The 57,671-nt window shown below is 36.8% G+C and carries 55 protein-coding genes and 1 other annotated feature (2 of these 56 running past the window's edge); of the genes, 34 read left to right on the forward strand and 21 right to left on the reverse strand.

Annotation, left to right across the window (positions count from 1 at the left end; all coding sequences use genetic code 11):
- From JOC86_RS14760 to JOC86_RS14785, 6 genes are all read left to right on the forward strand, one after another.
- Window positions 1–323, forward strand: the 3' portion of a protein-coding gene (locus JOC86_RS14760; protein WP_205173685.1) for a GNAT family N-acetyltransferase. The gene continues 226 nt to the left of window position 1, outside the view; the window shows 323 of its 549 coding nt (coding positions 227–549); its start codon lies beyond the left edge, outside the window; the stop codon is at window positions 321–323.
- The gene (locus tag JOC86_RS14765; protein WP_205173686.1) at window positions 313–702 is read left to right on the forward strand and encodes a VOC family protein; all 390 of its coding nucleotides are present in this window, start codon (window positions 313–315) and stop codon (window positions 700–702) included. The genes JOC86_RS14760 and JOC86_RS14765 overlap by 11 nt, the downstream gene beginning before the upstream one ends.
- Before the next feature lie 659 nt (window positions 703–1,361).
- Window positions 1,362–4,865 (forward strand): helicase-exonuclease AddAB subunit AddB, encoded by a 3,504-nt coding sequence (addB, locus tag JOC86_RS14770; protein ID WP_205173687.1) that lies wholly within the window; start codon window positions 1,362–1,364, stop codon window positions 4,863–4,865.
- Entirely contained in the window at window positions 4,834–8,604 is a 3,771-nt protein-coding gene (gene addA / locus JOC86_RS14775) for a helicase-exonuclease AddAB subunit AddA (protein WP_205173688.1), read from the forward strand. The genes addB and addA overlap by 32 nt, the downstream gene beginning before the upstream one ends.
- Window positions 8,605–8,907: 303 nt before the next feature.
- Window positions 8,908–9,099 carry a hypothetical protein gene (locus JOC86_RS14780; protein WP_205173689.1) on the forward strand — a complete coding sequence of 64 codons (192 nt, stop codon included), beginning with the start codon at window positions 8,908–8,910 and terminating at the stop codon, window positions 9,097–9,099.
- Window positions 9,100–9,590: 491 nt separating this feature from the next.
- Entirely contained in the window at window positions 9,591–10,130 is a 540-nt protein-coding gene (locus tag JOC86_RS14785; protein ID WP_205173690.1) for a GNAT family N-acetyltransferase, read from the forward strand.
- Window positions 10,131–10,477: 347 nt separating this feature from the next.
- Here JOC86_RS14785 and JOC86_RS14790 read toward each other — a convergent pair whose 3' ends face one another.
- The 6 genes from JOC86_RS14790 to JOC86_RS14815 form a co-directional block, all read right to left on the reverse strand.
- The gene (locus JOC86_RS14790) at window positions 10,478–10,696 is read right to left on the reverse strand and encodes a spore germination protein (RefSeq protein WP_205173691.1); all 219 of its coding nucleotides are present in this window, start codon (window positions 10,694–10,696) and stop codon (window positions 10,478–10,480) included.
- Between the two features lie 69 nt (window positions 10,697–10,765).
- Window positions 10,766–11,140, reverse strand: a complete 375-nt coding sequence (locus JOC86_RS14795; protein WP_205173692.1) for a spore germination protein GerPE — start codon at window positions 11,138–11,140, stop codon at window positions 10,766–10,768.
- Window positions 11,141–11,144: 4 nt separating this feature from the next.
- Complete coding sequence (locus JOC86_RS14800) at window positions 11,145–11,324, reverse strand: spore gernimation protein GerPD (protein WP_205173693.1); 180 nt, start codon at window positions 11,322–11,324, stop codon at window positions 11,145–11,147.
- Window positions 11,299–11,925, reverse strand: a complete 627-nt coding sequence (gene gerPC, locus JOC86_RS14805; RefSeq protein ID WP_205173694.1) for a spore germination protein GerPC — start codon at window positions 11,923–11,925, stop codon at window positions 11,299–11,301. The genes JOC86_RS14800 and gerPC overlap by 26 nt, the downstream gene beginning before the upstream one ends.
- A 41-nt stretch (window positions 11,926–11,966) precedes the next feature.
- A complete protein-coding gene (locus tag JOC86_RS14810; RefSeq protein ID WP_205173695.1) occupies window positions 11,967–12,197 on the reverse strand; it encodes a spore germination protein GerPB in 231 nt (76 codons plus the stop codon).
- 10 nt (window positions 12,198–12,207) lie between these two features.
- Window positions 12,208–12,429 (reverse strand): spore germination protein, encoded by a 222-nt coding sequence (locus JOC86_RS14815; protein WP_205173696.1) that lies wholly within the window; start codon window positions 12,427–12,429, stop codon window positions 12,208–12,210.
- A 135-nt stretch (window positions 12,430–12,564) separates the two neighbouring features.
- Here JOC86_RS14815 and JOC86_RS14820 point away from each other — a divergent pair, with 135 nt between their 5' ends.
- The 3 genes from JOC86_RS14820 to JOC86_RS14830 all read left to right on the forward strand — a co-directional run bounded on the left by JOC86_RS14820 (window position 12,565) and on the right by JOC86_RS14830 (window position 15,139).
- Entirely contained in the window at window positions 12,565–13,746 is a 1,182-nt protein-coding gene (locus tag JOC86_RS14820; RefSeq protein WP_205173697.1) for a DUF418 domain-containing protein, read from the forward strand.
- A gap of 24 nt (window positions 13,747–13,770) precedes the next feature.
- Complete coding sequence (locus JOC86_RS14825) at window positions 13,771–14,661, forward strand: fumarylacetoacetate hydrolase family protein (RefSeq protein ID WP_205173698.1); 891 nt, start codon at window positions 13,771–13,773, stop codon at window positions 14,659–14,661.
- A 106-nt stretch (window positions 14,662–14,767) separates the two neighbouring features.
- Window positions 14,768–15,139: a DUF1516 family protein gene (locus JOC86_RS14830; RefSeq protein WP_205173699.1), complete on the forward strand. Its 372-nt coding sequence runs from the start codon at window positions 14,768–14,770 to the stop codon at window positions 15,137–15,139.
- Window positions 15,140–15,629: 490 nt separating this feature from the next.
- On the opposite strand, the gene JOC86_RS14835 is transcribed toward JOC86_RS14830, so the two are convergent.
- Window positions 15,630–16,190: a DUF2777 family protein gene (locus JOC86_RS14835; RefSeq protein WP_205173700.1), complete on the reverse strand. Its 561-nt coding sequence runs from the start codon at window positions 16,188–16,190 to the stop codon at window positions 15,630–15,632.
- Between the two features lie 181 nt (window positions 16,191–16,371).
- Between JOC86_RS14835 and asnB the strand changes: the two genes are divergently transcribed.
- A complete protein-coding gene (gene asnB / locus JOC86_RS14840) occupies window positions 16,372–18,222 on the forward strand; it encodes an asparagine synthase (glutamine-hydrolyzing) (protein WP_205173701.1) in 1,851 nt (616 codons plus the stop codon).
- A 209-nt stretch (window positions 18,223–18,431) separates the two neighbouring features.
- Here asnB and JOC86_RS14845 read toward each other — a convergent pair whose 3' ends face one another.
- Window positions 18,432–19,793, reverse strand: coding sequence for an MATE family efflux transporter (locus JOC86_RS14845; protein ID WP_205173702.1), 1,362 nt, complete (start codon window positions 19,791–19,793; stop codon window positions 18,432–18,434).
- Window positions 19,794–19,968: 175 nt separating this feature from the next.
- On the reverse strand, window positions 19,969–21,726 hold the full coding sequence (locus JOC86_RS14850) for an alpha-glycosidase (RefSeq protein ID WP_205173703.1): 1,758 nt from the start codon (window positions 21,724–21,726) through the stop codon (window positions 19,969–19,971).
- Window positions 21,727–22,062: 336 nt separating this feature from the next.
- On the opposite strand from JOC86_RS14850, the gene JOC86_RS14855 reads away from it, so the two are divergent.
- The 5 genes from JOC86_RS14855 to JOC86_RS14875 all read left to right on the forward strand — a co-directional run bounded on the left by JOC86_RS14855 (window position 22,063) and on the right by JOC86_RS14875 (window position 28,649).
- On the forward strand, window positions 22,063–23,343 hold the full coding sequence (locus JOC86_RS14855; protein ID WP_205173704.1) for an extracellular solute-binding protein: 1,281 nt from the start codon (window positions 22,063–22,065) through the stop codon (window positions 23,341–23,343).
- A gap of 296 nt (window positions 23,344–23,639) precedes the next feature.
- Window positions 23,640–24,926: a carbohydrate ABC transporter permease gene (locus JOC86_RS14860; RefSeq protein WP_205173705.1), complete on the forward strand. Its 1,287-nt coding sequence runs from the start codon at window positions 23,640–23,642 to the stop codon at window positions 24,924–24,926.
- A gap of 1 nt (window position 24,927) precedes the next feature.
- Window positions 24,928–25,770, forward strand: coding sequence for a sugar ABC transporter permease (locus JOC86_RS14865; protein ID WP_205173706.1), 843 nt, complete (start codon window positions 24,928–24,930; stop codon window positions 25,768–25,770).
- 41 nt (window positions 25,771–25,811) lie between these two features.
- Complete coding sequence (locus JOC86_RS14870) at window positions 25,812–27,335, forward strand: alpha-amylase family glycosyl hydrolase (protein WP_205173707.1); 1,524 nt, start codon at window positions 25,812–25,814, stop codon at window positions 27,333–27,335.
- Between the two features lie 279 nt (window positions 27,336–27,614).
- Window positions 27,615–28,649, forward strand: a complete 1,035-nt coding sequence (locus JOC86_RS14875) for a LacI family DNA-binding transcriptional regulator (RefSeq protein ID WP_205173708.1) — start codon at window positions 27,615–27,617, stop codon at window positions 28,647–28,649.
- Between the two features lie 105 nt (window positions 28,650–28,754).
- On the opposite strand, the gene JOC86_RS14880 is transcribed toward JOC86_RS14875, so the two are convergent.
- The 5 genes from JOC86_RS14880 to JOC86_RS14900 all read right to left on the reverse strand — a co-directional run bounded on the left by JOC86_RS14880 (window position 28,755) and on the right by JOC86_RS14900 (window position 33,208).
- The gene (locus JOC86_RS14880; protein ID WP_239587628.1) at window positions 28,755–29,624 is read right to left on the reverse strand and encodes an SDR family oxidoreductase; all 870 of its coding nucleotides are present in this window, start codon (window positions 29,622–29,624) and stop codon (window positions 28,755–28,757) included.
- Between the two features lie 183 nt (window positions 29,625–29,807).
- On the reverse strand, window positions 29,808–31,163 hold the full coding sequence (locus tag JOC86_RS14885) for a CoA-disulfide reductase (protein ID WP_205173710.1): 1,356 nt from the start codon (window positions 31,161–31,163) through the stop codon (window positions 29,808–29,810).
- Window positions 31,164–31,493: 330 nt separating this feature from the next.
- Window positions 31,494–31,985 carry a YajQ family cyclic di-GMP-binding protein gene (locus tag JOC86_RS14890; protein ID WP_205173711.1) on the reverse strand — a complete coding sequence of 164 codons (492 nt, stop codon included), beginning with the start codon at window positions 31,983–31,985 and terminating at the stop codon, window positions 31,494–31,496.
- 167 nt (window positions 31,986–32,152) lie between these two features.
- Window positions 32,153–32,284 (reverse strand): DUF3941 domain-containing protein, encoded by a 132-nt coding sequence (locus JOC86_RS14895; RefSeq protein ID WP_205173712.1) that lies wholly within the window; start codon window positions 32,282–32,284, stop codon window positions 32,153–32,155.
- Between the two features lie 57 nt (window positions 32,285–32,341).
- Entirely contained in the window at window positions 32,342–33,208 is an 867-nt protein-coding gene (locus tag JOC86_RS14900; protein WP_205173713.1) for a DegV family protein, read from the reverse strand.
- A gap of 134 nt (window positions 33,209–33,342) precedes the next feature.
- Here JOC86_RS14900 and JOC86_RS14905 point away from each other — a divergent pair, with 134 nt between their 5' ends.
- Entirely contained in the window at window positions 33,343–34,197 is an 855-nt protein-coding gene (locus tag JOC86_RS14905) for a YitT family protein (protein ID WP_205173714.1), read from the forward strand.
- A 59-nt stretch (window positions 34,198–34,256) separates the two neighbouring features.
- A complete protein-coding gene (locus tag JOC86_RS14910) occupies window positions 34,257–35,003 on the forward strand; it encodes a BsuPI-related putative proteinase inhibitor (RefSeq protein ID WP_205173715.1) in 747 nt (248 codons plus the stop codon).
- A gap of 109 nt (window positions 35,004–35,112) precedes the next feature.
- Here the strand turns inward: JOC86_RS14910 and JOC86_RS14915 are convergent, their stop codons facing one another.
- From JOC86_RS14915 to JOC86_RS14925, 3 genes are all read right to left on the reverse strand, one after another.
- Entirely contained in the window at window positions 35,113–35,295 is a 183-nt protein-coding gene (locus JOC86_RS14915) for a DUF3813 domain-containing protein (protein WP_205173716.1), read from the reverse strand.
- Window positions 35,295–35,456, reverse strand: a complete 162-nt coding sequence (locus JOC86_RS14920) for a hypothetical protein (RefSeq protein ID WP_205173717.1) — start codon at window positions 35,454–35,456, stop codon at window positions 35,295–35,297. The genes JOC86_RS14915 and JOC86_RS14920 overlap by 1 nt, the downstream gene beginning before the upstream one ends.
- 161 nt (window positions 35,457–35,617) lie before the next feature.
- Window positions 35,618–36,430, reverse strand: a complete 813-nt coding sequence (locus JOC86_RS14925) for a Cof-type HAD-IIB family hydrolase (protein WP_205173718.1) — start codon at window positions 36,428–36,430, stop codon at window positions 35,618–35,620.
- 148 nt (window positions 36,431–36,578) lie between these two features.
- Here JOC86_RS14925 and yjfP point away from each other — a divergent pair, with 148 nt between their 5' ends.
- The 4 genes from yjfP (at window position 36,579) to clpB (ending at window position 41,176) form a co-directional block, all read left to right on the forward strand.
- On the forward strand, window positions 36,579–37,346 hold the full coding sequence (gene yjfP / locus JOC86_RS14930; protein WP_205173719.1) for an esterase: 768 nt from the start codon (window positions 36,579–36,581) through the stop codon (window positions 37,344–37,346).
- A gap of 71 nt (window positions 37,347–37,417) precedes the next feature.
- Window positions 37,418–37,726 carry a metal-sulfur cluster assembly factor gene (locus JOC86_RS14935; protein ID WP_205173720.1) on the forward strand — a complete coding sequence of 103 codons (309 nt, stop codon included), beginning with the start codon at window positions 37,418–37,420 and terminating at the stop codon, window positions 37,724–37,726.
- A 493-nt stretch (window positions 37,727–38,219) separates the two neighbouring features.
- The gene (locus tag JOC86_RS14940) at window positions 38,220–38,399 is read left to right on the forward strand and encodes a YjzC family protein (protein ID WP_205173721.1); all 180 of its coding nucleotides are present in this window, start codon (window positions 38,220–38,222) and stop codon (window positions 38,397–38,399) included.
- A 185-nt stretch (window positions 38,400–38,584) separates the two neighbouring features.
- Window positions 38,585–41,176 (forward strand): ATP-dependent chaperone ClpB, encoded by a 2,592-nt coding sequence (gene clpB, locus JOC86_RS14945; protein WP_338021764.1) that lies wholly within the window; start codon window positions 38,585–38,587, stop codon window positions 41,174–41,176.
- Between the two features lie 271 nt (window positions 41,177–41,447).
- On the opposite strand, the gene JOC86_RS14950 is transcribed toward clpB, so the two are convergent.
- Entirely contained in the window at window positions 41,448–41,636 is a 189-nt protein-coding gene (locus JOC86_RS14950) for a YjzD family protein (protein ID WP_205173722.1), read from the reverse strand.
- Window positions 41,637–42,078: 442 nt separating this feature from the next.
- Between JOC86_RS14950 and JOC86_RS14955 the strand changes: the two genes are divergently transcribed.
- The 4 genes from JOC86_RS14955 to JOC86_RS14970 all read left to right on the forward strand — a co-directional run bounded on the left by JOC86_RS14955 (window position 42,079) and on the right by JOC86_RS14970 (window position 44,885).
- Window positions 42,079–42,822, forward strand: a complete 744-nt coding sequence (locus JOC86_RS14955) for a hydrolase (RefSeq protein WP_205173723.1) — start codon at window positions 42,079–42,081, stop codon at window positions 42,820–42,822.
- An 18-nt stretch (window positions 42,823–42,840) separates the two neighbouring features.
- Window positions 42,841–43,593, forward strand: a complete 753-nt coding sequence (locus JOC86_RS14960; protein WP_205173724.1) for a hypothetical protein — start codon at window positions 42,841–42,843, stop codon at window positions 43,591–43,593.
- 141 nt (window positions 43,594–43,734) lie between these two features.
- The gene (locus JOC86_RS14965; RefSeq protein WP_205173725.1) at window positions 43,735–44,700 is read left to right on the forward strand and encodes a BMP family ABC transporter substrate-binding protein; all 966 of its coding nucleotides are present in this window, start codon (window positions 43,735–43,737) and stop codon (window positions 44,698–44,700) included.
- Complete coding sequence (locus JOC86_RS14970) at window positions 44,697–44,885, forward strand: ComZ family protein (RefSeq protein ID WP_205173726.1); 189 nt, start codon at window positions 44,697–44,699, stop codon at window positions 44,883–44,885. Before JOC86_RS14965 ends, JOC86_RS14970 begins: the two co-directional genes overlap by 4 nt.
- Before the next feature lie 53 nt (window positions 44,886–44,938).
- Here the strand turns inward: JOC86_RS14970 and JOC86_RS14975 are convergent, their stop codons facing one another.
- Window positions 44,939–45,154, reverse strand: a complete 216-nt coding sequence (locus JOC86_RS14975; RefSeq protein WP_205173727.1) for a hypothetical protein — start codon at window positions 45,152–45,154, stop codon at window positions 44,939–44,941.
- A gap of 215 nt (window positions 45,155–45,369) precedes the next feature.
- Here JOC86_RS14975 and JOC86_RS14980 point away from each other — a divergent pair, with 215 nt between their 5' ends.
- The 6 genes from JOC86_RS14980 (at window position 45,370) to JOC86_RS15005 (ending at window position 52,001) form a co-directional block, all read left to right on the forward strand.
- Complete coding sequence (locus JOC86_RS14980; protein ID WP_205173728.1) at window positions 45,370–46,305, forward strand: beta-ketoacyl-ACP synthase III; 936 nt, start codon at window positions 45,370–45,372, stop codon at window positions 46,303–46,305.
- A gap of 46 nt (window positions 46,306–46,351) precedes the next feature.
- Window positions 46,352–47,590, forward strand: a complete 1,239-nt coding sequence (gene fabF / locus JOC86_RS14985; protein WP_205173729.1) for a beta-ketoacyl-ACP synthase II — start codon at window positions 46,352–46,354, stop codon at window positions 47,588–47,590.
- Window positions 47,591–47,893: 303 nt separating this feature from the next.
- Window positions 47,894–48,658 (forward strand): DUF2268 domain-containing putative Zn-dependent protease, encoded by a 765-nt coding sequence (locus JOC86_RS14990; protein ID WP_239587663.1) that lies wholly within the window; start codon window positions 47,894–47,896, stop codon window positions 48,656–48,658.
- Between the two features lie 93 nt (window positions 48,659–48,751).
- Window positions 48,752–48,988 carry a YuzI family membrane protein gene (locus tag JOC86_RS14995; protein ID WP_338021765.1) on the forward strand — a complete coding sequence of 79 codons (237 nt, stop codon included), beginning with the start codon at window positions 48,752–48,754 and terminating at the stop codon, window positions 48,986–48,988.
- An 85-nt stretch (window positions 48,989–49,073) separates the two neighbouring features.
- The gene (locus tag JOC86_RS15000; protein WP_205173731.1) at window positions 49,074–49,823 is read left to right on the forward strand and encodes a YjbA family protein; all 750 of its coding nucleotides are present in this window, start codon (window positions 49,074–49,076) and stop codon (window positions 49,821–49,823) included.
- Window positions 49,824–50,348: 525 nt separating this feature from the next.
- Window positions 50,349–52,001: a peptide ABC transporter substrate-binding protein gene (locus JOC86_RS15005; RefSeq protein WP_205173732.1), complete on the forward strand. Its 1,653-nt coding sequence runs from the start codon at window positions 50,349–50,351 to the stop codon at window positions 51,999–52,001.
- A gap of 343 nt (window positions 52,002–52,344) precedes the next feature.
- Here the strand turns inward: JOC86_RS15005 and trpS are convergent, their stop codons facing one another.
- Window positions 52,345–53,334, reverse strand: coding sequence for a tryptophan--tRNA ligase (trpS, locus tag JOC86_RS15010; protein WP_205173733.1), 990 nt, complete (start codon window positions 53,332–53,334; stop codon window positions 52,345–52,347).
- Window positions 53,335–53,386: 52 nt separating this feature from the next.
- Window positions 53,387–53,617 (reverse strand) — a binding site (T-box leader).
- A gap of 38 nt (window positions 53,618–53,655) precedes the next feature.
- Entirely contained in the window at window positions 53,656–54,042 is a 387-nt protein-coding gene (locus JOC86_RS15015; RefSeq protein WP_205173734.1) for a DUF3899 domain-containing protein, read from the reverse strand.
- Window positions 54,043–54,548: 506 nt separating this feature from the next.
- On the opposite strand from JOC86_RS15015, the gene JOC86_RS15020 reads away from it, so the two are divergent.
- The 3 genes from JOC86_RS15020 to opp3C all read left to right on the forward strand — a co-directional run.
- On the forward strand, window positions 54,549–56,192 hold the full coding sequence (locus tag JOC86_RS15020; RefSeq protein ID WP_205173735.1) for a peptide ABC transporter substrate-binding protein: 1,644 nt from the start codon (window positions 54,549–54,551) through the stop codon (window positions 56,190–56,192).
- A gap of 165 nt (window positions 56,193–56,357) precedes the next feature.
- On the forward strand, window positions 56,358–57,287 hold the full coding sequence (opp3b, locus tag JOC86_RS15025; RefSeq protein WP_205173736.1) for an oligopeptide ABC transporter permease: 930 nt from the start codon (window positions 56,358–56,360) through the stop codon (window positions 57,285–57,287).
- Window positions 57,287–57,671: the start of an oligopeptide ABC transporter permease gene (gene opp3C, locus JOC86_RS15030; protein WP_205173737.1), read on the forward strand. It continues 644 nt past the right edge of the window; only the first 385 of its 1,029 coding nucleotides appear in the window; it begins with the start codon at window positions 57,287–57,289; the stop codon falls past the right edge of the window. Before opp3b ends, opp3C begins: the two co-directional genes overlap by 1 nt.

Consider the following 57,671-nt stretch of genomic DNA (forward strand, 5'->3'; position numbering starts at 1 on the left):
GGTATGTCGAGGTTGACGGCATTCTATGGACTCATAGAACAGGATGGGTTACGATCGCAATTGGTGATGGTAGGTATTGGGGAGATGGATATGGGAAGGAAGCTCTCACATGCCTAATTTCTTACGCTTTTCAAGAATTAAACTTATTTCGACTTCAGCTAACAGTATTTTCGTACAATGAGCGTGCCATCAAGTTATATAAATCCTTAGGATTCGAGGAAGAAGGAAGGTTTAGGAAGTTTCTTCAGCGTGATGGAGACCGCTATGATATGATCCTTTTTGGTTTACTTAAGGATGAGTGGAAGAAAAATAATGAAAGTTAAAGGATTCAATCATTTGACTTTAAATATTTCCAGTTTAGATCAATCCATTCATTTTTATGAAAACATTTTAGGGTGTAAGCTTGTACATAAGGGAAGAATGGATTGTTATTTAGAGTGGGGAGAAGCCTGGATTTGTCTGCAAGAAAGAGTGGAGCTTTCACCTTTATCACATCAATTGGGAGTAGACCATATTGCTTTTTTCATTGAGGAGGATGAATTTCACAAAGCAGTTCAAAAGCTAAGGGTTTCTCAGGTCCCGATTGTAAGAGGACCACTGAAAAGAGGCGGTGGCTGGACCATTAATTTTCTTGATCCAGATGGAATCCAATTCGAATTACATACTGCTACATTGCAGAAGCGTATGGCTGATTGGACGTAGAAAGGATGATTCTTTATGAATGATCCTTTTTCCGCTTTTCTGTGTCCAGCTCCAGCGCCTAGGCCCTCGAGACATAAGCCAAGCCACCTAGAAAGGGAAAAAGCACCCTTTCTAGGTGACTCGTCTTATGCTTGTCAGGCCTGTACAAGGCGCTTCCGCTTTTCTGTGTCCAGCTCCAGCGCCTAGGCCCTCGAGACATAAGCCAAGCCACCTAGAAAGGGAAAAGGCACCCTTTCTAGGTGACTCGTCTTATGCTTGTCAGGCCTGTACAAGGCGCTTCCGCTTTTCTAGTGTCCAGCTCCAGCGCCTAGGCCTTCGAGACATAAGCCAAGCCACCTAGAAAGGGAAAAGGCACCCTTTCTAGGTGACTCGTCTTATGCTTGTCGGAGCTGTTCAAGGCGCTTCCGCTTTTCTAGTGTCCAGCTCCAGCGCCTAGCTCCTCGAGACATAAGCCAAGTCACCAAGGAAGGGAAAAGGCGCCCTTCCTTGGTGACTCGTCTTATGCTTGTCGGAGCTGTTCAAGGCGCTTCCGCTTTTCTAATTCCCAGTTATTTTCCCCGACAGATTGAGCGTTGTATATTATAATAGACCTATTCAATTATTTAATAGACTAAATAGATACAATAGATGATAAGAGTTACGAAGAGAGGAGTGAAAGGATGTCTTTAAGATTTATTGAGGGTCGTTCTGGTACTGGTAAAACGAATACAATTTTAAATGAGATCAAAGAAAAGTTACATAGAAATCCTAATGGGCACCCTATTATTTACCTTGTTCCTGACCAAATGACATTCTTATCAGAATACAATATTGCGAATACTCCTAAATTAGGCGGGATGATTCGTGCTCAAGTATATAGTTTTACACGACTCGCTTGGAGAGTGTTACAAGAAACAGGTGGAATGAGTCGTTACCATCTTTCAAATGTCGGGTTAAACATGATGATCCGTAAGATTATGGACGAAAAAAAAGATGAATTGAAATTGTTTACAAGAGCGGCTGATAAGGCTGGATTTATTGAACATGTTGAAAGTATGCTAACGGAGTTTAAACGTTATTGTGTTCATCCCGAGGAATTACACTTCCGGATTGAACAAATGAATGAAAATGAACATGAACATTCGAAAGTTCTTGGGGACAAGCTCCACGATCTTAATCTCCTCTATCAATCTTTTGAGGAGAAACTAGAAGATAAATATATTGATTCCGAGGATTATTTTCAATTATTAGCAGATTCCATTCAACATTCATCATTGCTAGATAATGCGGAAATCTATATTGATGGGTTTCATAGCTTTACACCACAAGAATACATGATAATTGAACAGCTGATGAAGTTTTGTAAGCGTGTTTCTATTGCACTTACAGTCGGATCGAGTGAAGATGCGACCCTGTTTAGAATGACAAATGAAACCTATGAAGCCATGAAGGGAATTGCAGAAAGAGAATCAATAGCCGTTGAAGAACCACTTAAATTAATACAAAATAAGCGCTCAAAGAACGGATCATTAACCTATTTAGAAGAACATTTCGAGAATAGACCTATTGTTCCCTATACAGAGCCATCATCATTAAGAATATGGGAAGCTGCCAATCGAAGAGCCGAGATCGAAGGAGTGGCAAGAGAGATTCGAAAGCTTGCCAGAAAGCAGAACTACCGTTATAAAGATATGTCTGTTCTGGTTAGGAATGGGCAGGACTATCAAGAACTAATTGAAACGATTTTTACAGATTATGAGATTCCGTATTTTATCGATCAGAAGCGTACCATGTTGAATCACCCGCTTATTGAATTGATTCGCTCCACTCTTGAAATTATGAATACAAACTGGCGATATGAGCCAGTTTTTCGGGCGGTCAAGACAGATTTACTGTTTCCTGTCGACCGTAATCCACATAGTTTAAGAGAGAAAATGGACCGTCTTGAAAACTATGTATTGGCATATGGAATTCAAGGAGACAAATGGACAAAAAAGGATCGTTGGGTATATCGACGGTTCCGTGGGTTAGAAGGTGCAGAGGTACCACAGACATCAAGGGAAAAAGAAGTAGAACAAGAGATCAATGAATTAAGAATATTTATATCAGCGCCGATTCTCCGTTTTGCTCGCAGACTTCAAAAAGGAAAAACGGGTCGTGATTATTGTGAAATAGTCTATCTTTATTTAGAAGAATTAGACATACCTGCAAAGCTTGAACGCCTAAGTATGGAAGCTGAAGCACGTGGAAATCTCATCGCAGCAAGGGAGCATGATCAAGCGTGGCAGGCAGTTATGGATTTGTTAGACCAATTTGTTGAAATACTTGGGGAAGATGAAATTTCGGTAAAGAAATTTGCAAGTATCCTTGAGACAGGAATGGAATCGATGAAGTTCTCTCTAGTTCCCCCAGCAGTTGATCAAATCCTGATTGCCAATTTAGAACAGTCAAGGATAGCAGACATTAAAGCGGCATTTGTCGTTGGGATGAATGATGGTGTAATGCCTGCAAAAATTTCCGATGATGGTGTTCTATCAGACGAGGATAGAGAGATCCTTCTAGGGAAAGGAATGAAAATCGCACCAAATAGTAAAACAAAGCTACAGGATGAGGAGTTTGTTGCGTATAAAGCACTCACCACCCCAGAAGAAAGCTTATACATTTCCTACCCTATAGCGAATGAAGAAGGAAAAGCACTATTACCATCACCCTATATCAAACGAATGACTGAAATGTTTCCCGATCGTCCAATTGAGCTACTGGTGAATGATCCTTCTGAATTAACGATAGAAAAGCAATTAGACTATATATGTCATCCAAATGTGACGATTTCCTATTTAACCTCACAGCTTCAATTAAAAAGAAGAGGATATCCAATCTATGATATTTGGTGGGATGTCTATAATCAATATGTAAAGGAGCCAGGTTGGAAAGAAAAAGCGACACATATACTCTCAAGTCTTTTCTATCAAAATAGAGCGAAAAAACTAAAAGAGGAAACGAGTCAAGGCTTATATGGTGACCAAATACTCGCAAGTGTATCCCGTATGGAACTGTTCCATAGCTGTCCGTTTTCTCATTTTGCTCGCCATGGGTTAAAGCTGAGAGAGAGGGAGATGTTTCGTCTTGAAGCACCTGACATCGGTGAGATGTTCCATGCGGCTCTGAAGTGGATATCAGATGAAGTACAGAAGCATGGATTGACATGGGCGCAACTTTCAAAGAAACAGTGTATACAGCTGGCTGAACAGGCTGTAATGATGTTGGCACCCAAATTACAAAATCAAATTTTACTAAGCTCAAATCGGCACCATTACATTAAAAAGAAGCTTGAAAGAATCATTGGAAGAGCTTCACTGATTTTAAGTGCCCATGCCAAAGCAAGTGGATTTTCTCCTGTAGGACTAGAACTTGGATTTGGTCCACAAGCAGAGTTGCCCCCGTTCACATTTACTCTTCGTAACGGGACGAAAATGGAGCTTCAAGGTCGAATCGATCGGGTGGACAAAGCGGAAGATGAGAATGGTGTTTATTTACGAATCGTTGATTATAAATCCAGTGCTAGAGATGTGGATGTAACAGAAGTCTATTATGGACTTGCCCTTCAGATGCTTACGTATTTGGATATCGTATTAACAAACTCAAAAAAACTAATTGGATCGGATGCATTACCAGCGGGTGTTCTTTATTTTCATGTGCATAACCCGATTGTTAACAGTAAAAAAATCCTAACACTTGACGAGATTGAGAATGAAATTTTCAAAAGCTTCAAGATGAAAGGGTTAATTCTCGGAGAATCTGAAGTAGTAAGACTAATGGATAATACTCTTGAATCAGGGACGTCTGATATTATTTCCGCAGGGCTTAAAAAAGACGGATCATTAAGTGCAAGATCGAAAGCAGCAAATCAAAAAGATTTTCAATTAATGCGCCAACATGTTCGTAAACTTTTTGAGCAATCCGGAAACGATATTATTTCAGGAAAAACGGAAATTTCTCCATATAAACATAAGGATAGAACGCCTTGCCAATTTTGTTCTTATCGACCTGTTTGTCAATTTGACTCTTCCTTAGAAGAAAATGACTTTAGAATCATCACATCAGAGAAACAAAGCGAACTGTTCGAAAAAATGAGGAAGGAGGAGGATATGTATGACGGATTCAATGATTCCTGTAAAGCCTGATGATGTTACATGGACCGATGATCAGTGGAAAGCCATTTGGGCAAAGGATCAGGATATTTTAGTAGCAGCTGCAGCTGGGTCTGGGAAGACAGCGGTATTAGTGGAACGGATCATTCAGAAAATCATAACGGTTCATGACCCGATTGACGTTGATGAACTTCTAGTTGCCACTTTTACGAATGCATCTGCTGCTGAAATGAGACATCGTATTGGAACGGCCTTGGAAAAAGCGATTGACCAGAATCCTGATTCGGTCCATTTACGAAAGCAGTTGAGTTTGTTAAACAAGGCGTCGATTTCAACACTTCATTCTTTTTGTTTAGAGGTCATTCGTAAATTTTACTATCTAATTGATATCGATCCTAATTTCAGAATTCTGGATCAAACCGAAGGCGAGTTGTTACGTGACGAAGTATTGGACGAATTATTTGAAGATGAGTATGGCAAGGAAGATAACGAAAGGTTCTACCGTGCTGTTGATACCTTTACGAATGATCGTAGTGATGTCGCACTTCAAGATATGATTCGTAAGCTTTATGACTTTTCAAGGTCTAACCCGATTCCATTCAAGTGGCTTGAGAATCTAGTGGAGATGTATGATGTCGATGTAGATCAGTCCATCGATGATCTCCCGTTTATCGACGCTTTGCAGTTTGATATTAAGTTACAGCTTCAAGGAGCATACGGATTATTTCAAAGAGCATATGAAATGACCAAAATCCCTGGAGGACCTGCACCGCGAGCAGAAAATTTTCTTGATGATATGGAAATGACAACGGCCTTACTAAAAGTACAGGACCACTCATGGGAAAAGTTATATGATCAATTTTCAAATCTCACATTTACGAGATTAAAGAATTGTAAAGGTGACGAGTATCTTCCTGAGCTAATTGAGGAGACGAAAAAACTACGTGAAAAAGGGAAGAAAATGATCGAAAAGCTAAAAGAGGACTTTTTCTCACGTAAGCCAGATACTTATCTTCGAGACATGTATCAAATGAAAGGTACGATTAGTACTTTAGTTGAATTAGTAAAACAATTCAGCTTAAGGTTTGAAGCGGTAAAAAATGAGCGTGGCGTTGTTGACTTTGCTGACTTAGAGCATTATTGTTTAGCGATTTTGACGGATCAGGATTCGAGTGGAGAAAGAATGCCATCTAAAGCTGCTGAACAGTACCGCCGCCAATTTAAAGAGGTACTGGTAGATGAGTATCAAGATACGAACATGGTTCAAGAGTCGATCCTAAAATTGGTGACAAAAGATGATGAAGCCAGTGGGAATATGTTTATGGTGGGCGATGTGAAGCAATCTATCTACCGGTTTCGATTGGCTGAACCGAATTTATTTCTAGGAAAGTACAACCGGTTTTTACCTGAAGAATTCGCTGGAACAGGGTTGAAAATTGACCTCTCTCAAAATTTCCGCAGCCGTAATGAAGTTTTGGAAGGGACTAACTTCTTGTTTAAACAAATTATGGGTGTTGCTGTCGGAGAAATTGAATATGACAGTCAAGCAGAGCTGAAGCTTGGAGCCTCGTACCCGGAAGAGGACTCCTATCCGATTGAAATGGCACTGATTAATCAAACGGAAGAAGAGATGGAAGCAGTAGACCCAGAGGACACAGATGATGAATTTAGTAAAGAAGATCTTGAAAAATCAGTGGTTGAAGCCCGTTATATGGCAACAAAAATAAAGGAATTAATTGAAGAACGAAAACAGATATTCGATCCAAAAACAAAGACGAATCGTTCGATTCAATATCGGGATATTGTCATTCTCTTAAGATCGATGCCATGGGCACCGGAAATCATGGAAGAATTCAAAAATCAAGGGATTCCCATCTATGCCAACCTTTCGAGCGGTTATTTTGAGGCTACAGAGGTAGCGATAATGCTTTCCCTTCTTAAGGTGATTGATAACCCATATCAAGATATTCCACTTGTGTCGGTTTTAAGGTCGCCTATTGTAGGGTTAGATGAAGAGGCACTTGCTCAAATTAAAGTTCATTCAAGAGCACCAACATTTTATGAAGCATGTAAACGATTTTCCAGGCAAACACAAGACATTTCAGCCCAATTAAAGGAAGTTCAAGAAAGAGTGCATGAGTTTTTATTAAACCTTCAAGGCTGGAGGACTTTGGCTCGCCAAGGAGCACTTGCAGAATTGATTTGGCAGCTTTATCGAGATACTCGATTTTATGATTTTATCGGTGGAATGCCTGGAGGAAAACAAAGACAAGCCAATTTAAGAGCATTGTATGACCGGGCTAGGCAATATGAAGAAACATCATTTCGAGGGTTATTCCGTTTTCTCCGGTTCGTTGATCGGATGAGAGAGCGTGGAGAAGACTTAGGAACAGCTCGTGCTTTAAGTGAGCAGGAAGATGTCATCCGAATGATGACTATTCATTCAAGTAAGGGACTTGAGTTTCCGGTAGTGTTTATTGCAGGGCTTTCAAGACAATTTAATTTGATGGATTTGAATCAATCTTATTTGTTAGATAAAGAGTATGGTTTGGCAACGAAATACATGGATCCAGAGAGAAGGATCAGCTATCCATCCCTTCCACAACTCGCTTTTAAAAGGAAGAAAAGAATGGAGACGATTGCGGAAGAAATGCGCGTTTTCTATGTAGCCTTGACTCGGGCAAAGGAAAAGCTATATCTAATTGGTACTGTAAAAGATATTGATAAATCATTAAAAGATTGGCAATCATCTCTATTAAATGAAGACTGGCTACTAGGTGATTATGAACGGGCAGGGGCGGCTTCATATCTCGATTGGATCGGTCCTGCGCTAGTAAGACATGGTGATTGTGCCTATTTACAAGGGGAGAAAAGCTTTGCAACTGATATCCCAGAGGAGATTATTTCGCACCCCTCCTGTTGGAAGGTCAATGTACACCAAAAATCTGAGTTTATTTCAAACGGGCCGACCACAGCTGAAACTGATCATTCTTGGAAAACAGCGATACTTGAGGGGAATGCAGTTGATATAGGTTCTAAAGATTATGAGGAAATAGAGGCAAGGTTAAGCTGGAAATATCCTTACTTAGATTCAACTAAACTTCGTTCAAAACAATCTGTTTCAGAATTAAAAAGAATGTTTGAAGTACGGGATGAAGCGAGCAGTACGGAATTGGTGAGGAAATTCCAAAAGCCTGTATTTAATCGACCACAATTTCTACAGGCAAGCAAAACGTTATCACCTGCCGAAGTTGGAACCAGTATGCACGCAGTCATGCAGCATATTTCATTTGAATCAAAACCAACTCTAGAAGAAATAAAAGAGCTTCTAGTCGAATTACAAAGAAAAGAAATCCTTTCACAAGAACAAATAGAAGTAATTGATATCGGAAAAATTCTTGCCTTTTTTGAAACAGACCTCGGTAATCGCTTGCTGAAAGCAAAACAAATTCAACGTGAAGTTCCATTTAGTATGAGTCTTCCTGTTAGTGAGGTTGATCCATCAACTCATTTAACAGATGAAAGCCTGTTAGTTCAAGGTATCATTGACTTAGTGTTTATGGATGATCAAGGCATGGTCCTGCTAGATTATAAAACCGATGGAATTTACGATCGCTACAAGGGAGGATTCGAAGAGGCACAACCGATTTTAAAGGAACGGTATATTGCTCAAATCGATTTATATACTCGGGCATTACAACAGATTTTAAAAGTAAATGTTAACGAAAGGTATTTGTTTTTCTTCGATGGTTCTCATATTATTGAATGTTAAATAAAAAGGCTGTCCCTAATGCAATGGAGTCAGGAACCATAACTTAATTTATAGAAGAAATTCTTCTGCAAATGAGTAAATAATATGGTTTGAGACTCTTAAGGGGCAGTCTCTTTTCTTTTATAGGAGATTTAATGATGAAACTGTAATAGATAAAAATCAAAATGATGTTGATACAAATAAAGAAATTGCTGGTGGTGAGTTTGCCGAAACGAAACGAACTTAAAGAAAATGAAGTTGATTGGATAAAAGTAAACTTCTATAAGACCTATTTGATTATGTTTCTACCATAAGAAAGAACAAATGTGTGATTTTGCCGATGCTTGTTACTTCTGCGGAAAGAATGTTACAACGAAAGAACACGTCCCTACTCTAACAAAGAAATATGAAACTAAATTGGAACTTATTAAAGATTCAGAAGAACGTGGTTGGGAAAAAGAAATCGCTTGTCATAACCGTATGGCTGAATGTGTAAAAGAGATTTTAGTGATGTGAGGATGAATGTATAATGAATCATAACCCCTATCAAAAAGGCTTAGAAAAGCACAGACAAGCCCAAAAGAAAGTGAAGCCTTTGAATCGCTTAAAAAGGCAAAGAAAGAGGTTCATATCAATGCGGTGGCAAAAAAGGCAGGTTTATCGAATGTGACGGTCTATAAACACAAAGAGTTAGCCGAAGAAATCAAAACTATCGAGATAAACCCTCCGCTCCACGAATAAAGAAATATCTGAACGTTAGAGTGGTTCAATTACAGTTGATTATTCAAGGTTAGAGCAAAAGATCGAGGAACTACAAAAAGGGAATGAGTGGCTTAAAAAAGTGTTGAAGTCCAAAACGGTGAAATAAGAAAGTTGAGAAAGGGAGCTATACAATATAATTAAAGAAAATATCTTATTCAACTAACGAGGCAGTATAATTGAATACAAAAATTTAATAAATGATAGAATGATTATCAGTAGATATTATTTTATAAAGTGGTGAATTCATGAATAGTATAAAAAAATTTAGTGATGTACCTAAAATAGAAACGGAACGTCTCATCCTTAGAAAAATCACATTAGATGATGCAGAGGATATGTTTATATATGCTTCGAATGAAGAAGTAACAAGATATGTAACTTGGATTACTCACTCTTCATTATCAGATACAATTAAATTTATCAATGCATTTTTACCTCAATATGATGCTCCATGGGGGATTGAATTTAAAGAAAATGGTAGGTTTATTGGAACCGTTCACTTTGTTTGGTGGCAACCAGAACATAACAGTGCTGAAATTGGATATGTTCTATCTAAAGAATATTGGGGAAAAGGGTTAATTACCGAGGCAGCAAGGGCAATCATCACTTTTGGTTTCGAAAGTATGGACTTAATTCGTATTCAGGCGAGGTGCTTTTTAGAAAACAAGGGTTCAGAGCGTGTTATGGAAAAGTTAGGTATGTCCTTTGAAGGTATAAGTAGAAAAGTAATGTATGTTAAAGGGGAGCATAAAGACTTAAAGGTATACTCAATATTAAAGTTTTAGATGTAAATGATTATTGTGGTAAAGGGTGGCTTTAGTTGAAGAGTGTATCTAAATTTATATGTAAAGGATAATAAAGTCCTGTTGATTATTATCCTTTATTCATTTATTTAAGGATTTTACATATATAAATCGGGTTATTAACGTAAGTATAAATCTAAAGAACGAAGCGATAAGACTTCTAACTGTAGGAACTACAGGGATAGCCGAAAAAAATAACCGGCGTTTACGCTAGTGTTCCTAGGAATCTCCCACTTCAATCAGACCGTAAGTTTTATAAGTGGGGTAGTTCAAAGCTTGCATTATAAAATATAGGAAATGCGTAAGGGCTGACCCTTAGGCCAACCCTTTTAATTATTTCCAACTATAGGTTGATCAACAACATTACAATCAAAAGTTGTGTTGGCACTAAAAACATTATACGTAACCTGGAACGGACCCGTGTTAAAACCACCTGATCCTCCTGTTGTTTTTTGACTCGATTTAGGAGAGATAAAGGCAGTATCACCAAATTGTACTGTTCCGCCTCCAACATTTAATATCTGTACAGGACCTACAATCGCTGGCATGGTTAACATCCTTTATCATTAGGTTAATGTCTCATATACAATACACTATGTTTAGACACTCTTTCTTGTTCAAGAATTTTCACCATTCTGCAGATGTCGGATATTTTTAACCCTTGCTTCGGAATAGGCATCACAGGTTTGACCAATTTGGACAACTGAGGCCGAGGATACCCCTGTTATGTCTATACAATTAACAACAATATTGGGGCGTTCATTGATCTTCTGTATGGCTACATCAAAGACTAATGGAGGAAGTGGGATCGGCTCTGTGAAAATTGGATCATTAAAATTTCCTTCACTTCCGTAAAACAATTCTTGTTCTCTCTGAACTGCATACACCTTCGAACTTGACCGGATATTATTAGAGTCTCCAATCTCTAAAACAGATGAAAAACTTAGTGTATCCAAAATAATCCTATTAACGACTGAATAACGATGAAGCATCTCATTACCCCTTTGGAGTTAATGGGACAAGTGGTCCGATGATGAGAGACTCAGCAGGGGTATCGAATGTTGAAGCATTTTGAATAATATTGGCGTCTCCTACAAGGACTAAAGAGGCACTTGCCACTCCGCCGATTTTCATATTTCCAACACATAAATCACGGTTGATCACTTGAAGGTTCATTGGAATTCGTTCCTTTCATATTTTCTGGCATTTGAGACATAAAGGTGAAAATCGCTTTATGGATATCGCTCTTTACTTTTTCAAAGATATTTTCTTCCCACGAACTTCCGTCTTGCCTATTTTCCACCTTTGGAATGGTTTGAAGATAAAAGTCGATTCGGCTAGGAATTTGATTTGTGATATCTTTTTTAATCAATTCATAGTAAGAGGGATCTAGACTACTATTTAAATGATTCTCATTATCCTGTATAATCGTCATCAATTCCTGATCAATATAGTTTTCTACATGTTGAACTAAGCCATTCCGAGTTTCTTTATCTATTTCAACAGGTGCTTTCATACTTCCTGTGTTAACAGCAAAATCTTCAATATCTCCTAAATCATTTGGATTTAATCCGATATTCAATGTTCCCTCTAATGTTTCGACCTTAAGCTGGTCAAACTTATATTCAATATTTTCTACATTGATAGATGGTCTATCTTTAAGACTCTTCAATTCTTTTTGAAGGCTCACAATCGTTTCTTCTAGTTTTGTTATTCGTTGATTTAATGAAGTGATATATTGGTACATCTGCTGATAAGACGAATAATAGTTGTTCATTCTTCCACCTCACTTAAAGTGTCCCAAAAGGGATACTGTCCTTAACCAGGTGTAGGGGATTGTAATGGGACAAGGGGTTGCACATCAGGAGCCTGAACATCTTCGCCATTCTTCTTTGCTTCCGGAGCAGGCGCCTCAAATCCTCCAGTATTATATAAATAAGCAGCAGACTGAATCTTACCTGAGGTTCCAATTTGAAGAACGGAGGAATTGGACATTCCTTCGATCTTTATCATATGAATGTGAATGGATTGTTGCACAAATAGTTTCATAGCATCACGCTCACAAGTTTAAGTAGATAGGTTGATCACTGACATCGTCATCAATCGTATACGTCACAGAATTTTCATTGTAAACAGATATTCCGTCCCCTGTTACAAATGAGCCTGCACCAGCGAAGGTTTTAGCTGTTGAAACAGGATTAATTTGAAAGACATCACCAATATGAACGACACCACTCGAACCTACACTAATAACTTGAACGGCTCCAACAAAAGCAGGCATTACCGTTCACACCTTTACTACAAAATGAGATACCACATCATATGCTTTATATAATGAATTGTGATAATCGCCTAATTTGGAAAAAGAAGATACAATAGAATAAAAAGAATTTAGGGTGGAGGTATTTAATCAACTATGCAAAGTTTTACAGCGATACAAAAACAGGAAAGAATTCACTCGCTAGATGCAATAAGAGGATTTTCACTCCTAGGTATCTTTATTATTAACATGATTTCCTTTCATTCGCCGTTTTTGTATATTGACCCTTACACATGGTGGAAAAATCCTGCCGATCAGATGGTCTACCCTTGGATTGATATTTTGGTTCAAGCAAGCTTCTATCCATTATTTGCTATGATGTTTGGGTATGGTCTAGGAATTCAACAAGAACGAGCCCAATTAAAAGGAACATCTTTTTATCCATTTGCTATTAGAAGGTTAATGATTTTACTCTTTATTGGGTGTATCCATGCTTTCTTGGTTTGGTCTGGGGATATCCTCATTAATTATGCTTTATTCGGTTTTCTGCTGTTACTATTTATGAGATTATCAGGTAAAGTTCTCATTTGGATTGGAGTCCTTTTATTTGCCATTCCTCAAGCATTCTTAAGCATCTTGTTAATTTTAGTATCATTTGTAGATCAATCAGGAGTCGTTTACTATGCTGATATACAAGGAATCGAAAGTTCCATAAATGCCTATAGAGATGGAGGATTTAGTGAAATATTCAAACAGCGTTTTGATGATTGGTTTGCTGTAAATGGTCCTGCAAATATCTTTTTCCTACTCCTATCGATTTTACCAATGATGTTAATTGGTGCTGGCGCTAGTAAAATACATGCCCTTGAAAAAGTAAGGGAAAACAGAGGGAAATGGATGCTACTCTTAACTCTTACGTTAATAACTGGAATTGTTATTAAATCCCTACCGTATTTATTCCAGCAAAATTTAGCCTATTCTTATGTTCAAGATGCATTAGGTGGTCCGTTCTTATCAGTATCATATGCCGCATTTATTGCATTATTAATGTTAAATCGCAAACTTAATAAAATTCTTAAACCGTTAGCGACAGCTGGAAAAATGTCCCTGACAAATTACTTAACACAATCTATAGTAGGTACTCTAATCTTTTACTCATATGGTTTAGGTTTATACGGGGGTGTAACACTCCTTACAGGTACATGGTTAGCGATAGGGATCTTTTGCATCCAAGTCATTCTTTCCGAGATTTGGCTTTCAAAATTTCGTTATGGCCCAGCAGAGAAGTTGTGGAGGATACTATCATACAAGGGGAAAGTTAAAGAAGAGGCAAAGTAAAAAATAAAGAAAGGGAGAAATGATATGAAACTTGCAGCCTTTCAAATGAATGACAAAGAATATTATGGTGTAGTAGAAGAATCAGAGGAAGTAGTTTGGAATGTTAGAGAAATGGGAGAAAACCTCCCCGATACTTTACTTAGAGGCATCCAGGAAGGCGCTTCTTTTATTCAGAGAATAGTAGAAAGTATGGGGCATAAAAGTTCATACCCTAAAGAGCCTCCTTATTGTTTCCCTATTAAAGAAGTAAAGTGGAAAGCACCTATTTCAGTACCAACCAAAAACATCATGTGTGTAGGGAAAAATTATCGTGATCATGCAATTGAAATGGGAAGTGAAGCAGATATTCCCCAGGATGTGATGGTATTTACAAAAGCTCCGACCAGTGTCATCGGGCATATGGAAGATGTTTTAAGTCATCATGGAGTAACAGAAGAATTAGACTATGAAGGGGAACTAGCGCTGATCATTGGAAAGGCTGGGAAAGGGATTGATGAGAAGGACGCATTGGATTTCATTTTCGGCTATACGATTATCAACGATATTACGGCAAGAGATTTACAAAAAAAGCACAAACAATTCTTTATAGGAAAAAGCTTAGATACGACCTGCCCAATGGGACCCTGGATTGTCACCTCAGATGAGATTCCACAGCCCAATAACCTTACCATCATGACGAAAATTAATGGAGAAATACGGCAACATTCAAATACAAAACATTTTATATTCCCGATCGAGCGAATCATCTCAGAATTATCGAAAGGAATGACATTACAGCCCGGTGATATCATTGCTACAGGAACACCTGCTGGAGTGGGAAAAGGTTTTAACCCGCCTAAGTTCTTAAAAAGCGGGGATATGATGGAAATATCCATCGAAGGTATCGGAGTATTAAAAAATAATATTACACCCTAATGTGACAAATCTAAGAACATGATAGATTAGATTTTAATACTAGGAATTAATTATGGTATTATGAAGGTTGGAAAGATCAAATTGGATATAAAAGGAGGAAATCACAGTGTTTGATACAACACATGCTCATATTACGACATGGGCGATTGCTCTTATACTCTTTTTTGTTGCATTAGGATTACATAATAGTGGAAAAGAAAAGGCTAGAAAAATCGTTCACATGACCCTTCGCTTATTTTACTTGCTCATTATTTTAACGGGTGCTTTATTGTTCTGGAAACACCAAGGAATTAATCCAGCACTCTACGGTATTAAAGCGTTGGCAGGAATTTGGATTATCGCCATGTTTGAAATGATTTTAGTAAGAACTTCAAAAGGGGAAAAAACAGGGGCATTTTGGGTACAATTTATTATTGCCCTACTTGTTTTGCTTTACCTTGGTTTAAGACTACCATTAGGATTTCATCCTTTTGCATAACCTATCAAGAAAGCTGACTCTAACCATCATTTGTTGGTTGGGGTCAGCTTTTTATTGGATAAGAATATATAAAAATTTGGAGTGTTTATGGATAAAAAGGTTTGTTATTGGCAAGCGTAAGCGCCTAGGCCTTCGAGTCATAAGTCAAGTCACCCATAAATGGAAAAATCACCCTTTCCAGGTGACTCGTTTTATGCTTGTCAGATGCCCAAAGGATGTGGGTCAGAAAGGCGTTGACACAGGACGTGGAGAAGTTAGCCTTTCATCCTCTTATAGAGGCGCTTCCGCTTTTCTTATTGGATTTTCAATTTAGAATTTCGGAAAATGAGAGCAGGAGCTGATAAACTGGTAACCGAAAGGCGCCATTAAAGTGGAATTAAATCAAATTACACGAATTCTCACGAAAAAAATAAAAATAATTGACCATCTTTATTTAATCAGCGACCAATCAACTTTCCCCCTATGGATAAAGGGGATCACTCCTCTATGGTTATTCAAACTTTTCAATCATAATTCGTTTTCCATTACTTAAAGTGAATTCGAATCGGTCACGTTGTTTTTTATAGTAAGTAAAGTGATGTTGAACAGCACACACACTTTCGCCATTATCAAATGTCATAAAATTTACCCCTTGTCTGATTTTCCTATTTTCAAGGAAAGATAGATGGTTGTGACAGAAGATACAATCATATATTGAAAAGTCAATAGAATTTAAAGAGGAGATAAATTGTACAAAGGCATCGTCGTTTAACTCATCCATCAGCATTTCAAGTGCAAAGATTAGGTTTTTCTTAATTCGGATGCTTTCCTGTTCTTCTAAGGAAATTGTTAAATATTTCGTAAACACTTTTCCATTCGCTTGAAGTATTCCCCTGTGCCACTCACCATTTCGATTTACTTCCACCTCTTGCCCTGAATAAAATTCAAGATCTGTCTCTTCATCAAATTCATCATCGATAAAAAGCCATAAGTCATCTACCATTTCAAGCTTTCCGGTAATGTAGGAACGATTTTGCTTTTGTAGTAGTTTAGTTCGATAAAGATTATTCATATTTTCCCTCCTCATGACATAAAGTGGCTTTGTTATCTTCATTATCTACAAAAACTCTCTAGTTTAGCATATTTCTTTACAAGAAAAATGGAATTATGACAATTAACCAATTTTTCAAAAATGCATATGATAACCATATGTAATTGAGCCCATTTTCGAAAGGGAGAAGGGATGATAGGTAATGTGCGGAATTACTGGATGGATTGATTATTGGAATGAATTAAGAACTGAAAAAAACACTTTGGAAAAAATGACGAATACCTTAAAGAAAAGAGGCCCAGATGATACCAATTTTTGGCTGCATCCATATGTAGCATTTGGACATAAACGGTTAGTTGTAGTGGATCCTGAAGGTGGGAAACAACCTATGAGTAAAACGGCCCAGGATCACACATTTACGATTTGCTATAATGGCGAGCTTTACAATACAGAGGACATTAGAAAAATTCTTCTTACTAAAGGATATTCATTTAGTGGACATTCTGACACAGAGGTATTACTAGCTTCTTATATTGAATGGAGAGAAGAGTGCGTTGACCATTTAAACGGAATATTTGCTTTTGCTGTTTGGGATAGTGAGAAGGAGCATGTGTTTATTGGCAGAGATCGATTAGGGGTTAAGCCACTCTTTTATAGTGAGAAAAAAGGAGGTCTGTTATTTGGCTCTGAAATAAAATCCCTTCTTGCCCATCCAGATGTTAAAGCCGAAGTGGATCGTGAGGGACTTTCGGAGATATTAGGACTGGGACCTTCCCGATCTCCGGGTAATGGTGTATTTAAAGGAATTGCTGAACTAAGACCTGGGCACGCCCTTACTTTTTCACGCAATGGTTTAAAAATCTGGAGATACTGGAATGTTGAAAGTAAACGACATGAAGATACCTTTGAAGAAACAGTGGAGAATGTTCGCTTTTTATTGTCTGACAGTATCACACGTCAGCTTGTCTCAGATGTTCCCCTATGTACTTTTCTTTCTGGAGGAGTCGATTCAAGCGCCATTACAGGGATTGCAGCTAATACGTATAAAAGGGAGGGGAAAGGGAGACTCCACACCTATTCTGTAGATTATGAAGGGAATGACGAGTTCTTTAAGTCGAATGCTTTTCAACCTGATGCAGATGGTCCATGGATCGAAAAGGTGTCAAAACATTTCGGGACCACTCATCATTCCTGTTACATTTCACAGGAATCACTTAAAGATTATTTGGTGGAAGCCGTACATGTAAGGGATTTACCTGGGATGGCAGATGTAGATTCATCGTTGCTATGGTTTTGTAAAGAAATTAAACAAGATTTCACTGTAGGATTATCTGGAGAATGTGCTGACGAAATTTTTGGAGGCTATCCGTGGTTTCACAGAGAAGAAGACTTTCATCGCCATGGATTCCCATGGATGAGATCTACAGCAGAACGTCAGGGACTGTTAAAGCAATCATGGAAACAGAAGTTAAACCTCAATGAATATGTATTATCTAAATATGAAGAAACCGTTAAAGAAACTCCAAGAATGGAAGGAGAAAATGAGATAGAGGCGAAAAGGCGGCAGTTATTTTATTTAAATCTCATTTGGTTTATGACGACATTACTCGATCGTAAGGACAGAATGAGTATGGGAGCAAGTCTTGAGGTGCGGGTCCCATTCGCGGATCATCGCTTGGTCGAATACGTATGGAATATTCCATGGGAAATGAAGATGTATAAAAATCGCGAAAAAGGGATCTTAAGGAAAGCATTGGAAGGAATACTGCCACATGAGGTTCTTTATCGTAAAAAAAGCCCTTATCCGAAAACGCATCATCCGTTATATACGTCTCTAGTGAAAAATTGGCTTAATGAAATAATGGAGGATCCGTCATCCGTACTACTTGAACTATTTGATCAAAAACAATTACAGGATATTGTTCAATCAGACGGAAAAGCCTTTCAAGTGCCATGGTACGGTCAGCTAATGACGGGACCACAATTATTAGCTCATTTAGCTCAAATTCATGTTTGGTTTAAAGACTATAATATTAATATTGTAGAAAGTTAGAATGAAGAGTTTCTAATAATAAAAGGCTTGTTGCTATTTTTCAAAAAAGTTGATTGCAGCGAAAGGATGCTCGCTTTCCGCGGGGCTCACCTTACCCGCTACTCACGCAGGAATCTCACACCTTCTGCTCCAATCCACTCATCGTTTTCAATATTGTTAAAAGCAACAAACTTTTAGAAAAGAGCCTAATTAAAAGACCCCTGTAACCTCTAATTAAGGTGAATGGGGTCTTCATTTTTTATAAATGTTTTTCGAATCCATACCCTTGATTTCCAACGGTGCAGCATAATAATGCCTCTTAGCCACTCATCTGCTATAAAGGAAATCCAGATTCCGATTAAACCTAAACCAAAATGAATACCTAAGAGATATGAGAGGGTGACGCTCACTCCCCACATGGAGAGAATTCCCATATAGACCGGGAATTTAACATCACCAGTAGCTCTAAGCGCGTTGATTACAACAAGATTAAAGCTTCTGCCAGGCTCTAAAATAATCGTCAAATAGATTAATATGCAGCCTAAATTAATTATTTCTTGATTAGAAGTGAATATTTTCATCAATGGTGTAGACAAAAAGGAAAATAGTATAGCCATTAATACGGAAATAAAGATAGCAATCTTTAAACTTTTGATGCATCTCTGATAAGCTTCTTCGATTTTCTGTGCTCCCACCATATGTCCGATTAGAATTTGAGTACCTTGACTAATGGCAACACTAAATAAGAAGATAAACATCATTAAATTTTGAGCATAAACCTTGGTCGTTAACGCTTCTGTCCCAAGAATAGCAATGAAATACGTAATTACCATTTGAGACCCATTATAGGAGAGGTGTTCACCTGCAGAAGGGATCCCGATTTTCAATAGGTCTTTCAAATGCTTCATTGGAATCTTGAACAGGCCCTTAAAAGGCAAAGCATCTGGAACTCTTTTGAATAAGACGATTACTAAAACGACAAATCCTAGCAGCCTACTTATAGTTGTCGAGTAGGCTACCCCCTCGACGCCAAGAACTGGAACTCCAAAAGGACCAAAAATGAATAAGTAATTTCCGATAACATTAAGAATATTCATCCCAATCGTGATATACATAGCATCTTTCGTGTAACCATAACTGCGAATGATTGCACCTGCCGTCATAATTAGAGCCTGAATAAATGCAAAGCCACCGACGATATTAAGGTAGGAAGAAGCTTCAGTAAGCAGGTTTTTCGGCAAATCCATCAATAATAAAAGATCTTCGTTGAAAATCCAAATACTTAAACTTAGTAAAATTCCAAACAGCAAGTTCGCAAGAAGTGAGATTAATGAAATTTCTCCGGCTGCTTGCTTGCGTTCCGCTCCAAGGTTTTGGGCAACTAATATTGCTGTTCCTGTAGCAACAAATCCAAACATAACAATAATTAGAGAAAGGATTTGATTAGAAACTCCAACCGCAGCAACGGATTCGTCTGAATACTGACTAAGCATTAAGGTATCTGCATTGCCCATCAGCATATGCAGGAGAATTTCAATGAAGATTGGCCAAGTTAAGGCAAAGAGGGTGATATTTTTTGCATTTTTTTTCATTAGGTTCCCCTTTACTAAAACATTGAAAGGCTTGGGCTGTCCTATAAGGGGTCCAAAACCACATTAATTGTTCCTATATAGAAGCTGTTCTGACGATTTCTTCTATATAGTGAAAACTAGTGGTTTCTGACACCTTGGTTTTGCGGACAACCCTAAACCTTTTAGAGTGTTATTTTTAAAACTTTAAAATGGTAAAGTCGAATGGCTTAAGTTTCACATCGATTTCTTCAACATCAGCTGCAAATTCTTTAGAAGTATAGAGATTTTTGATGGTTTTCCCTTTTAAATCAAATGGAAGGGTATAGTTGATATCTTGTTCACTACAATTCATAAGGACGAGGACCGTTTGTTTCCCATCTGATTTTGTAAAAGCGATACTATCCCTATGTAACTCAGGTGGGAGAAAGGAAAGTGTACCTTCATTCGCAAGAAGAGGTTCCTTTTTACGTAATCTTATAAGAGTTTGAATATGTGTAAAAAGATCTCTATTTTGTTTCTCCCCATCCCATTCCATACATTTCCGACAGCCAGGATCTTGACCTCCAGACATTCCAATTTCATCTCCATAGTAAATACAAGGAGTTCCAATGAATGTCAACAGGAAGGTAAAAATTTGCTTTGCCCGGTTTTCATCTTGATTACATTCATTTAAAACTCTTGGAGTATCATGGCTTCCTACAAGGTTGAAGGCAACATCATGAATATTTTTAGGATACATATGCAGAACATTTGTCATATTTTCAACAAATTGCTTACTTGAGATTGACTGTTTAGCGAAAAGGTTTAGCAAGTTTGTTGTAAATGGATAGTTCATCACGGCATCAAATTGATCTCCTCTTAACCAAGGCATGGAATCGTGCCAAATTTCTCCTAGAATATATAAATCTGGTTTAATCGCTTTTACTTCTTGTCGAAATTCTCTCCAGAATTGATGATCAATTTCATTGGCAACATCTAATCGCCACCCATCAATATCAAATTCTTCAATCCAATAACGAGCCACATTAAGAAGATAATCTTTTACTTCGTTGTTCTCGGTATTGAGTTTAGGCATAAACGGGGTAAAAGCAAAAGTATCATAGTTTGGAACAGGTTCTGTTTTTATAGGGAAATCATGAATATGGAACCAGTCTTTATATTTGGATTTTTCCCCATGCTGTAGCACATCTTGAAAAGGTGGAAAGTAAAACCCACTATGATTAAAAACAGCATCTAACATAACTTTAATATCTTGATCGTGACAAGCTTTAATCAATCTTTTGAAAGTTTCTTTATCCCCGAATGCAGGATCTAATTCTAAATAATCGATGGTGTCATACTTGTGGTTTGAAAATGCTTTGAATATAGGTGTGAAGTAGATACCATTAATCCCCAAGTCCTTTAGATAAGATATGTTTTCTAAAACACCCTCAAGATCCCCTCCAAAGAAGTTATCAGGTGATGGCTCATTACTTCCCCAAGGAAGAGCACCATTAGGATCATTAGAGCTATTACCATTAGCAAACCTCTCAGGGAAAATTTGATACCAGACGGTATTTTTAACCCATTGTGGGGCTAAGAAGACATCTGCTGTATTTAGAAATGGAAAACAGAAATAATCCGCTACATCAGTTGACGGCTTTTGGAAAAAACCCTTTTCACCAAAAAAGGTTTCGGATGAACCATCATAAAGGACAAAACCGTATCGCAGCCTTCTAAAAGGAGGAGTAATTTCTACGAGCCAGTAATCAAATAATGAATCAGTACCAGTAAGAGTCATAGGGATGCTGTCGTATACCCACTTACCGTCTTCCCATCGATAAGGATCCCCAAACAATAGCGTTACTTTAGTTACATCCTTTTTCTTTGTTCGAATTCGAATGTGTAGATCATCCTTAGTGCAAGCGTATGCATAATTATCTTTTGGACGATGATAAATGGCTTCGATTTGCATCGGTGTCCTCCTTATTGTTGATTTTCACCTAAAGGTTATTCTAAATGCTTATGAATGTCAATATAGTAAAATTTCACTTAATAGTTGAAAAAGGAATATTTAATCGATAGATTGAATAGAAGGAGGCGATTTTGCTCGAACAATAGTAGTAATAATTTTCAAAAAAAACTGTTGTCAAACTAGAGATAGGCGGTATAATAGGAGTAGGTTGTGCAATCGTTTTCACTAATTATGAAAGCGTTAACGTAATACGTCTTTCTTTTTTTGTAGAATTGTGCAAACGTTTGTCCAATCATAATAGGGTTTATACTTACTATTTTCAGGAGGGGTCAGAGAATGAAGAAGGCATTATCATTACTTATGGTACTCATGCTTGTCCTAGGGGCGTTAGCTGCTTGCGGTCCTAATAGAGAAGAGGGGGCAGGCAATACTGATGAAAAGGACAACACTGCTGATGACGCAAAAAAGCCAGAGAAGTTAGTGATCTGGGAAGATGAAAAGAAATCAGCTTGGTTAGATGAGGTTGGGAAAAAATTCACTGAAGAAACAGGTATTGAATTAGAAGTTAAGGAAGTAGAGATGGCTTCTAAAATGAAAGAGCAATTACGTTTAGATGGTCCAGCTGGGACAGGTCCAGATGTATTAACTCTTCCACATGATCAGATCGGTGAATTAGCACTGGCTGGTCATATTGCGGAATTAAAAGTTGAACAAGATGTTAAAGATCGTTTTTCTGAATCTTCTATTTTAGCGGAAAGCTATGACGGGAAATTGTACGGACTTCCTAAATCTACTGAAACGCCGGTTTTTATATATAACAAAGCATTGATGGAAGAACCACCTGCTACAATGGAAGAACTATATGAATTCTCTAAAGAAAATACTAGTGGAGATCAATATGGTTTCTTAGCTCTTTGGGATAATTATTACTTTGCACATGCTGTAATTGGTGGTATGGGTGGATATGTGTTCGCTGAAAATGATGGAGCATTAGATCCGAAAGACATTGGTCTAAACAATGATGGTGCTGTTAAAGGTACAGAATATATTCAAAAATGGTATAAAGAGGGTCTTTTCCCTAAGGGAATCATTGGTGAAAACGGTGGTTCGGCAATGGATGGGTTATTCAATGAAGGAAAAGTCGCATCTGTTATGAACGGTCCATGGTCATTCCAAGGCTATAAGGATGCAGGGATTGAGATTGGAGTTTCGGCACTCCCACCATTTGAAAATGGAGAGCACATGAAAACATTTATGGGTGTGAAAGGGTGGCATGTATCCGGTTATTCTAAAAATAAGGAATGGGCTCAAAAATTCATCGAGTTTGTAACAGAAGATGAAAATTCTAAACTTCGTTTTGAGCAAACACATGAGGTTCCGCCAAATACAGCATTAATCGATGATCCTGCTATTGCAGATAACGAAGGAGCAAAAGCTGTAGCGGAGCAATCACAATATGGTGTACCAATGCCGAACATTCCTGAAATGGGTACTGTTTGGGAACCAATGGCAACGGCTTTACAAACAGTTGTAACAGGTAAAGCTGAACCACAAAAAGCTTTAGATGAGGCCGTTCAGCAAATTCAATCTAATATTGAAGCAAATCATTCAAATTAATCGTTGCTTAAAAGCGGTACCTTTCACTACTAGAGAGGTACTGCTATCCTTTTAACTTCCTATACTCAATAGCTGTATGAGCAAGGGAATCTTTTGATAGGAGCGTTAAAGTCAAGGTCCAGCTCTGCGCCCAGCCTCTCCAGTCAATAAGCCAAGTCATGAATGAAGGGAAGGTACCCTTCATTCATGACTCGGCTTATACTACACCTTAGGCTGAATAAAACACCGCCGATTTTCTTATCTCATAAAGCTATTGAAGGCTTACTATATCATGTTAGTAGAAAGGGGACTATTCTATGGCTGAAATGTCCTATCAATCTAAACATAAAAAAACAGCAATGACGCTTTCCTTATTACCTGGATTAGGTCAATTGTATAATAAACAATTCCTTAAGGGCAGTTTCTTTTTCATTATGACAGCTGCTTTTCTGTATGTCTTTTGGGATTTAATCAATATGGGTCTATGGGGGATCGTTACTCTTGGAGAAGACGTTTCCTACGGAGATCACTCGATTTTCTTAATGGTCAAAGGAATCTTAGCTATTATCATCTTATTATTTGGGGTTTTGTTTTACAGCTATAATCTATACGATGCACTTAAAAATGGCGAAAAACGTGATAAAGGTGAGAGGTTAAGTTCACTAAGAGAGCAATATCGTAATCTGGTGGATAATGGATTCCCGTACTTAATTATGTCGCCAGGCTTTCTATTATTAGTATTTGTGGTTGTTTTTCCAATTATTTTTGTCATTTTACTAGCATTTACAAACTATGACCTTTATCATTCACCGCCAGCTAATCTAGTTGATTGGGTTGGAGTCCAGAATTTTTTTGAAATTTTCAAGATAGATATATGGAGAGAAACGTTCTTCTCGGTTCTTGCTTGGACACTGGTATGGACTTTCGGTGCCACGACTTTCCAAGTGGCATTAGGTATTTTCTTAGCGATTGTCGTAAACCAAAAAGATTTAAAAGGGAAAGCTATTATTCGTACGGTGTTTATCTTGCCATGGGCGATTCCGGCTTTCGTTTCGATTTTAGTATTTGCCGGGATGTTCAATGAATCGTTCGGTACGATCAATCGCGATATTATGGCTGTTTTCGGTATTGATAATATACCGTGGATGACAGAACCCTTGTATACGCGCTTGGCATTAATCTTTATTCAGACATGGCTTGGGTTCCCATTTATTTTTGCGATGACAACCGGGGTATTACAGTCGATTCCTAATGAATTATATGAAGCCGCAACAGTTGATGGTGCTTCTAGTAGTCAGAAGTTCAAAAATATAACGTTGCCACTTGTTTTATATGCTACTGCACCAATCTTAATTACACAATACACCTTTAATTTCAATAACTTTAATGTTATTTATCTATTTAATGGTGGGGGACCTGCCATTTCTGGTCAAAACGCTGGTGGAACTGATATCTTGATTTCTTGGATATACAGTCTCACAATGACGTCTGCACAGTATTCTAAAGCAGCAGCTATTACATTGTTGTTATCGATTTTTGTTATTACGGTTGCCATCTGGCAGTTTAGAAGAACAAAGTCATTCCAAGAAGAGGATATGATGTAATATGAATATGAAAAAACAAAAGTTTATAAGATTGACACTATCATACATCGTTATTGGAATTATGTTTGCCATCATTTTATATCCTGTAGCGTGGATTATTGGTTCTTCTTTTAATCCAGGCCAAAGTCTCTCAGGGTCAAGCATTATTCCCAAGAATGCGACATTAGCTCATTATAAAGAGCTATTTGATACCAAACAGAGCGACTACCTTATTTGGTACTGGAACTCACTAAAAGTAAGTTTGTGTACGATGGCATTAACAGTACTAATGGTAAGCTTGACAGCCTATGCATTTTCTCGTTATCGATTTGTAGGGAGAAAGAATGGTTTAGTAACATTTTTAATCTTACAAATGATTCCTAACTTTGCGGCATTAATTGCGATTTTCGTCCTAGCTTTAGTAACGGATTTACTTGATACACATATTGGATTGATTCTTGTATATGTAGGTGGACAGATTCCGATGAATACATGGCTTATGAAAGGCTATTTAGATACGATCCCGAAAGAACTGGATGAATCAGCTAAAATGGATGGGGCAGGTCACTTAAGGATCTTCTTTCAGATTGTGATGCCACTTGCCAAGCCGATCGTCGCCGTTGTTGCCTTATTTTCATTTATTGCACCGTTTGCAGATTTCATTATTGCCAGTATCTTATTGCGTTCGGAAAAAATGTATACTCTTCCTGTAGCTCTCTACGATATGGTTGCCAAACAATTTGGGGCAGAATTTACGACATTTGCAGCTGGGTCTGTATTAATTGCCATACCAATTGCTATTTTGTTCTTATTCTTCCAAAAATACTTTGTTTCAGGTTTGACGGCTGGGGGTACAAAAGGATAATCTTATAGGCGTTACTACAATTTTATTAAGGAGGAGCGGAGATGAAAAGAAGAGTTCTATCTCTCATATTAGTCCCGTTTCTTCTTTTTTACGCCCTCCCGGCAGGAGCTGTTGAAAAAGAAGAACGAAAATGGCAGGATGAAACAATTTATTTTCTCATGACGGATCGATTTCATAATGGAGATCCATCAAACGATTTTGAGGTCAATGTTAAGGATCCCGAGGCATATCAAGGCGGGGATTTTCAAGGTATCATTGAAAAGCTTGATTATTTGAAGGAAATGGGGTTTACTGCAATCGAGTTAACACCTATTTTTGATAATGAAGCTAAAGGGTATCATGGGTTTTGGATTCAAGATTTCTATAAAACAGAAGAACACTTTGGAACCATAAAAGAGTTTAAGAAGCTTGTAGAGGAAGCACATAAGCGTGACATGAAAGTGATCCTGGATTTTGTCGTAAATCATGTAGGACCTAATCATCCTTGGATAAATGATCCGAAAAAAGAAGGGTGGTTCCAGGGAAAACAGCCGTTGAACGATAACGGGGAAGAGAATCCTGATTTACCTATTCTAAATACAGAAAATCCAGAAGTGAAAGAGTACTTATTCGATGCAGCTAAGTGGTGGATTAAAAAAACAGATGTGGATGGATACCGATTAGATATGGTTCAGCAAGCTTCACAGCCATTTTGGAGTGAGTTTTCAAAGGAAGTAAAATCAGTGAAAAAAGATTTCTATCTTCTGGGTGAAGGATCTAATAACAATCTACAAAATATTTCCAAATATGATGACAATGGAATAGGTGGATTTGTTGATTTTCCACAAGCAGAGGAAATGCGAAAGGTTTTCCAAAAGCCAGACGTTTCGATGGAAGGTTTATTCCATTATTTTGATCAAAACCAGTCCTTGTTTGAACAACCACATTTAATGGGAACGATTATCGACAATCATGATATGAATCGATTTACGAGTTTAATCGTTCAAAACAAACAATTCCCAGGAACACGCTGGAAGCTCGCTCTGACATATATGTACACGGTCCCTGGTATTCCAATTGTTTATTATGGGTCTGAAATCGCCTTAAATGGTGGGGAATCTTCTGATAATCACCGACTTATGAATTTCAAGACAGACGAAGAACTTATTGATCATATTACTAAGCTTGGAGAACTTCGTCAGGATCTTCCGGCATTAACAAGAGGAACAATGGAACTCCTATATGAAAAAGATGGTATGGCTGTCTTCAAACGGAATTATAAGGATGAGACAATCGTTGTGGCTATTAATAATTCAAGTAAGTCGCAACAGGTTACGATCTCTTCTGATGAACTTGAAGAGAATAAAGAGCTAAGAGGCGTACTTGCAGGTGGTATGGTTAAAGAGGAAAATGGCGATTATTCAATTATTTTAGACCGAGAATCGTCTGAGATTTTTGCTCTAGCGGAAAAGAGTGGATTGAACCTTTCCTTTATCGGAGCTTTATCAGCTGTCTATATTATATTCCTTATATTTATATATTTTGTTTGGAAACGTGGACGAAAAAAGAGGAAAGATACTAAGTAACATTTATTCTTTCCTTTTCCGAAACGAATCGAATTGAAAATATTTGATATCCAACATTCGTTTCAATCCAGCGTCTAGTCTATTCACTCTTGTTCAAAATGAAAGCGGAAACTGGTAAAATATAGATGAGTAAAAAAATTAGTGCGAAATGATTTATTTATGTTCAGCGCAAGTAGTGTTGCCTTCGTGGTTCTAGTAAAGTCGTGAACTATCTTTTAATACAGTCATGAAGCTTTACAAGGTGCTTGCGCTTTTCTAAGTGAGAAGGGGGGGATGATGATGGCCGTAACGATTAAGGATGTTGCGAAGTTAGCAAATGTAGCACCGTCTACCGTTTCGAGGGTTATCGCCAACAATTCCCGAATAAGTGAAAAAACAAAGCAAAAAGTTAGGGAAGCTATGAATCAGTTAGGTTATCACCCAAACTTCATTGCTAGAAGTCTTGCCAATCAGTCCACACAGGTTCTAGGATTAGTTCTTCCAGGGTCAGCTGATAAATTTTTTCAGAATCCCTTCTTTCCTACGGTTTTGAGAGGGTTAAGTGAGGGGGCACATGAAAAGCAATATGCGCTGCAAATGACAACAGGTCAGAGTGATGAAGAAATCTATGATGGAATCGTTCAAATGGTTCAAGGCGGAAGAGTTGATGGAGTGGTACTATTATACTCAAAAGTAGAAGATAAGGTCATGATGTATTTACGAGAGCGTGGATTTCCTTTTGTGATGATAGGAAAACCATTTAAATACTCAGAAGAAATTACCCATGTCGATAATGATAATTACCGTGCTACTAAAGGGGCAACAGATTATCTGTTGAATTTAGGGCATCAGCGAATTGCCTTTATCGGTGGTGATTTAAATCTTGTCGTTACTGTCGAAAGGCTACTGGGGTATGAGAAGTCCTTACGAGATGCAGGTATTGAATTAGTGAATGAATACGTCATTCATGAAGAGTTTTTACAAGAGGGTGGAAAGGAAGCTGTGAAAGAATTAATGCAGCTAGCACAACCGCCAACAGCGATGGTAGTGGCAGATGATTTAATGGCATTAGGAGTTTTGAACACTCTTCATGAAATGGAGATATCTGTTCCTGATGATATTTCGATTGTGAGCTTTAACAATGTTTTACTTTCAGAAATGTCACGGCCGCCATTAACATCTGTTGACATTAACATTTTTGATTTAGGTTATCAGGCAGCAAAAAGCCTGATTCAAAAGATTGAAGATCCAAAAGATCCAATTAAAAGAATTATCGTACCTCATGAAATGGTTGAGCGCTTTTCTTGTAGTCAATATAAAGATCAAGATCATTAATACAAATCCCAATGTAGTAATCTTAGTTCTTGATTACTTTCATTGGGATTTGATTGTATTTAAGATGCAAAGCTTCCTAGCCGGTATTTTTTTCTGCTTTTGACTTTAACCGTTTACAATGGTTCCACCGTTAATGTGAATGATTTGACCATTGATATAGGATGAATCATGACATGCCAGGAATACATAAGCTGCACCTAATTCGAATGGTTGTCCAGCCCTCCCTAGCGGAGTGTTTCCTCCAAAAGTTGCAACCTTATCGGCTGAAAAAGTGGATGGGATTAATGGTGTCCAGATTGGACCTGGAGCAACACCATTGACTCTTATTCCTTGTGAAGCCAGAGAGAGTGAAAGTGAGCGGGTAAAGGAAACAATCGCTCCTTTTGTTGATGAATAGTCAATCAGCTGCTCATTGCCTTGATACGCAGTAATAGAAGTCGTATTTATAATCGCTGCTCCCTTATTAAGGTGAGGAAGAGCTGCTTTTGTTAAATAGAAATAGGAATAAACATTGGTTCGAAATGTTTTCTCAAGCTGTTGTGCAGAGATATCCAATAAACTATCTTGTGGGTGCTGTTCCGCAGCATTATTAACAAGAATATCTAATTTCCCGTAGTGCTCCACTGTGTTTTGGATTACTTCCTTACAATATGTGACACTACCTAAATCACCAGAGAAAAGGATACAGGACTGTCCCTCTTGTTCGATGAGTCTCTTCGTATGTTCAGCATCTTTATGCTCTTCTAAATAAGCAATAGCAATGTCTGCTCCTTCTTTAGCATAGTAAAGAGCAACAGCTTTTCCAATCCCGCTATCCCCTCCAGAAATAAGGGCTATTTTTCCTTTGAGTTTGCCGCCAGGTTTATATTGTTCATCCATATGCTGTGGATAAGGATTCATTTTTTCTTCCATACCCGGTTGATGATGTTGATGCTGTGGAGGAAATGTTTGCTTTGAATTTTGGTTTTGTGTCAAGAATGATCCTCTCCTTATGTTTTGAGTTTTATTAAAACCATCAGAGTTATAGGGTTTAATACTTAAAATAGTGTTTACCCATTCAATAATTTTATTAATCATGTATATAATGTGGGGAATTATGGAGGAGAAGAAAAATAAGAAAAGCAGTTACCTGAAATATGGAAACTGCCCATCAATCTACTATTTTGTTTTTTGTATCATGTCTTCTGCCTTGTAACCGACAATGTTTAGTAAATCCTTTGGAGAAGAGTAGGGGGGCGAATAAGAGGTTTCCAAAGCTTGTAGTTCATGAACAGGAATTCCCCCGTAAATAGCGGTGACTATTACGTCAATTCGTTTATCAACACCATCCCCACCTACGATTTGAGCACCATAAATTTTCCCATCTAATGGATTAAAATGAACTCTAATATATACATATTCAGCTCCAGGATAATACCCAGCGTGTGATTTCCCACTGTGTTCAACGGTTTTATACTCCATTTCCATTTGGTTGAGTGCTTTTTCACTTAAACCGGTAGCAGCTACAGTTAAATGAAAAACCTTTGCAATTGAGGTCCCTAACAAGCCTTTAAATGACACAGGTTCACCGGCAATATGCTTTGCAGCAATATAGGATTGTCTATGTGCTGGCCACGCAAGTGGAACTCTTTTGGGTGTTTGTAAATGAAAATGAAAAGTTTGAATCGCATCCCCAACAGCGTAAATGTTTGGATCATTTGTTTGCATGAACTCATTAGTGACAATTCCACCTGTCTCGCCAATTGTAAGACCAGCTTTTTCAGCTAGATCGACTTTTGGTTTTACACCAACAGCAAAAAGTAAAAAATCGACCTTGAGTTGTTCTCCTGTTGATAATTTTAAAGTTCGGTCAGATTCAATCCCTTCTAATGAAGAGTTTAAAAGCAAATGAACTCCATTTTCTTTCAGGTGTTCATGCAAATGCTCAGCCATAGATGGATCAATCATCTTCATGACCTGTTCTGATCTTTCGATGACATGTACATCCAATCCTATTTGTGTAAAGTTTTCCGCCATTTCTAAACCGATAAACCCGCCACCAACAATGGCACAGCTAGATGGGGTATGTTCATTGATATACTGTTTTATATAATCCATATCCTCAATATTTCTTAAGGTAAAGGATGGAATTATCCCAATTCCTGGTAGGTCAGGTACAAAAGGATAGGCTCCGGGTGCAAGAAGGAGCTTGTCATAACTTTCTTCATAAAGTTCTTCTGTTTGCAGATTTTTAATCGTTAATATTTTGGAAGGACGATTGATGTCAATGACTTCATGTCTGGTTCTTACTTCAATATTTTTTTTCTCTTTAAAGGATTGAGGAGTAGCAGCGAAGAGAGAGTCACGTTCTGTGATAATGTCCCCGATGTAGTATGGCATTCCACAGTTGCCGAAGGATATGTATTCATCTTTTTCAAACATGATGATGGTGGATTCCTTATCAAGCTTTCTAATTTGCGAAGCAGTAGTCGCACCACCAGCTACACCGCCTATAACTAAGATTTTTTGTTTCATACGTTCACCTCAAAAAATTGGTTAGATTATAAAGTTTATTCTAATAGTCTAAAACAATGTAAAGGAATCATTCTGTTAGTTAAGAAAATGAATAAAGGCTCTTTTCTTAATCATTGTTACTTTTGTTCAATCATAAACATCTTACATCATTTAATACTAGTGGAACATTTATTACTTTGACGGAAAGATGCCCCGAAGCCATAATCATTACGGGTTTCTATTCTTGTTCGAAAAGCAACAACCTATGCGAAAACAGTCTTAAAAAAAATACCGAATGAGTATATCTTACCCATTCGGTGATTGATCAAACCTTCATTTAGTAGATAGATTTTATCTGAAATTGACAAATTGAACATCGATATTAAGATCGGCCTCTTTAACTGACGCCATAATTTTTTGAAGGTCATCTTTACTTTTACCTGTGACTCTAACTTGATCATCCTGAACTTGACTTTTCACTTTTAGTCCAGAATTTTTAATTAGGGTATTGATTTTTTTTGCGTTTTCTTTATCAATACCTTGAGCAATTGTTGCTCTTTGTCTTACTGTTCCTCCTGAGGCGCCTTCAATTTTTCCATAGTCTAAATTTTTTACAGGGACATTTCGTTTAATCAGTTTACTTAGTAGAACATCTTTTAATTGATTTAATTTGAATTCATCATCTGAAATTAAAACAAGCTCTTCTTTATCTAACTTTAAATCACTTTTGCTTCCTTTAAAATCATATCGGTTCTGAATTTCTTTTAAGGCGATATTAATTGCATTGGTTACTTCTGTAAATTCTACTTTAGAAACGATGTCGAATGAATTTTCCTTAGCCATGCTTATTCCCTCCATATGTACCGAAATCATTAATACATTCATTATAAGCATGGACGTCATTCATATTCAAGAAAAAGAGGCATCCTATTCAAGTTCGGATCCACATATAGAAGGTTCCCTGTAATTCTTCTATATGTGGTTCCGGTAAATCGGTTCGGGATCGCCTCTTATATGTGGTCAGTTTTTTTAGAGTACTGGTTTTTTCCTGCTTTACGATTCTTTTCTTTCATCATGTTTTTCTCATGATGCAATGCTTGGTTATCTTTCGGTTTTTTATCATTATCTGATGTATGCGACATAAACTTAACCTCACTTTTTATTAAGGGTAAAAATATCTTCCCCTTTAGAGGTCATATTTATGTTGATTTTGGTGATTGATTTGAGAAAAAAATTGCTAGGGTCCCTGGCCCGGCATGTGCACCAATAACAGAGCCAATTATGTTAACGTAAATTTCTTTTGGATGAAATCTTTCTTGAATGAACTGTTTCATTTCTAATGCTGATTCCTCATCATCACCATGGCTTATCCCAATAATCTGTTCAGAAAGGTCCACACCACGTTCGTCCATGAGTTCGAGAATTCGCTTTAATAATTTTTTTCGACCACGGATTTTTTCGATTGGAATAAGCTTTCCATCATCAACGTGAAGAAGAGGCTTAATGTTTAATAGTCCACCTAGAAAAGCAGAAGCCCTGGAAACTCTGCCGCCTTTAGCGAGGTATTCTAAATCTTCAACAGTAAAAAGATGTTCCATGTGTTGACATCGAGTGGTTGCTTCACTTACAATACTTTCCTTTGATGCACCATTCTTTATCATTTCTACAGCCTGTTTAACTACAATCCCAAGTCCGAGGGAAGCACATTTCGAATCAATAATCGTTAGGTCAAGTGTAGGGTATTGTTCTTTAACCTGATCTCTCACCATCACGGCAGTCGAATAAGTACCTGAAAGCTCAGATGAAAAGGCAATATAGATGCCACTATTTCCACTTTTTGCGAGGGTTGTAAATAGTTCTTCAAAGAGCTGAGGAGAAGCCTGGGATGTTTTAGGGATTTTCCCAGCTCTTATTTCATTAAAAACTTCATTTGGTTGGATATTAATCAAGTCTTCGTAATTATTTTCATCAATATGTACTCTTAGAGGGATTAATGTGACATCATTTTCTTCAAAATAAGCAGAAGGTAAATCACAAGCACTATCGGCAAATAAATTAATTTTCATCACGTTCACCCTTTAATATTGGTATTTACATTAAGTCTAGCTATTTTTTGAAAAAATGACAATATTATAGTGTTACTTTTAAAATTTGGGATAAATAAAGGTATGGCTTATTATAAAAAAGAGGAGGATTGTATATGACAAAAGATAGAGTTTGGCTTGAAACCAAAGTATTTACGGTTGTATTGATAGGAGCATTCATAAATGCCATTGCCATGAACTTATTCTTAATTCCTGCAAATGTGTATGCTAGTGGATTTACAGGAATGGCTCAATTATTAGCGAATATCATTACTGAATATACACCATTGACGTTATCAACCGGTATCTTATTGTTAGCGCTAAATATTCCGGTAATTATTATAGGATGGGTAAAGGTAGGTAAGTCTTTTACGGTATACAGCTTCATATCAGTTGTGCTTACATCATTTTTCTTAGAACTCATACCAGTTATTCATCTTTCACCAGATATTTTATTAAACGCTGTCTTTGGTGGAGTCATTGCAGCCGTTGGAGTCGGGATTACCCTTAAATGGGGGGCATCAACAGGTGGTATGGACATTATCGCAATGATTCTTTCAAGAATGAAAGATCGTCCAGTCGGTACATATTTCTTTATCATGAACGCAGTCATTATTATTACAGCAGGAATGTTATATGGTTGGGAAAAAGCGTTATATACCCTTGTAACGCTATATGCTTCCACAAGGGTCATTGATGCTATTCATACTCGTCATGAAAAATTGACCGCGATGATTGTAACAAAGAAAACGGATGAGTTACGGAAGGCGATTCATGCCAAAATGGTTCGCGGAATTACAACGGTTCCTGCAAAAGGAGCATATACAAATGAAAATAAAGAAATGATGATTATCGTCATAACCAGATATGAATTATTTGAACTAGAGAGGGTTATTAAGGAAGTCGATCCACATGCATTTACAAATATAGTACAAACAGCGGGAATATTTGGCTTTTTTAGAAAAGATTAAATTATAATGATAGACAAATAATAAAGGTGAAAATTCATATATTGAAAGGAGTCTCACCTTTGAAAAAAATAGTACTGCTGATTGCTATCTTCTTTTTACTTTTGCCTTCTCAAACAAATGCTAATATGAAGGAGGATACTAATATGCTCTGGGAAGTTCGGGTTACTCCTACTGCCGAAAGTGTTACTTTTGAATTTGGCCTGTATAATCCTTCAGATAAAGGAAAGACCGTTCAATTTCAATCAAGTCAGATTTATGACTACGTGATTAAGGATGCAAAAGGGAATAAGATTTTTCAATTTAGTGATGGAAAAGCATTCTTACAAGCTATCCAACATGTCCGTATAGAAGGAAAAGAAACGAAGAAATGGAAAAGTACTTGGGATCTTAAAGTAAATGGAAACCGTATTGAAAAAGGTATTTATACAATTGAAGCAAAGCTAATGGCCCATAGTGTAAATGATAAGCCAATTAAATTTAATAATATCGCTAAAGAAAGCTTTACTGTAGAAGAAGAAAATCTTACTTTTAGAAATATTGAGGTGAACAAAGATAAAGGAAAAGTAATAATCGATGGTGAAGCGAAGGTGAAAAGGGGAAGCTTCTATTATGCAGTAGAAGATGGTCACGATTATCTGGTAGGGGAAACATTACTGAAGGTTAAAAAAGAATCACCAAATTGGACGAGATTTTCTTTTTCGTTTCCGCTTATTCCAAAATCAGACTCTTCTCAAATACTGTCCCTTTATGAGCGTGATGAAAGGGACGGCAAAATCATTAATACCTATTCCGTTGACTTAGAATAAACGAACAAAGGGGGTGTCCCACTAAGGTGTTAGAAGCCTCTCTCAAATATAGAAAATCTTCTATATTTGAAATTTGGTTCAGGACCTTGGAGGGACAGCCCCTATTGTTTTATAAACTTTCGAGCTCGTCTTGTAATTGATGAAGTTGCTGCTGCTCTGCAGCGGTAGAATTCGCATAGGCAGATGATAAAGCATTTTTAGCCTTTGCTTTTAAATTCTGCCTATCATTTTCAGAAGCATTTTTAGCCATCATAACGGATTTACGTGCTTGTTGATATAATGGATTCCCCATTATTCAACTCCCCCAAGCGAAGATTCTTTAACGTATTCCAATTTCTTGGCCTCTGCTTCTGCAAGTGTTGTGTGATAAGGTATACGGTCATCGTGCTTGCTTACAGCAATTTTCCCTTGTTGGACAAATCGTCTCGATTTATTGCTTCTGCTTCTACCCATAACTAACACACCCCTTATTACGAGCTTTATGAACACCATGTGTTCTTTAGCTTTATGAACACCATGTGTTCTTTAGCTTTATGAACACCATGTGTTCTTTGTTAGTATGGTTCAGTTAAAGAGTTCTTACCATATGAAAGATTTCCATGTCTTCCAAACAATTAAAGGTTTAATCGCTCCTTAAGGAAAACAGAAATTCCATCTTCTTCATTACTTAATGTAATTTCATTTGCAATATTCTTAAGGGGTTCAATGGCATTCCCCATTGCTACGCCTACACCTGCATATTCGATCATCTCAAGGTCGTTATCCTCATCTCCAAAAGCAATGATTTTATCAGTTGAAATATTTAAAAAGCTGGCTGCTTTTTGTATGCCAATCGCTTTGTTTAAACCGCTACGAACGATTTCAATGACATGCCATGGAGCTGCCCACCTACGATGGTCGATAACTTCAGCATGAACTTCATTTAAATGCTTACGAATCTCCGCTACCTGATGCTCTTCTGCATGGATCAGCATAGAAGTTGGGTTATCATTTAAAAAGTTTCTAATGTCCCCAGTAGTTACATTAGGTTCACCAAAGTTAAACACATCAATTAATTTCTCATCATGGTAGTGAAAATAAACATCGTCCATCACTTCTGCAATAATGTTTAGAAACTTAAAATCCTGACAGGCCTCAACAATTTCCTTTGCGACCTTCACATCCAACGGTTCATGGTGGATGCCGAATTCTGGATTTGAAGGATGATGAACAAAGGCCCCATTAAAATTAACAATTGGAGTCGTTAATCCAAGCTCTCTATAATAGATCTCACTGGCTCTATAAGGGCGACCAGTAGCTATCATCACTTCATGCCCTTGTTCTTTTGCTTTCTTAAGTGTATGAAGAGTAGTGGTCGAGATTTTTTTATCATCTGTTAATAAAGTTCCATCTAAATCTAATACAATTAAATGACGTTCATGACTCATTCAACATGTCCCCAATCTATTCAGTGTCTAATTACAGTTTATATGTTTAGAAAAGTATAAGTCCACCATGTTAAACTAATTAGAATAAATTTTAACAATTAATTAATACACGATTAAAAACACTTAAGCTGTATAGGAGGAAAAATTGTTGATCACCATAGAAGAAAAATCAGTTGAACATATAGAATTTTTACAAATAGCAAAAACGGTAAAAATAAACGAACCTTTACCTGCTATTATCTTCATACACGGCTTCACTTCTGCAAAAGAACATAATTTACATTATTCTTATTATCTTGCGGAAAAAGGCTTTCGGGTACTACTTCCAGATTGCTTATACCATGGATCACGATCAGAAAAGTTGGATGAAAGAACCTTGAGTTTTCAGTTCTGGAAGATTGTGACTAAAACCATTGATGAAATCTCTCTTTTAAAGGAATACTTACAAGAACAAGGTTTAGTAGAAAATGGACGTTATGGGCTTGCAGGGACTTCAATGGGAGGAATCATTACCTTAGGGGCCATGCGTCGATATGCATGGATTCGTGCTGCCGTAAGTCTTATGGGAAGCCCTGTATATGAACAGCTAGCCCGTTTGCAAATTCAATATATTGAGAAAAAACATGGAAGCCTTCCGATTACAAAAGAGCAACTTGAGGAGCAAATTGAGCATATTCGTCAATACGATCTAAGTCAACAACCAGACAAACTAGCGGAAAGGCCACTTTTATTCTGGCATGGAAAACAAGATAATGTTGTCCCATATGCCCCTACATATAAGTTTTATGAAAGTATACTCCCGCATTATGAAAAAAATGAGGACAAACTTCAATTTATCTCTGGTGAACTTGAAGGTCATAAAGTAACAAGAGAGGGAGTACTAAAAGCGACAGAATGGTTTGATAAATATTTATAGGATCTGTGCTTTGTGTATTTTAGAGTCATTTGTTACTATGAATATATCGAATGAATAAGGAGTGAATCGGGATGGATCAAGATCTAAAAGATAATTTGATGGGTGCTCTAGAACAAGTAGTTGACCCTGAATTAGGAATCGATATAGTCAACTTAGGATTAGTGTATGATGTAGAATTAGAAGAAGATGGAAAAGCAATTGTCACGATGACACTTACTTCTATGGGGTGCCCGCTTGCCGGCACGATTGTGGATCAAGTAAAAGCAGCACTAAGCGATATTCCAGAAGTTAAAGATACGGAAGTAAATATTGTTTGGAATCCTCCATGGAGTAAAGACAATATGTCACGTTATGCTAAAATTGCATTAGGTATTCGATAAAGAAAAAGCTGGCTTGCATGCCAGCTTTTTCTTATCGTTTTGAATATAATAATGAGCCTGTTTTAATCCAGTGGAAGTCCACTTAGATTTGAAAAAAAGTTGAAATTTGTCGATTGGCCAAAATATTTTAATTCTAGACAAATTAACTCTTATCTTGGACAAAATAAAGTATCGGACAAAGGATCGTCTCTATTGGACAAATAAATAGGAGATGGCTTGCTAACGGATAAGCATAGGTTTAGAAATTAGATGTATTTCATACGAAAGCTGTGCAAAACAGTTGCAATTAGCGAAAAAAGAGAACTTAAAGTGTTCGAGCTTCAATTTTTCACTGCCATTACTTTGACTGCATAAATTTATGAGCCTAAATAGCCATTATATGGCGTAATGAAAAGAACCTTTAGCTAGTCTATGGTAATAACCTACGCGAATGAATTAAAACGATTCATGAAATAGTAAGAATGTAGCCATGCTTTTAGGAGGGGAAATCGATATGGGTCAACAAAGACATTTTCGTAATGGTGAAAAAGCTCCTAATAATGGAGTATATATTGAAGTTGGTGAAACAGGGAGTAATGTTAAAAACCCTAAAAAAATCAAGCTAAAAGCCGGTGATCGTTTTCCTGAGAATGCCAATGATAATCGTCACTGGACATATAAGAGAAAGCCATAAGGAATAAATCAGTAGTAAAGTCATTCTATAGACGGATGGCTTTACTTTTTATAGAAAATAAAGTACAAAAGTAATCCTTTCTTTATGACAGTATCAGCAAATTTGAATTCAGTCTGCTTGCTCTTTTCTTATTAAAACTTATAATGAAGATAAAGGTCAATATTGGTCAAAAGGAGGATGCTAACGTGAATATCGATCAAATGACATACAAAGTACAAGAGGGCATAGGTGGAGCGCAAAAAATTGCCGTCGATTTTCAACATACAGAAGTTACTGTATTTCATTTATGGAAAGCACTACTTAATCAAGAAGATAACTTATTAACAAGTCTCTATAAACGTCTAAATTTAAATGTTCAACATTTAATTGATTTTATATACAGTGCCTTAGAGAAAAAACCGTCTGTTAGTGGTGAAGGGGTGACGTATGGTCAATATTTTTCAGCTGATTTACAACAACTATTACAAAAAGCGGTATTGATTCAAAAGGAATTCAATGATGATTTTCTTGCCGTGGAGCATCTAGCACAAGCCATCATGAAGATGGATAAGCATGAATTATCTATATTTTTACATAAAAATGATGTTACAAATGACCGCCTTAAAGAAATGGTTATCGATATGAGAGGAGGAGAAAGAGTGACCACTCAAAATCCTGAAATCAAATATGAAGCCTTAAAAAAATATGGAAGAGACTTAGTAAAAGATGTGAAATCAGGCAAGCTCGACCCAGTCATAGGTCGTGACCAAGAAATACGTCAGGTGATTCGAATTTTATCAAGAAAGACAAAAAATAATCCAGTTTTAATCGGTGAGCCTGGTGTAGGGAAAACAGCAATTGTTGAAGGATTGGCTCAAAGAATCGTTCGAAAAGATGTTCCCGAAGGCTTAAAGGATAAAACCATTTTCGAATTAGATATGAGCTCGCTTGTAGCAGGAGCTAAGTTTCGCGGAGAATTCGAGGAGAGGCTTAAAGCCGTTTTAAATGAAGTAAAAAAGAGTGATGGCAGAATTATATTATTTATTGATGAACTGCATACAATTGTTGGCGCAGGAAAGACAGAGGGGGCAATGGATGCAGGAAATATTTTAAAGCCTATGCTTGCTAGAGGGGAACTCCATTGTATTGGCGCAACAACTTTAAATGAACACCGTAAATATATCGAGAAGGATCCTGCGCTCGAGAGACGGTTCCAGCAGGTTATGGTAAACGAACCGAATGTCGAAGATACGATTTCTATTTTAAGAGGACTTAAAGAGAGATTTGAAATACATCACGGAGTCAATATTCATGATCGTGCGATCGTTGCCGCTGCTACTCTTTCACATCGCTATATAACGGACCGGTTCTTACCGGATAAAGCGATTGACCTAGTGGATGAAGCCTGTGCAATGATACGGACAGAAATTGACTCGATGCCAACTGAATTAGATGAAGTAACAAGAAAAGTGATGCAGTTGGAAATAGAAGAAGCTGCATTGAAAAAAGAAAGTGATCAAGCAAGTAAAGAAAGATTAGCCATTCTTCAAGAAGAATTAGCAGCCCTTAGAGAGAAAGCCAATGAAATGAAATCAAAGTGGGAAACAGAAAAAGCTTCTATACAAGGACTTCAAGAAAAAAGAGAGGAACTTGATATATTAAGGAGACAGCTTGAAGAGGCAGAAGGTAATTATGACCTTAACAAAGCTGCCGAGCTTAGACATGGGAAGATACCTTCTGCGGAAAAGGAACTTCAAATACTCGAGAAAAAAATGATGGAAGAACAGGATACCCGTTTATTAAGGGAAGAAGTAACTGAGGATGAAATCGCGAATATCGTTGCTAGGTGGACAGGTATTCCTGTTCAAAAGCTGGTAGAAGGTGAAAGAGATAAATTATTGAAATTAGAAAGCATTTTACATGATCGAGTCATTGGACAAGATGAAGCAGTACAGCTTGTGAGTGAAGCGGTCATAAGGGCGAGGGCAGGAATTAAAGATCCAAACAAACCAATAGGATCGTTTATTTTCTTAGGTCCTACTGGAGTAGGAAAAACAGAATTAGCCAAAACTCTCGCGGCGACATTATTTGATAGTGAAGAACAATTGATTAGGATTGATATGTCTGAATACATGGAAAAGCATGCTGTTTCAAGGTTGGTAGGAGCTCCTCCTGGATATGTAGGCTATGAAGAAGGTGGGCAATTAACCGAGGCAGTCAGAAGAAAACCTTATTCGGTAATACTACTTGATGAAATTGAAAAGGCTCATCCTGAGGTTTTTAACATTTTATTACAAGCGTTAGATGATGGAAGGATTACCGATTCACAAGGAAGAACAGTAGATTTTAAAAACACGGTCATTATTATGACGTCAAATATTGGCTCCCAATATTTATTAGAGTCGGTAGGAAGTATTAGTAAAGAAACAGAGGAGCTCGTCATTCAGCAATTAAGAACAAATTTCCGACCTGAATTTTTAAACCGTGTCGATGACATCGTTCTCTTTAAACCACTTTCTATTGAGAACATGAAAGGCATTGTGGAGAAATTGCTGGGGGAATTAAGAATGAGGCTTTCAGAACAGCATATTGAAGTGGAATTATCGGATAATGCAAAGGAGTATGTTGTCAAATCTGCCTATGATCCGGTATATGGTGCAAGGCCATTAAAAAGATACCTTCAAAAGCAAGTAGAAACGCTTTTAGCGAAGCAGCTTATAAAAGGTACTATTAAGCCGTACGATAGGATTTTAATTGATTTTAATGACGAATCGTTTGTGATTAAGAAAGAAAATTAAACGTTGTCTTTGTGTTCTTTTACTTAAGTTCGTGGAACGGTCCCGGACAATGAAGGGAACACTCTTGGCTAATCGAACCAAAAAAAGGTGTCCAGATGGACACCTTTTTATTAAGGCTGTTTTCACATAGATTGTTGCTTTTCGTACCAGAATAGAAACCCTTAATGATGAAGGTTTCGGAGCATCTCTTTCATCAAAGCAATAAATGATTGAATGATTTAAGATGTTTGTGACTGACTAAAAGTAACAAAGTTTACGAAAAGAGCCTTTATTAATGATCAAAATCTTCTACAGGATCATTAGGAATTAATGCGCTTAGTACAAAAATTAGGATTGTTACACCAACAGCAATAATTGCTCCTGTTTCAAAATGAAATGTTGCTCCATTCATTGAACTAACTACATAAGTTGTCATTTCGATGAGCAAGAAAGCCCAAAAGAATGTCCAAAAATATCTCATTTGCTGTCACCTCATTTCAATATCTATGTAATAAAAGCAGTCACCACACACGTTATAGGGGATAACAGCCTTAAAGCCATAATAGTTAAGATTTGTATGACGAAATCATTGTCTGTTTTATAGTATCACAGAGCTAAGCAATAATAAATATTTTTATTAAAAAGATGAAAACCTTTTCTTTTTTTGTCATATAAAAGTCATGAAAGTATTTTGTAGAAGGAGATGCTCTGAATAAAAACTTGTTTTACCATAGCTGTGCAATGCCCTGTGCATTAGAACATTAACTCTCTGCTGGGCTGAGGTTTGGTAAATCGAAAGTTTGGGTTATTTATATACAGGTAGCTTTTCTTAAAAATGAGAGAAAAATAGGCTAACCTCCATGCATTTTTTATTTACAGTCATATGTTATTATGACTCACTATGTGAATAAGGAGGTTTCCTAATGAAGCATCGTAGTTTTCAACTTGAGCAACAATGGTGTATGATTCACTATCCTGAAAGACCAAACGGGTTCGGTGTTATGATTTTAGGCGATTATCATCATTATGTCGATAATAATAGCAGCTTCTGGCTTCAGCAGGAAGCGAGAAGTCCAATTATTCGGGCGCTAAATGATAACGGGTATTTTGTGTTTTATTCCAATCTATTTGGAGCTAACTGGGGAAGTGATCGAGCTGTCCAGCTTGCTAAAAGGATGTATCAGTATGTGAAGAGAACCGAAATTATGAATTCGAAAATTCATATCTTAGCAGATGGGATGGGAGCTTTAGTCCTTCGGAAATTGTATCCTATGCTTAGAAATGATTTACGATCGGTTGTCCTTTATTCCCCGTGTGTATCCCTTTATGAACATTATCACCAAGAAAAAGAGCAAAAGTTTTTCTTTAAAAAATTACAAAAAGAAATTTCCCAAGCAAATGAAATAAATGAAAAAGACTGTGAACAATGGATAAATTTCTATCAAGGGGATTATCTAGACTTTATGAGTTATTCGATTCCTCTTTATATGATTCAATGGGTTTCGACATCGCGTTATAAAAAACAATTTCCATTCATAAAAGAAATATATAAAGATAGAATGAAGAAGGAGTATTTAACAGACTTATTTTTTCTATTGCCTGAAAAGAAGAGTACGATTGGAGGGAAAATCACCTCCTATTTCCAAAAACATGAATATGAATTATAGAGAGATGGGGGACTGACGATGAATCAAGCTGTTGTGTTAGCTGCTCAAGAATTTCTGGGTTTTGAAATCTGTTCTAGCTTATTAGAATGTGGCTATGAAGTAAAAGCATTTGATCAAACTGAAGATCTGGCAGCGAAATGGTTAGAAATTGGGAGAAATGCAAATATTCAATATTCCTCAATGAACAATGTACCTGACCTATCCAAGAAATTTGATGTTTATTTACCTATATATGATTTAATTAACCAAGACAAGCAAAGTAAACTATATGAATTTATTAAAGGGTTTATAAAAGAAAAGGAAGGATTGATTTCAAATACCATTATGGTTTTTCCTTTAAATGAAAGGGAAAAAGATAAGGATAACCCAGGAGAACAAATAAGAGGTTTCTTTAGAAATCTAAATACCTCTATATCTACTTATTATCTCCCAACCCTTTTTGGCCCTTATCAGCCAAAGGAATATTTATTTCAAAAAATATTAACGGAAGAAAACACGGAATGCCTCAATCAGTTTATCGATGATCCGATTTCCGTTATCTATGTTAAAGATGCTGCAGATGTTATTGTGAATCATGATAAAGGTGAAAAAGACTATCTGCTGCTTTCTAGTATAGAAGATAGTTGGAAAAAGGCTTTATCTAAAATCCATTCATCCTCAGAGCTATATGTAAATAAGAAAAGAGAAATTCCGTCAGACCTAGAGGTTTTAAAAGTGAAACCTTCCCTTACATTTCAAGAGGTATTAGATCTTCAGAGAAAATCCTTCTAGGTAAAGAATGGTACGGTTGACGAAATTTCTCTTTTCAACCTTTGTTTTGAAAGGTAGAATAAAAGAGTCTATTGTTTGGACAAGCCTAACGATAAAGAGTGAAGCCTGGCTTCATTTGTCGTCTAAGGGGAGTGGCTGCATATGATCAAGCATATTTTGTTGGGAATAATGTTTTTGTCAGTATTACTAACGGGATGTTCTAATCCGATAATGGAAGAAAAACTTCCTAAGGTAGGGCTTCTTGTGGCAGAAACAGTTAGTGATCAAGTTTGGGGTACGAAAGGGTATAAAGGGTTATTAAAAATTCAATCTAAACATGATTTAGATGTTTTTTATAAAGAGGGGATTAAATCAGAATCAGCAATAAAAAAAGCCGTTGAAGAATATAACGAAAAAGGAATTACTCTTATATTTGGGCATGGAAGTGAATATGCAGAGCCCTTCAATCAGCTTGCCCAAGATTATCCTGATATTCATTTTGTTAGCTTTAACGGTGATGCTAAAGAAAAGAATACCACAAGCTATAAGTTTGAAGGATATTCTATGGGATACTTTGGCGGGATGACTGCTGCACATCAGAGTAAAAGTAAAAAAATTGGAATTATCGCTGCATTTGAATGGCAACCTGAGGTGGAAGGATTTTATGAGGGTGCCAAATTTATTAATGAAGAGATTGAGATCCCCATTCTTTACACACAAGATTGGGATAATGATGAAAAGGCGCTTCAAAAATTAGATGAGCTATTGAATCAAGGGGTAGATGTTGTATATCCTGCTGGAGATGGATATAATGTTCCTGTTATTGAAAAGCTAAAGGAGAATGGGCTTTATGCGATTGGTTATATTTCAGATCAATCAGATTTAGGAGAATCAACCGTTTTAACTAGCACTGTTCAACATATTGAGCGACTCTACGAACTAATAGCGGATAAGTATATTGGTGAAGAACTTCCATCGGGAAATGTAACGGTTGATTTTCAAGATGGGGTTATTTCAATGGGTAAATTTAGTCCAGAGGTTAATGAGTCCTTTCAGCAAAAAATAAAAGAGCATATTGAAAAGTATAAACAGAAGGGGACATTACCAAATGAGGAGGAAACGAAATGAATCAAGATAAAAATATGGAATTTATGCAAATCGCAATGAAATACCTTCCGGAAGCAAAAGAACAATTAGATCAAGCAGGGGTAGAATTATCTATGGAAATGATTCAACCTTTTATGCAATTATTTACGAAAGTTATGAATGAGGCTTATGAATTAGGAAAACAAGATGCTTTGGCAGATAAATAATTGATAAAAGAAGAGGCTTAACACACTGTTAGCCTCTTTTTGCTATTTTGATATCACTTGAAAAAGCTCTTAATAAATGGTGAAACCTGACTCCATAAAGGCTTAAGATCACCAAGAGATGCCAATATTTGATCCAACTGCCCAAAGATGTCATCATTATTTGGTTCAGGTAAATCCTTTCGTTCTTCTTCCTTAAACGGACTTTTTAAAGAGTTACTCATTAAGCGATCAAAGGGATGTTCCTTGCTTTCCGCTTCATACTCCTTCATCTTAACATCTCTCCTATGCACTTTTACTATAAACTATGCAGTAATGTTTAAATGCGACTGGGTCAAGTATACCGATTTTAAAACAAACACAGGCTATAAAAAGAAAAATGATTGAAGTTTTTAGCCAATTTCGTTAAAATTAGTACCAAGTCATAATAATAGATAATAATGATAAGAATAACGAACAGATTAAATTAAAGGTAGGGGATGCCAGTATGAACGCTGGAGTAATTGGAATTGGTCGTTATGTTCCCGAACATGTTGTTACAAACCATGATTTAGAGAAAAGAATGGATACATCAGATGAATGGATTCGAACAAGAACGGGTATTGAAGAGAGAAGAATTGCAAAGGATTTTGATACATCTGACTTGGCTTATGAGGCTGCAATGAGATCAATAGAAGATGCAAAAATCAAACCTGAAGAAATAGACCTTATCTTGGTTGCAACCGTGACACCTGATAAGCCATTTCCTTCTGTAGCAACGATGCTTCAGGATCGGTTGGGAGCTAATCGAGCTGCTGCGATGGATATAAGTGCGGCATGTGCAGGGTTTATGTATGGAATGGTAACAGCAAAACAGTTTATTGAAAGTGGTGCCTATAAGCATATCCTTGTTATTGGAGTAGAAAAACTATCTAAAATAACAGATTGGGAAGATCGTAATACAGCAGTACTATTTGGAGACGGTGCTGGTGCTGTTATTATGGGGCCTGTATCAGAGGGTAAAGGGATATTGGCATTTGAACTAGGTGCTGATGGATCTGGCGGAAAGCACTTGTACCAAGAACGAGGAAAATACATTTATATGAATGGTAGAGAAGTATTTAAATTTGCTGTTAGACAAATGGGTGAATCCGCTATTAATGTAATTGAAAAAGCAGGTTTAGTAAAAGAGGATGTCGATTTTCTCATCCCACACCAAGCAAATATTCGTATTATGGAATCCTCGAGGCAGCGCTTAGAGTTACCGGAAGAGAAAATGTCTAAAACCGTCCATAAGTATGGAAATACTTCTGCGGCATCTATTCCAATTTCACTTGTGGAAGAACTAGAAGCAGGAAAGATTAAAGATGGCGATACGATTGTAATGGTAGGTTTCGGTGGCGGCTTAACTTGGGGTGCCATTGTGTTAAAATGGGGACGTTAATATTTTAAGCAATCTTCTTGTAAAGTTAGAAAAGGAGAAGGATATTATGAATAAAAAAAGAGTAGTTGTTACAGGAATTGGAGCTGTGACTCCTTTAGGAAATGATGTTGATAGCACTTGGAAGAACATTTTAGCAGGAAAATCAGGAATCGGAGAGCTGACACGTTTAAATCCAGAAGAATATCCAGCAAAAGTGGCTGCTGAGTTAAAAGATTTTGATGCAGAACTTTTTATTGATCGTAAAGAAGCGAGAAAAATGGATCGTTTTACTCAATATGCTGTTGCATCATCATTAATGGCTGTGAAAGATGCTAACTTAGAAATTACAGATGAGAATGCTGATAGAGTTGGAGTATGGATAGGATCTGGAATAGGGGGCATGGAAACATTTGAGCAACAGTTTCAAACGTTCCTAAAAAGAGGATATCGAAGAGTCAGCCCATTCTTCGTACCTATGATGATCCCAGACATGGCTGCTGGTCAAGTATCGATTACATTGGGTGCAAGAGGGATGAATTCCTGTACAGTCACCGCTTGTGCAACAGGGACAAACTCGATTGGGGATGCTTTTAAAGTCATTCAACGCGGGGATGCTGATGTAATGGTTTCTGGAGGATCAGAAGCACCGATTACTCAAATGTCAATGGCTGGATTCTGTTCTAATACTGCTTTATCTACAAACCCCGATCCATCAAAGGCTTCAAGACCTTTTGATACAAATCGAGATGGTTTTGTTATGGGGGAAGGTGCAGGGATCATCATATTAGAGGAACTTGAACATGCACTTCAACGTGGTGCAAAAATTTACGCAGAAATCGTTGGGTACGGCTCCACAGGAGATGCCTATCATATTACGGCACCTGCCCCTGGTGGTGAGGGAGGAGCCCGTGCCATGAAGCTTGCCATTCAAGATGGAGAATTAAAACCACAAGATCTTGATTATATAAATGCACATGGCACGAGCACACCATACAATGATAAATATGAAACGATGGCTATTAAAGAAGTGTTTGGAGAGCATGCTTATAAGCTTGCTATCAGCTCAACGAAATCAATGACAGGACACTTACTTGGTGCAGCAGGTGGTGTGGAGGCAATCTTCTCTGTGCTTGCCATAAAAGACGGAATTTTACCGCCGACAATGAATCTAGAAACCCCAGATCCAGATTGTGACCTAGACTATGTGGCAAATGAAGCGCGAAAGCAAGAAATAAATGTTGCTATGAGTAATTCACTTGGCTTTGGTGGACATAATGCAACAATCGTATTTAAGAAATATCAATAATCTTTTTGATATGAAGCTGCATCTAACCCTGTAATAGGGGTGTTAGATGCAGCTTTTTTATTGTATTGGAAAAATGGTGATAGTTTTGAAATTAGGTAGTCCTAAACTAGCCCCAGTGCCCAGCCTCGGGAGTCTAAGTCAAGCCATGAAGGAAGGGGAAATGCACCCTTCCTTCATGGCTTGGTTTATGGTTGTCGGGGCTAAACGAGGCGATTACGTTTTTGTTCTTTTTGTTATCAACACTCTCCTTGCTTTCATATAGTTTAGAAAACGTATATTTAAGGAGAGGTCTCTGTGAGCGTTATGCCGACAGATAAATGGTTAGAGAAAGACTTTTTAAAACCATTAATTATACTTGAGAAAATAGGAGTTCCAGAGAATGAAAGGAAAGAATTTTATCGTTATTTACAATCTTATGGAATGTATCGGCCGCATGCTAATATTGAAGAACAAAATAACAAGTTAAAAAAGAAAAAAGCCTGGAATACAGTTCGACGATTCTATAAAAAATATAAAGGACTTTGGAAAGGTCCTTCTGTACCTATCTATATTTTTCCGATTCAAGGGAAGGCGAGCTTATTCGGTCATGGAATGAAGAAATCAGGAGTTTCATTTAAAGACCAGGTGTATTTATTCCTTTCAGCCGATACAGATGAAAAGGAATGGGAAGCATTATTTGTACATGAATACCATCATGCAACGAGAATGAATTTATTAAATAAAAACAATGATCAATATCACTTATTAGACGCCATCATATTTGAAGGATTAGCCGAACAGGCTGTAAAAGAATACTGTGGAGAAAAATATGTATCTAATTGGGCAAAACGATATTCACAGCATCAACTAGCTACCTTCTGGGAGAAGTATATAAAGAATCAAATATCCATTACAAGATCGGAATCAAAACATGATCAATTACTGTTAGGGAAAGGAATGTATCCGTCATTACTTGGATATGCAGTAGGCTATCATTTAATCGAATTATATAAAGAAGAAAATAAAGGGGACACGATGAAATGGTTGGCAAAGTCTTCATCGGAATTCCTGCCTAGCCAATATAGTTAGCCTCTTTTAACCAATCATATTTCCAGCCTTTATTCATATGATGATAGTAAATGGACGAGCTAGAGGGTGATAGCAGTCAATATATTAAAAATCTTGACGTTAAAGGCGGAAGGAATGATGTTTAGAGTCTTTATTTTGTTGATTGGATTTGGACTGGCCGTTTCGGGTGGAGTCAGCCTTATCATGTACTTAAATTTATTAACGACAGGAATGAATTATCAAGAATATTTTTCATTTATCTCAACTCGAGTAGAATGTTATTTGTTAATTGTTGGAATGATCTTTATAGCTGCATCCGTATATACACCAAAGAATCAGAAGCATCAATAGAATTCATAACATAAGTAAGGAATAAATTGACTTTTATCTGCCTATACTGAATGACAAATAGATTTGATGAAGCGAGGGGTCATTCATGCTATATCTTCATGATGTATGGGTAAATTGGTTTGAAGGTGAGGAAAACGGATATAATGTTTGTCATTTTCACGAATGGAGAAAAGATGATGTTATTGAGCTATTAGATCAAGCACCGTTATTGAAGGTAAGCTCAGACTTATATCATTACATCGAAAACGACCTGTCAGAACTTCCACAATCACTATTAAATGATGTTTATCAAAAAGCTTACTTGCGAAAAAACCATGAAAGAATTCAGATGGATTATTGCTTTATTGTAACGGATGGTATAGGGATTATGGTAGTTGACACGATAGGGTATTCAATCCCTATCCGAAAAAGCAGGTTGATTCCAAGACAGGAGCAGCTTGTTTATGAAATGGTGGAAGACCATGAAGCAATCCATTTTTCTGTTCCTTATGTAGAAAAAGGGGGTAAGGAACATCATATATTATCACCTAATCCTATGGTGATGAATGGTTTGACTAGACGAGAAAGACAATTAAAGCAATTATTATTTATGGCTCTGGACCAGTTAAATTCATCCAAGAATACAGCAGAAATAAGGTATTGGTACACAGAATGGTCACCAAGAGAATATGAAGCAATACAATCATTACCTTTTGAAGATGTATGGCAGAAACTATATGATGAAACAAAATTAGGCTGGTCGGACAAGCATTTAGTCCTTTGTGAACGACTCATTAAAGGACAGCCATTCTTTGAAAAATTATGGGAGCTTGAGCACCGTCCAAAAGTAAATTAATGAGAAAATCGATTCCTCATAAAAGGAATCGATTTTTTGTTTTTGAATAAGACGTTCACAGGAACTTTGTAATAGTGGGTTGGACATTTTTATATCACGATACATTCAGTTAACGAGCTTCCGTAAAAAAAGTGAATATTCCTTGTTGTAAGAATTTGGAATACAAGAACCGAAACCACAGTAGTTACATCATTTGTATTAATTTAACATAGTAAAGTAACTAAAAAATATACAATGATATAAATAAAAATAAATAATGAATTTATTAATATTATATTGTTATTATTTCCACAAACAAGAAAGCGTTCTCAAAGTAAATGGATTGTAAATATTGTAATAGTTTAATTTATATTATAAATACCAAAATACGTTGATATAACAGCGTTGTTATATAAATATGTTAATTATTCAAAAAAATTATTAAATTAATATTGCAATAATTTCTGTATGGGTTATAATAAAAAACGAATCTTCTGACAAGTCAGAAGATAAATAAATATGAAATATGAGGAGGTCAATTTCAAGATGAAGAAAAAATTATCATTCCTTCTGGTGCTTGTTTTAGCACTCAGTACTTTCCTGGCTGCTTGTGGCGGCAATGAAAAGTCATCAGAAGATAATTCTGGTGGCGATGGTGAGTCAACTGAAAAAACGAAGCAAGTACTAAATTTACTTGAAAGCGCTGAGATTCCTTCAATGGATTCTGCTCTAGCAACTGACGCTGTATCATTCAACGTAATGAACAACGTATTTGAAGGTCTTTATCGTTTAGATGAGAATGACAAAGCGGTTGAAGGTATGGTAGATGGAGAGCCAACAATCAGTGAAGACGGTAAAACTTGGACATTCAAAATTAAAGACGCTAAGTGGTCTAACGGGGACCCTGTAACAGCTAAAGATTTTGAATATGCTTGGAAAAAGGTTTTAAATCCTGATACTGCAGCAGAATATGGTTATATCATGTATGACCTCAAAAATGCTGCAAAAGTTCATGCAGGTGACTTACCTGTTGATCAACTTGGAGTTAAAGCCATTGATGATAAAACTCTTGAAGTACAATTAGAGACAAAAGTTCCTTACTTCAAAGAGTTACTTACTTTCGCAACATTCTACCCTCAAAATGAAGCATTTGTAACAGAACAAGGCGATCAATATGGCCTTGAAGCAAACACAATTCTTTACAATGGACCATTCGTTCTTTCTGAATGGAAACATGAGCAAAGCTTCCAGTTAAAGAAAAATCCAGATTATTGGGAGAAAGATGTAGTAAAGCTTGAAGAAGTCAACTTCAATATCGTTAAAGACACGGCAACAGGTGTAAATCTATATGAAACTGGTAAAGCGGATATTGCTGGTCTTTCAGCCGAATTTGTAGACCAATATAAAGAAGACGAAAACTTTAAAACACGTGCTGAAACATCTGTTTACTTCCTACGTTTAAACCAAGAGAACGAAGTGTTAGCTAATCTTGATGCACGTAAAGCGATTGACATGGCTTGGGACAAACAAGGTCTTGCGGATGTCTTACTGAATAACGGATCGATTCCAGCAAACTTCTTAGTACCTGGAGAATTCGTATCTAGTCCTGATGGAAACGATTTCCGTGAAACAAATGGTGACTTGGGTACCTATGATGTAGAAAAAGCGAAAGAGCATTGGACAAAAGCGAAAGAAGCTCTTGGAAAAGATAAAATTGAATTAGAACTATTAAACTATGATTCTGAAAGCTCTAGGAAAGTTGGAGAATACTTAAAAGAGCAACTTGAATCAAACCTAGAAGGATTATCTGTTAGTATTTCTCAACAGCCGTTTAAGCAAAAACTTGATTTAGAAACAAAAGGCGAATATGACTTTTCGTTTGCTGGGTGGGGCCCAGACTATCCGGATCCAATGACATTCGTTGATATGTTTGTGACAGATGGTTCACATAACCAAATGGGATATTCTAATCCTGAGTATGACAAACTGGTAGAGCAAGCAAAAACGACTTTACTTGACGATTTAGATGCTCGTTGGCAGGCATTATTGGATGCTGAGAAGATCTTATTTGAAGATCAAGCAATCAGTCCAATGTACCAAGCAGGTGTTGCCTATTTAGAGCAGCCATACGTCAAAGATCTTTATAGACATTCATTTGGAGCAGATAACAGCTACAAATGGGCATACATTGAAAAATAATTTTTCTGAAATATAAGGGGCTGTCCCGAAGCAAGGTATCTTAACCGCATCTCAGTATATAGAAGTAAACTTTTTAAATACTGAGAAACAATGTGGTTTCGGTACTTTGTGGGACAGTCCTTTTCCGATCTATTGTATAATTTACTTATACATTTTCTCCATTACCTCCGGTGAAATAAAAGTCTTTTTGCAAATGCTAGGGAGAATCTGAACAAAAAATTAGTATTAAAAAATTAGTATTAAAAAATTAATTTATAATGTGTAATGAAAAAGGTGAGAACTACTGATAGTAGCATCTCACCTTTTTTTGAACTCTTGATCATTCAAATGATCTCAAAAGAAATTATTTTTTCTTTCTCCCTAACCCTAGTGCCTTTTCCATTTTCTTCACCATTTTGTTTGCGACAAAATTGGCTTTCTCTGCTCCACGATCTAAAATATGATCTAATTCCTCAGAATTAATCAGTTCATAATAACGATCTTGGATGGGTTTGATGGTATCAACTACAACCTCGGCTAAATCACCTTTAAACTCTCCATAGCCTTTTCCTTCATATTTCTTTTCTAAATGATCAATAGTTTCTCCACTAAGAATCGAGTAAATCGATAGAAGGTTTGAAACACCAGGTTTGTTATCTTTATCATACTTTACAATACCATCTGAGTCGGTGACAGCACTTTTGATTTTTTTCTCAATTTGTTTTGGCTCATCGAGTAACGTAATAAAGGCTTTGCTGTTAGGATCCGACTTACTCATTTTTTTAGTAGGCTCCTGAAGTGACATCACACGGGCACCCACTTTAGCGATTCTGACATCAGGAATCGTAAAAATGTCATTATACTTCTTATTAAAACGTTCAGCTAAGTCTCGTGTTAGTTCGAGGTGCTGTTTTTGGTCCTCTCCGACAGGAACTAAATCTGTCTTATAAAGTAAAATATCTGCTGCCATTAACGGAGGATAGGTTAATAATCCAGCAGAAACAGCTTCCTTCCCTTCAGATTTATCTTTGAACTGGGTCATTCTTTCCAATTCGCCAATATAAGTAATACACTGTAGCATCCAGCCGGCCTGGGCGTGTGCTGGAACTTCTGACTGTATAAACAGTGTGGATTTCTCTGGATCAATCCCGCTAGCAAGATAAAGTGCAGCTAAGCTTTTAATATTTTTTCTTAATTGCTGCTTATCCTGCGCAACAGTGATCGCATGCTGATCGACAACACATAAAAAGCTATTGTACTCTTCTTGTAACTCTACAAATTGTTTCATGGCGCCAATATAATTTCCTAAAGTAATGGTTCCACTTGGTTGAATTCCACTAAAAATCGTTTTCATAAAAATTCTCCTTTATTATAAAATCCAAATAAAAAAACCATTCATCCCTTAAAATAGGGACGAATGGTTATATCCGCGGTACCACCCTAAGTGCTGAAAACAGCCACTTTGGTCCATGACTATGCATGGTGCCTAGTTAACGTAAGGCAAACGTCACAAGCTACTAATCGTTCACAAGTGATGCTCAAAAGTCCATTCCAATCAGGTAACTGTTTGTTTTCACCAACCACAAACTCTCTATTAAGTTACTGCTGAAAGTACTACTCTTTATCATAGCAAGAATATAGGATGAATTGATTATAATCAATTCCAGCTAACATATCAACTGTATAGTAAAAAAGATAAAAGAAAACCTGCAAAACAATAAAATCCACCGATAATAAGTAAAGGCTTTTTGCTATTAAACCGCCTTTCTTTATTGTACTCTTCATGGATTTCTTTTGTATCATCAAGATCGTCGAAGTTTGAAACATATTTTCCCTTTGCTGTACTTTTTCTAAGTTTCTTAAAAGAGTAGATAATTCCATTAAAGAAACCAGCTTCTGTTACAAATAGAAGAGCTCCTACCAAAAGATAAACCATTCCTATAGTAAAGAATGAATTAATAAAATGGATGAAAAAAGATCCATTTTGGAAAAAAGCATAAACAAGAGATATTACTAAATTAAGTATAGAAATTACGATAGAAAAACTTAAAGCTTTAGACATGTATTCACCATCTAATATTTTTAATTTAAATTATAACTGAAAGTGAAAAAAGATTTCAAGTTGAATGAAAATTCATTAATAAATATTAACAACCAGGTTATGTTTGATCTTAATGTAGTATTCAGAAAAACAAACTTCCTTTTATAGTGGACATAACAATGAAGCACTAATATAGGATTTAGTTTTTCATAATAAACAATTTAATAATTATACTAAAATATTAATAAAGATAAGTTTGACCATACACATTAACTAATTATTTTTACTCGTTTAATTGGGGGAATATTCATAATAAAAGAGGTTTGTAAACTTTGTAATAATGTAAAATCATAAATAAACACTCTAAGACTATTGATATAGCAATATTGTTATATGAATATGTCAATTTTGCAAAAAAACTGTTAAATTAATATTGCAATAATTTTTCTATCGGTTATAATGGGTAACGAATCTTCTGACAAGTCGGAAGATAAATAAATATAAAATTTGAGGAGGTCAAATTCAAGATGAAGAAAAAGTTATCATTCCTTCTAGTGCTTGTTTTGGCACTGAGTACTTTCCTAGCTGCTTGTGGCGGTAACGAATCTTCTGATGAAGGCAATTCTGGTGAGTCTGGAAAAGATAAGCAAGTTCTTAACCTTATAGAAAGCTCTGAAATCCCTTCAATGGATTCAGCTCTAGCGACTGATGAAGTATCATTTGACACAATGAACAACGTATTCGAAGGTCTTTATCGTTTAGATGATAACGATAAAGCCGTTGAAGGTATGGTTGAAGGTGAGCCGACAATCAGTGAAGACGGTAAAACTTGGACATTTAAAATCAAAGACGCTAAGTGGTCTAATGGGGATCCTGTAACTGCTCATGATTTTGAATATGCATGGAAAAGAGTTTTAACTCCTGATACAGCTGCTGAGTATGGGTACATTATGTACGATCTCAAAAATGCAGAAAAAGTTCATAATGGAGAATTACCGGTTGATCAACTAGGAGTTAAAGCTATTGACGATAAAACTCTCGAAGTACAATTAGAAACAAAAGTTCCATACTTTAAAGAGCTGCTTACTTTTGCGACATTCTACCCACGTAATGAAGCATTTATTAAAGAGCAAGGGGATCAATACGCTCTTGAAGCAGATACAATTCTTTACAATGGTCCATTTGTCCTTTCTGAATGGAAACATGAGCAAAGCTACCAACTAAAGAAAAATCCTGATTATTGGGATAAAGATGTAGTGAAGCTTGAAGAAATCAACTTCAATATTGTGAAAGACACAGCTACAGGTGTTAACCTTTATGAAACTGGTAAAGCTGACATTGCTGGTCTTTCTGCTGAATTTGTTGATCAATATAAAGAAGATGAAAACTTTAAAACACGTCCAAATACATCTGTTTTCTTCTTGCGTTTGAACCAAGAAAACGAAGTAATGGCAAATCTTGATGCACGTAAAGCGATTGATATGGCTTGGGACAAGCAAGGTCTAGTTGATGTTCTACTGAACAACGGATCAGTCCCTGCAAACTACCTTGTACCTGGTGAATTCGTTTCTGGTCCTGATGGAAAAGATTTCCGCGAAACAAATGGTGACCTTGGAAGTTATGATGTCGAAAAAGCGAAAGACCATTGGGAAAAAGCGAAAAAAGCTCTTGGAAAAGACAAAATCGAGCTTGAGCTATTAAACTATGATTCTGAAAATTCAAGAAAAGTTGGAGAATATTTAAAAGAACAACTTGAGTCAAGCCTTGAAGGGTTAACTCTTACGATTTCTCAACAACCATTTAAACAAAAGCTTGATTTAGAAACAAAAGGTCAATATGATATCTCATTTGCTGGATGGGGTCCTGACTATCCAGATCCAATGACATTCATTGACATGTTTATTACAGATGGTTCCCATAACCAAATGGGCTATTCTAACCCCGAGTATGACAAACTTGTTGAGCAGGCAAACACTACTCTCCTTGATGATTTAGATGCTCGTTGGCAAGCATTATTAGAAGCTGAAAAGATTTTATTTGAAGATCAAGCAATCAGCCCAATGTATCAAGAAGGTATTGCTTATTTAGAAAAGCCTTATGTAAAAGATGTTTACAGACATTCATTTGGAGCTGGTAAGAGTTACAAATGGACGTACATTGAGAATAAATAATACTCAATGACACAAACCTTCTTTTGGAGAGTGTATGCATCGGCATATACTCTCCTTTTTCCCTGATAGTCGAAAATTGTCAAAATACAAAAAATAGATTGAAAATTCGTCGAAATGAGATATAATTACAGAGTGTAATTAAAAATAGAAAAGGGGGGCTAAAGAGTGATCAAATATACAATACAACGAATCATTTATATGCTTATAACACTGATAATTATTGCTTCAGCTACATTCTTTCTAATGAAGCTCCTTCCAGGGTCACCGCTTGCAAACCAAGAAAAGCTTTCGCCGGAACAACAAGAATTGATTCTCGATAAGTATGGTTTGAATGATCCTCTTCCAGTTCAATATGTAACCTACTTGACAAACTTAGCACAAGGAGACTTAGGTTTGTCCTTCCATTACGATAACCGCCCAGTATCAAGTATTATTGGCGATCGTATTGGTCCTTCCGCACAATTAGGCTTCCAAGCAATTGTTTTAGGAACGATTGTCGGTATTCTTTTAGGAATCGCTGCTGCTTTAAAACATAACTCATGGGTTGATTATGGATCGACTGTATTCGCAGTATTAGGAATATCGGTACCATCGTTTGTATTCGCAGGATTATTACAGTATTACGTAGGGGTGAAGCTAGAATGGCTACCTGTTGCCTTATGGGGTGAATTCAAGCACACCATTTTACCTACGCTGGCTTTAACAGTTGGAGTAATAGCCACTATTGCTCGTTTTATGAGAACAGAGATGTTAGAGGTTTTAGGATCTGACTATATTCTATTAGCGAGAGCAAAAGGAATTACTCAGGTTGGTACAGTATTTAAACATGGAGTTCGAAATGCCTTGATTCCGGTTGTTACAATTTTAGGACCTATGACTGTAGGGATTATGACAGGGTCGCTTGTTATTGAACAAATCTTTGCAGTACCTGGACTTGGCTTACAATTCGTACAATCAATCAATACGAATGACTATCCTATTATTATGGGGGTAACATTATTCTTTAGTGCACTCTTCATAGGTGTAATATTTTTAGTGGATATTTTATATGGAATTATTGATCCTCGTATCCGCTTGGCTGGAGGGAAGAAATAATGGCATCGAACAACAAGGAATATCTTAATAATATAAGCCCAGAACAATTCCAGCCCGTTCAAATTCAAGATGGGGATGCTGAGAAAATTTCACGTCCGTCCTTGAGTTTTTGGAAGGATGCAATGCGTAGACTTTTCAAAAATAAAGGAGCGGTTGTAGGATTAATCTTAATTATCATTGTTACTTTTATGGCAATATTTGGTCCATATATGAATAATTTTAATTTCCATGAACAAAACATTCGTCATGCTAAATTGCCCCCGAAAGTGGAGGCGCTTTCAGGAATTAGCTGGCTGCCATTTGATGGTGTTGATGAAAATGGAATGGATGTATACGAAGCGAGAAATGTTGAAGAAGCTTATTGGTTTGGAACAGATTCACTAG

It is taken from the genome of Rossellomorea pakistanensis, assembly GCF_016908495.1.
In the GTDB taxonomy this organism is placed as follows: Bacteria; Bacillota; Bacilli; order Bacillales; family Bacillaceae_B; genus Rossellomorea; species Rossellomorea pakistanensis.

Bases quoted from the DNA above. Each gene is read 5' to 3' on its own strand.
- JOC86_RS14815 (WP_205173696.1), bottom strand. From the start codon at position 12,429: ATGCCTGCTTTTGTTGGAGCCGTTCAAGTTATTAGTGTAGGTTCGAGT.
- JOC86_RS14865 (WP_205173706.1), top strand. From the start codon at position 24,928: ATGAATATGAAAAAACAAAAGTTTATAAGATTGACACTATCATACATC.
- JOC86_RS14850 (WP_205173703.1), bottom strand. From the start codon at position 21,726: ATGCAAATCGAAGCCATTTATCATCGTCCAAAAGATAATTATGCATAC.
- JOC86_RS14890 (WP_205173711.1), bottom strand. From the start codon at position 31,985: ATGGCTAAGGAAAATTCATTCGACATCGTTTCTAAAGTAGAATTTACA.
- JOC86_RS15000 (WP_205173731.1), top strand. From the start codon at position 49,074: ATGCTATATCTTCATGATGTATGGGTAAATTGGTTTGAAGGTGAGGAA.
- JOC86_RS14955 (WP_205173723.1), top strand. From the start codon at position 42,079: ATGAAGCATCGTAGTTTTCAACTTGAGCAACAATGGTGTATGATTCAC.
- JOC86_RS14790 (WP_205173691.1), bottom strand. From the start codon at position 10,696: ATGCCAGCGATTGTAGGTCCTGTACAGATATTAAATGTTGGAGGCGGA.
- JOC86_RS14925 (WP_205173718.1), bottom strand. From the start codon at position 36,430: ATGAGTCATGAACGTCATTTAATTGTATTAGATTTAGATGGAACTTTA.
- JOC86_RS14780 (WP_205173689.1), top strand. From the start codon at position 8,908: ATGTGTGATTTTGCCGATGCTTGTTACTTCTGCGGAAAGAATGTTACA.
- JOC86_RS14900 (WP_205173713.1), bottom strand. From the start codon at position 33,208: ATGAAAATTAATTTATTTGCCGATAGTGCTTGTGATTTACCTTCTGCT.
- asnB (WP_205173701.1), top strand. From the start codon at position 16,372: ATGTGCGGAATTACTGGATGGATTGATTATTGGAATGAATTAAGAACT.
- gerPC (WP_205173694.1), bottom strand. From the start codon at position 11,925: ATGAACAACTATTATTCGTCTTATCAGCAGATGTACCAATATATCACT.
- JOC86_RS14765 (WP_205173686.1), top strand. From the start codon at position 313: ATGAAAGTTAAAGGATTCAATCATTTGACTTTAAATATTTCCAGTTTA.
- JOC86_RS14905 (WP_205173714.1), top strand. From the start codon at position 33,343: ATGACAAAAGATAGAGTTTGGCTTGAAACCAAAGTATTTACGGTTGTA.
- JOC86_RS14920 (WP_205173717.1), bottom strand. From the start codon at position 35,456: ATGGGTAGAAGCAGAAGCAATAAATCGAGACGATTTGTCCAACAAGGG.
- JOC86_RS14895 (WP_205173712.1), bottom strand. From the start codon at position 32,284: ATGTCGCATACATCAGATAATGATAAAAAACCGAAAGATAACCAAGCA.
- JOC86_RS14990 (WP_239587663.1), top strand. From the start codon at position 47,894: ATGCCGACAGATAAATGGTTAGAGAAAGACTTTTTAAAACCATTAATT.
- JOC86_RS15015 (WP_205173734.1), bottom strand. From the start codon at position 54,042: ATGTCTAAAGCTTTAAGTTTTTCTATCGTAATTTCTATACTTAATTTA.
- JOC86_RS14810 (WP_205173695.1), bottom strand. From the start codon at position 12,197: ATGAAACTATTTGTGCAACAATCCATTCACATTCATATGATAAAGATC.
- JOC86_RS14845 (WP_205173702.1), bottom strand. From the start codon at position 19,793: ATGAAAAAAAATGCAAAAAATATCACCCTCTTTGCCTTAACTTGGCCA.
- JOC86_RS14935 (WP_205173720.1), top strand. From the start codon at position 37,418: ATGGATCAAGATCTAAAAGATAATTTGATGGGTGCTCTAGAACAAGTA.
- JOC86_RS14855 (WP_205173704.1), top strand. From the start codon at position 22,063: ATGAAGAAGGCATTATCATTACTTATGGTACTCATGCTTGTCCTAGGG.
- trpS (WP_205173733.1), bottom strand. From the start codon at position 53,334: ATGAAAACGATTTTTAGTGGAATTCAACCAAGTGGAACCATTACTTTA.
- JOC86_RS14940 (WP_205173721.1), top strand. From the start codon at position 38,220: ATGGGTCAACAAAGACATTTTCGTAATGGTGAAAAAGCTCCTAATAAT.
- addA (WP_205173688.1), top strand. From the start codon at position 4,834: ATGACGGATTCAATGATTCCTGTAAAGCCTGATGATGTTACATGGACC.
- JOC86_RS14825 (WP_205173698.1), top strand. From the start codon at position 13,771: ATGAAACTTGCAGCCTTTCAAATGAATGACAAAGAATATTATGGTGTA.
- JOC86_RS14885 (WP_205173710.1), bottom strand. From the start codon at position 31,163: ATGAAACAAAAAATCTTAGTTATAGGCGGTGTAGCTGGTGGTGCGACT.
- JOC86_RS14870 (WP_205173707.1), top strand. From the start codon at position 25,812: ATGAAAAGAAGAGTTCTATCTCTCATATTAGTCCCGTTTCTTCTTTTT.
- JOC86_RS14785 (WP_205173690.1), top strand. From the start codon at position 9,591: ATGAATAGTATAAAAAAATTTAGTGATGTACCTAAAATAGAAACGGAA.
- JOC86_RS14820 (WP_205173697.1), top strand. From the start codon at position 12,565: ATGCAAAGTTTTACAGCGATACAAAAACAGGAAAGAATTCACTCGCTA.
- JOC86_RS14915 (WP_205173716.1), bottom strand. From the start codon at position 35,295: ATGGGGAATCCATTATATCAACAAGCACGTAAATCCGTTATGATGGCT.
- JOC86_RS14835 (WP_205173700.1), bottom strand. From the start codon at position 16,190: ATGAATAATCTTTATCGAACTAAACTACTACAAAAGCAAAATCGTTCC.
- JOC86_RS14970 (WP_205173726.1), top strand. From the start codon at position 44,697: ATGAATCAAGATAAAAATATGGAATTTATGCAAATCGCAATGAAATAC.
- addB (WP_205173687.1), top strand. From the start codon at position 1,362: ATGTCTTTAAGATTTATTGAGGGTCGTTCTGGTACTGGTAAAACGAAT.
- JOC86_RS14860 (WP_205173705.1), top strand. From the start codon at position 23,640: ATGGCTGAAATGTCCTATCAATCTAAACATAAAAAAACAGCAATGACG.
- JOC86_RS14960 (WP_205173724.1), top strand. From the start codon at position 42,841: ATGAATCAAGCTGTTGTGTTAGCTGCTCAAGAATTTCTGGGTTTTGAA.
- JOC86_RS14965 (WP_205173725.1), top strand. From the start codon at position 43,735: ATGATCAAGCATATTTTGTTGGGAATAATGTTTTTGTCAGTATTACTA.
- JOC86_RS14875 (WP_205173708.1), top strand. From the start codon at position 27,615: ATGGCCGTAACGATTAAGGATGTTGCGAAGTTAGCAAATGTAGCACCG.
- JOC86_RS15020 (WP_205173735.1), top strand. From the start codon at position 54,549: ATGAAGAAAAAGTTATCATTCCTTCTAGTGCTTGTTTTGGCACTGAGT.
- JOC86_RS15005 (WP_205173732.1), top strand. From the start codon at position 50,349: ATGAAGAAAAAATTATCATTCCTTCTGGTGCTTGTTTTAGCACTCAGT.
- JOC86_RS14950 (WP_205173722.1), bottom strand. From the start codon at position 41,636: ATGAGATATTTTTGGACATTCTTTTGGGCTTTCTTGCTCATCGAAATG.
- JOC86_RS14795 (WP_205173692.1), bottom strand. From the start codon at position 11,140: ATGCTTCATCGTTATTCAGTCGTTAATAGGATTATTTTGGATACACTA.
- JOC86_RS14980 (WP_205173728.1), top strand. From the start codon at position 45,370: ATGAACGCTGGAGTAATTGGAATTGGTCGTTATGTTCCCGAACATGTT.
- JOC86_RS14800 (WP_205173693.1), bottom strand. From the start codon at position 11,324: ATGAACCTTCAAGTGATCAACCGTGATTTATGTGTTGGAAATATGAAA.
- JOC86_RS14975 (WP_205173727.1), bottom strand. From the start codon at position 45,154: ATGAAGGAGTATGAAGCGGAAAGCAAGGAACATCCCTTTGATCGCTTA.
- fabF (WP_205173729.1), top strand. From the start codon at position 46,352: ATGAATAAAAAAAGAGTAGTTGTTACAGGAATTGGAGCTGTGACTCCT.